Here is a 50799-nt window from a genome sequence, read left to right on the forward strand (position 1 = left end):
TGGCACGAGATGCTGCGGGGCGCATGGCGCGCACGCAAGGGCGGGCCCTCCGCCGCCGAAACGGCCACCGAGGACCATGGTTCTTCGAGCCCGGCCGCAGAGACCCCGTCCCATGCCCAAGGAGCATGATTAGTGGACACGATTGCCAGCCTCTTCAGCTTCATCACGACACCCGTTTCCTGGGTCATCGTCCAGTTCCACAAGGTGTACGGCGCCCTCTTCGGCGATGACACCGGGTGGGCCTGGGGCCTGTCCATCGTGTCCCTGGTGATTCTGATCCGTATCTGCCTGATCCCGCTCTTCGTGAAGCAGATCAAGGCGACCCGGGCCATGCAGACGCTGCAGCCCGAGATGAAGAAGATCCAGGAGCGCTACAAGAACGACAAGCAGCGCCAGTCCGAAGAGATGATGAAGCTGTACAAGGAGACGGGTACCAACCCGCTCTCCTCGTGCCTTCCCATCCTGGCGCAGTCGCCGTTCTTCTTCGCGCTGTACCACGTGCTCAACAGCATCGCGAACAACGACACCATCGGTGCCATCAACCAGGGCCTGCTGGACAGCGCGCAGAAGGCCCACATCTTCGGTGCCCCGCTGGCCGCGAAGTTCACCGACAGCTCGTCGGACGTCGCGGCGCTGGACGCCTCGCTGACCACCGTGCGCATCGTCACCGCGGTCATGATCGTCCTGATGTCGGCGTCGCAGTTCTACACGCAGCGCCAGCTGATGACGAAGAACGTCGACACCACGGTGAAGACGCCGTTCATGCAGCAGCAGAAGATGCTGCTGTACATCTTCCCGGTCATGTTCGCCGTCTTCGGCATCAACTTCCCGGTCGGTGTCCTCGTCTACTGGCTGACCACCAACGTGTGGACCATGGGCCAGCAGATGTACGTGATCCACAACAACCCGACCCCGGGTTCCAAGGCGCAGGCCGCCTACCTGGAGCGCCTGACCAAGCACGTCACGCACCACGGCAAGGCGCGCCGCCGCAGCCAGCGCGTCATCATCAAGGCGATCGTCGCCAAGGGCCGTGACCGCAACGAGTACGAGCGCAAGTTCATCAACGGCCTGAACAAGGCGGGTCTTGCCGCGCAGACCGACGGCAGTGTGGTGAAGAGCGAGTCGCCCGTCGCCGTCGAGACCGAGGACGGTACGCCCACGACGGCGCCCAAGCGCCAGCAGCCCAAGCGGCAGAGCAAGTCCCGGCGTCAGTCCGCCGTCGCGAAGGCACCGGGCGGTGAGCCCGAGGCCAAGACCTCGCTGACCAAGTCCGATGCGCCGGAGGACGCCAAGCCGTCCGCTGCCAATAAGGGCGGCCAGAAGCCCGGCTCCGGAGCCCGCAGCAAGGCCCAGTCCGGACAGCGCAAGGGTCCGCAGCGGCCCAAGTCCCCGTCCAAGAAGTAAGAAGGAGTCCATCCCGTGACGGAAGGCACCACCTCCGCCGCTGCCGAGGGTGCAGACACCCTGACCCGCCTGGAGCAGGAGGGCGAGATCGCGGCGGACTACCTCGAGGGTCTGCTCGACATCGCCGATCTCGACGGCGACATCGACATGGACGTCGAGGCCGACCGCGCCGCTGTCTCGATCATCAGCGACGCGGGCAGCCGCGATCTGCAGAAGCTGGTCGGCCGCGACGGTGAGGTGCTGGAGGCACTCCAGGAGCTCACGCGCCTGGCCGTGCACCGGGAGACCGGCGACCGCAGCCGGCTGATGCTGGACATCGGCGGCTACCGCGCCCAGAAGCGCGCCGAGCTCTCCGAGCTGGGCGCCAAGGCGGCGGCCGACGTCAAGAACACCGGCGAGCCGGTGAAGCTGAAGCCGATGTCGCCGTTCGAGCGCAAGGTCGTGCACGACGCCGTCAAGGCCGCGGGTCTGCGCAGCGAGTCCGAGGGCGAGGAGCCGCAGCGCTTCGTCGTCGTGCTGCCCGCCTGATCGGTCCGTACGTTCCTCCGGCCCCGTCTGCCCGGCAGGCGGGGCCGAACTTTGTCAGCCTGATAGTTCTGGTGGTTCTGGTGTCGGCGCCCGGGTGGCGCTGACACGGTACGGAAGGACGGTCCCTCGTGACGGAGGCAGCGGAGCTCCCCCCCGCGCCCGAACAGGCGCGTGAGGTGTTCGGTGATCGCTTCGCGGACGCGGTCCGATACGCGGAGCTGCTCGCGGAGGCGGGCGTGCAGCGCGGTCTGATCGGGCCCCGTGAGGTGCCCCGGCTCTGGGAGCGGCATCTGCTGAACTGTGCCGTGCTCTCGGAGGTCGTGCCCGAGGGGGTGACGGTGTGCGATGTCGGCTCCGGGGCGGGACTGCCCGGCATTCCGCTGGCCCTGGTCCGGGAGGACCTGAAGATCACGCTGCTGGAGCCGCTGCTGCGCCGGACGACCTTCCTCACCGAGGTCGTCGAGCTGCTGGGCCTCGATCATGTGACCGTCGTCCGGGGCCGTGCCGAGGAGGTCATGGGCAAGATCCAGCCCGTCCATGTGGTGACGGCACGGGCCGTGGCCCCGCTGGACCGGCTGGCGACCTGGGGCATCCCGCTGCTCCGCCCGTACGGGGAGATGCTCGCGCTCAAGGGCGACACCGCCGAGGAGGAGCTGAAGAGCGCCGCCACGGCGCTGAGCAAGCTCGGCGCGGTGAGCACCTCCGTCCTGCAGGTCGGCGAGGGCCTGGTGGACCCGCTCTCGACGGTGGTGCGGGTCGAGGTCGGGGAGAGCCCCGGCGGGGTGCGCTTCGCTGCGAAGCGGGCGAAGGCGGCTCGGACCGGACGGACCCGACGGCGCCGTTGAGCAAGGGTGCGGGTGGTCGTCTCTGATCCGTCCTGAGGACGAGACGTACTCCACACAAGCTGCCAAACCTATGCATGCCGGAGTGTCGGCGGCGAATCGGCCTCGGCTGCTGTGCATCGTGTTTCACGTGAAACGTCGCTCACTGCTGCACGGCATCATCGGCCGGGGCCGCGCCGCGGCCGAACCCCGCGACCGTAAGCCTCTCGGGTCACTCGGAGGGGCAAAGGAGTTGTCCACAGAGGTGGATTTCTCCACAGAAGACCAGGGCTCACTGGTTCACGACCCCGAAGACATGGGAGGCTCTGTTCATTGCGAGCCTGAAGTCGAGGAGAGTGAATCCTTGCGGTCCGACGCCAACATCGCGGGACCGATGACCGATCCGGTCCCCGGTCCCCGTACCGAGTCGATGGGGGACGATGTTTCACGTGAAACACCGCCCCCGATGGACGACACTCCCATCGGTCGTGCTGCCCAACTGGCGGTGGAGGCTCTTGGCCGTGCCGGTGAGGGTCTTCCACGGCCCGAGCAGACCCGGGTCATCGTGGTCGCCAACCAGAAGGGCGGCGTCGGCAAGACGACGACGACCGTCAATCTTGCCGCGTCGCTGGCTCTGCACGGTGGCCGCGTCCTGGTGATCGACCTCGACCCCCAGGGCAACGCCTCCACGGCCTTGGGCATCGACCATCACGCCGAAGTTCCGTCGGTCTATGACGTGCTGGTCGAGAGCAGGCCGCTCGCGGAAGTCGTCCAGCCCGTCCCCGATGTCGAGGGTCTCTTCTGCGCCCCCGCCACGATCGATCTCGCCGGTGCGGAGATCGAGCTGGTGTCACTGGTGGCACGCGAGAGCCGGCTCGAGCGGGCGATTCAGGCGTACGAGCAGCCGCTGGACTACATCCTCATCGACTGCCCGCCCTCCCTCGGCCTGCTGACGGTCAACGCCCTGGTGGCCGGGCAGGAGGTCCTGATCCCGATTCAGTGCGAGTACTACGCCCTGGAGGGCCTGGGTCAGCTGCTCCGCAATGTCGACCTGGTACGGGGGCACCTCAACCCCACCCTGCATGTGTCGACGATCCTGCTCACCATGTACGACGGCCGGACGCGCCTCGCGTCCCAGGTCGCGGACGAGGTACGCAGCCACTTCGGCGAGGAGGTGCTGAGGACGAGCATTCCGCGCTCGGTCCGGATCTCCGAGGCGCCGAGCTACGGCCAGACGGTGCTGACCTACGATCCGGGATCCAGCGGCGCGCTGTCCTATCTTGAGGCGGCACGAGAAATCGCGTTGAGGGGTGTCGGCGTCGGCTACGACCCGACCCACGCCCACGTCGGCGCACAGAGCGACCCGAGCATGGTGGAGGGGATCCAGTGAGTGACCGACGGAGGATTGGTCTGGGCCGTGGCCTGGGCGCACTGATCCCTGGCCCGGCAGACAGCACGGCGGCCCCGGCCGCGGCGGGAAGCGTCGCGTCCGCGTCGCCGACGGCCGTTCCCGTGCTGACCACCGATCGCGGTGTGGCCGCGGCGAAGGTGACCGCGCTGCCGCCTGTTTCACGTGAAACAGAGGAGCCGTCGGTGAACGGCACGGCGGAGATGCCCGCGCCTCCCATGGGCGCCCACTTCGCCGAACTCCCCCTCGACTCCATCTCGCCGAACCCGCGCCAGCCGCGTGAGGTCTTCGACGAGGACGCGCTCCAGGAACTCGTCACCTCCATCAAGGAGGTCGGACTCCTCCAGCCGGTCGTCGTACGCCAGCTGGCTCCGGGCCGCTACGAGCTCATCATGGGCGAGCGGCGCTGGCGGGCTTGCCGCGAGGCGGGCCTGGAGGCCATCCCGGCGATCGTGCGGGCCACGGACGACGAGAAGCTCCTCCTGGACGCGCTGCTGGAGAACCTGCACCGCGCCCAGCTGAACCCGCTGGAAGAGGCCGCCGCCTACGACCAGCTGCTCAAGGACTTCAACTGCACGCACGACCAGCTGGCGGACCGCATCGGCCGGTCCCGTCCTCAGGTCTCCAACACCCTGCGGCTGTTGAAGCTCTCGCCGAAGGTGCAGAACCGGGTGGCGGCCGGCGTCCTTTCCGCCGGGCACGCGCGGGCGCTGCTCTCGGTGGAGGACCCGGAGGAGCAGGAGCGGCTGGCTTACCGCGTGGTCGCCGAGGGCCTCTCGGTCCGGTCCGTCGAGGAGATCGTCACCTTGATGGGCTCCCGGGCCCAGAAGGCGCCGAGGGCCAAGGGGCCGCGCGCCGGTGGCCGGGTCTCCCCGGCGCTGACCGACCTGGCGACCCGGCTCTCGGACCGCTTCGAGACCCGGGTGAAGGTCGAGCTGGGTCAGAAGAAGGGCAAGATCACCGTCGAGTTCGCCTCGCCGGACGACCTTGAACGGATCCTGAACACCCTCGCCCCGGGCGAGCGGCTCGCTCTCCAGAAGAGCCTCCTGGAGGACGGCGCGGAGGACACCGAGGACTGACCTCCTGGGCCTTGTGCCAGAGCGGACCCGATGAAGGGCGGGCCGTGTCCGGTCGTACCGGAACACGGCCCGCCCTTTGCTTTCTCCCGGTATCGATGCCAACGCATCGTGGATACGATGCGATCGGGTATGGCGCATCCACCTGGCGGCACCTCTTAGGGGAGGCGGGGGCCATGCGAACGGTGAGCCGGACCGGACTGGTGAGTGCGGGTCTCGGCCTGGGGGCGGTCGGCGGGTTCGTCGGCAGTCTGCTCAGGGAACGGAGCGCCCTGACAGCCGCCCGCGACGCAGCGGGCGAGGGAAGCGAGGATCAGCCTTCATGGGGCGTCGGCTCGTACCGCTCACGCTGGACAACCTTCAGGACATTCCCCAGCGTTGCCGCTCGTGTGTCTTCTGGGAGCTGGATCCCGTCAGCGGCAAGGCCGCGGTAGCCGGCGGCACGTCGGAGCTGGAGAAGGAGTCCTGGATCTCCGCCGTGCTGCTGGACTGGGGGTCCTGCGGCCGGGTCGTCTACGTCGACGACGTCCCGGTGGGCTTTGTGCTGTACGCGCCTCCGGCCTACGTCCCTCGCTCGACCGCGTTCCCCACGAGCCCGGTGTCTCCGGACGCCGTCCAGCTGATGACGGCGTTCATCCTGCCGGGGTACCAGGGGCAGGGACTGGGGCGGGTGATGGTGCAGACGGTCGCCAAGGATCTGTTGCGGCGGGGCTTCAAGGCGATCGAGGCCTTCGGTGACGCGCGCTGGAAGGAACCCGGGTGTGTGCTCCCCGCCGATCACTTGCTGGCCGTGGGCTTCAAGACGGTACGGCCTCATCCGGCCTACCCGCGGCTGAGGCTGGAGCTGCGGACGACGCTCTCCTGGAAGGAAGACGTGGAGATGGCGCTGGACCGTCTGCTGGGGGCCGTGCAGAAGGAACCCGCGCTGCGGCCGCTGTGAGAACTGTAACGGGCACAGCAAAAGGGCCGGCCCAGGTGGGCCGGCCCTCTTCGTGTTTCACGTGAAACAACGGCTAGTCGGCGATGAAGTCCTCGAGGTCGCGGACGATCGCGGCCTTCGGCTTCGCACCGACGATGGTCTTGGCGACCTCGCCGTTCTGGTAGACGTTCAGCGTCGGGATGGACATGACGCCGTACTTGGCGGCCGTACCCGGGTTCTCGTCGATGTTCAGCTTGACGATCTCGATCTTGTCGCCGTACTCGGCGGCAATGGCCTCGAGGGACGGCGCGATCTGGCGGCACGGACCGCACCAGGCGGCCCAGAAGTCCACCAGGACGGGCTTGTCGCTCTTGATGACGTCCTGCTCGAAGGAGTCGTCGGTCACATTCTTCAGGGTGCCGGCCACGGCGGGCTCCTTAACTGGTTGGTGCGTGGGGCGGGTGGGGTGGAGGTCAGACGGCGGCGGTCTTCTCGGGCTCGGCCTGCTCCTCGTCCGCGAGGGCGGCGAGGAAGCGCTCGGCGTCGAGGGCGGCGGAACAACCGGTGCCGGCCGCGGTGATCGCCTGGCGGTAGGTGTGGTCGACCACGTCGCCGGCGCCGAAGACACCGGCAAGGTTGGTGCGGGTGGAGGGGGCGTCGACCTTGAGGTAGCCCTCCTCGTCCAGCTCCAGCTGGCCCTTGAAGAGTTCGGTGCGCGGGTCGTGGCCGATCGCGATGAAGAGGCCGGTGACCGGAAGGTCGGAGAGCTCGCCGGTCTTGAGGTTGCGCAGCTTCAGAGCCGCGAGCTTCTGGTCGCCCTGGACCTCGGCGACCTCGCTGTCCCACACGAACTTGATCTTCGGGTCGGCGAAGGCACGGTCCTGCATGGCCTTGGAGGCGCGCAGGGTGTCGCGACGGTGGACGATCGTCACCGACTTGGCGAAGCGCGACAGGAAGGTGGCCTCCTCCATCGCGGTGTCGCCGCCGCCGATCACGGCGATGTCCTGGTCCCTGAAGAAGAAGCCGTCACAGGTGGCGCACCAGGAGACGCCGCGGCCGGACAGGGCGTCCTCGTTCGGCAGGCCGAGCTTGCGGTGCTGGGAGCCGGTGGCGACGATGACGGCTTTGGCGCGGTGGACCGTGCCCGAGGTGTCGGTGACGGTCTTGATCTCGCCGGAGAGGTCGACGGAGACGATGTCGTCCGGGATGAGCTCGGCGCCGAAGCGCTCGGCCTGACCGCGCATGTTGTCCATGAGCTCAGGGCCCATGATGCCGTCCTGGAAGCCGGGGAAGTTCTCCACCTCGGTGGTGTTCATCAGGGCGCCACCCGCGGTGACAGCCCCCTCGAACACCAGCGGCTTCAGCGACGCGCGCGCGGTGTAGAGCGCCGCCGTGTAGCCGGCGGGCCCGGAGCCGATGATGATCACGTTACGGACGTCGCTCACGGCTGGATTCCTCGTCTCTGGACTGCGTCATAGGTCCGGTGGGAGCCCCTTTCAGGACTCTCACCCCACCCAACGGATCCTAAGGGGCGCGCATTCCCGCTGTGTCCGGGCACACGAAGGGGCGACACCATAGCGCCTACCACGCAGGGCGGAGCCGAAGCGTCCACGCCTGAGAACAGGTGCTCAGGAGGTGCGGGTGTAGGTGTGGGTCAGCAGAACGTCGCCCTTGCCCACGGAGGGGTCACTCACGCAGGCCGTGTCCACGATGTACGCGGTGACCTTGGTGGAGTCGGACGGGTCGGACAGGACCACCAGCAGGGCCTCGGTGCCCTGGTAGATGCCTTCCTCTGTCACGAGGGCGGTGTCGTTGCGCCCGATGCCGTCCTGGACGCAGCCGGGGACCGTCGGCTGCTTGAAGACGTGGGGCTCCTTGGAGCCGGGAACGGATTCCACCCCCATGCTGCTGAGCGGTGTCCGGCCGTCGCCGGTGGCCTTCTCGGCGAGGAGATCGTCGACCTGTTGTTCCAGGGTGCTCGCGGCGAAGGTGTCCGAGGCGGTGGCCTGCCTGCTCTCGCTCTCGGGTCCGCCGTCCGATCCCTCATGGAGTGAGGAGAGCAGTACGGAGCCGAGTCCGAGGGCCGCCACGGTGAAGACGGTGCCGAGGACGGCGATACGACGGCGTCCGCTCCGTCGTCGCTCCTTGCGGCCGGGACCTGTGGTCGAGGGGCGGGCGTGGCCCGCGGGACGGTCCGCCGTGGCCGATGTTTCACGTGAAACACGCGCCTCGTCGTCCGAGCCCTGGGGCGTGCCGAGCGGCACCGAGGGCGTCGCGTCGTCCGGAGCCGTGGCGTCGAGCAGCGCCTCCGCGGCAAGTGCGGCGTCGATCCGTCCGGCGACGTCGGCGGGCATCCGCGGGGGTCCGGGCAGGGTGCCCAGCAGTCCGCGGATCTCCTCCAGGGACGCGTAGACGTCCGCGCACAGGTCGCACCCCGTGAGGTGCTGCCGTACATCCGCGCTGCGGGACGCGGGAAGCAGGCCCTCGGTGAGGTCGGAGAGCTCGGTGACGTCCGGGTGCCCGGCCGTGTCTGTCGTCGACGTCACGCTCGCCCACCTCCGCCCTTCACTGCAGCTGAATCACTTGGCCCGGCGTCACCCGGACCTGCGGCATGCGGGGCCGCTGCCGGTGGGACGGATGACCCCTCCGCACGGTTCCGCCCCTCGCGCGCTTCCTTGCCGGTGTTTCCCGGCCGCAGATGGGTGAGCAGCGGCAGCAGTCTGGCTCTGCCCCGCGCGCAGCGGCTCTTCACGGTGCCGGTGGGAACATCGAGGATCCGTGCGGCCTCGGCGACGGGATACCCCTGCATGTCCACCAGGACGAGAGCGGCCCGCTGATCGGGCGGGAGCGTGCCGAGTGCTTCCAGCAACTGCCGATGCAGATCGTTCCGCTCGGCCGGCGCGGCGGCCGACTCATGCGGCTCCAGAAGCTGTTCGAGCCGCTCGGTGTCGTCCACGGGGGAGGTCTTGCGGGAGGCCGCTTTACGGGCCCGGTCGAGACAGGCGTTCACCGTGATCCGGTGCAGCCAGGTCGTGACGGCCGACTGGCCCCGGAAGGTGTGGGCGGCGCGGTAGGCGGAGACAAGAGCGTCCTGAACAGCGTCAGCGGCCTCCTCACGGTCGCCGAGCGTCCGCAGGGCCACGGCCCAGAGCCGGTCGCGATGGCGACGCACGAGTTCGGCGAAGGCGTCGGGGTCGCCCTTTACGTGGCGGGCCAGGAGGTCCTGATCGCTAGCGTCGGCGAATGCGGTGCTGTCCGCCATCGGACCCCCTCTCCAGCCTCAGCCGGTCACCTTGATGTCCATGACCCTGCCGCGCCACTTGCCGTCGTCCGCCTGTATCGGCAGCTCGGTCAGCCACACCAGCAGGTACCGGGAGTTCAGGCTCTTGCCCGGCTTGAGCGTCACCGTCGTGCCCGAACCCTCGGCGACCTTGACGTAGCTCTCCAAGGACGTCGGCATCACACCCGTGTCGCCGGAAGCGCCACGGAGCTCGACGGAGGTGCTGCCCTTGAAGGAGACGGTCACCTTACCGACCCGCTGGACCTTGCCGAGGTCCAGGATCACTCCGACGCCCGGCTTCAGGTTCCCGAAGTTGGCGTTCCCGTAGTAGCTGGTCTGCCAGAACGACGCCGGGTCGGCGTCGTAGACCTTGTACACGTCCGCCGGGTACTCGGTACCGTCGTCGCCGAGCGGGTCGAAGTCATGAGCTTCCTGGATGGCGATCGGCTTGCCTGCCGTCGGCTTCTTCGGGCTCTTGTCGTTCCCGTCGGTCGTCTGCGTCTGGTTGGTGTCCTCCGCCTTGTTGCCCTGGTCCATGAGGGCATCCGCCAGCTGCCAACTGCCCAGGCCCAGGGCGGCGATGAGCAGCGCCGAGACGGCCCACTTCAGGGCCCTGCCGGTGCGGCTCTGGAGCGGGGGCGGCGGGGCCGGGACGGGCTGGACGGCGCCGGGGTGCGGGGACTGGCGGCCGTAGGTGCCCTGCTGGTACGTCGTGTGCTGGTAGTCCGGCGGTGCGGTGAACGCCGGCTCCGGCGGGCGGATGCGGGGCATCTCGCTGATCGCCTTGACCAGTTCCTCCGGCGTGGTGCAGGGGGACTCGTGGCGGGAGGCGGTCGCGCCGTCGTTGACGAGCGCGCGCATGGCCAGCTCGGACAGCCCGCGGTGCACGCCGGCCCGCACCTGGTCGGGCGCGATCAGACCGACGTCCTTGGGCAGCCCGGTCAGGCCGTAGGCGTCGTTCTCGTACGGCCAGCGCTGGGTGAGCCCCGCGTACAGCAGGGCCCCGATGGCTTCGGTGTCGGCGCGCTGCGGAGTCTCCGAACTGATGCCGCGCAGGGCGGCGTTGACGGCCAGTCCGCGGATGCGCCACTGACCGGTCGAGGTACGCAGCACCGCGTTCGGGTTCAGCCGCAGGTGCGCGAGGCCCTCCCGGTGCGCGGCGGCCATGGCGGCGGCGACCTGGGAGACCATCTGGTAGCCGTCGTACGGCTCCAGCGGACCGGCGGAGAGCAGGGTGGTCAGCTCGGTGGCGTCGGGCAGCCACTCGTGGACGACGTAGACGACGTCGTTCTCCTCGACGGCGTCCAGCACCTGGACGAAACGCGGGTCGCCGAGCAGCGCGGAGGAGCGGGCGGCGGCCAGCACGGAGCGGGCCCGTGAGTGGTCGGCGGGCAGGATGTGGACGCCGACGGCGCGCCGCAGTTTCTCGTCCACCGCACGCCAGCTGCTGAACCCGTCCAAACGGGTGACGCACTCCTCGAGCCGGTAGCGTCTGGCGAGCTTGTGACCGCTGTGCAGTTCGGGTGGTGAGGCCTTCCCGGAACCCTCGGTCCCGCCACTCCCCTGTGCCTCGTCGGTGTCCGTGTCCCGCTCCCGATTCTGGGCCACCCCGTCGGCCGTGGACTGGTCCGCCTGAGCGGTCAGCGGCTCGTCGCCGCTGTTGTCTGCCACGTCGACGGCAGCCGTGCTCCGTTCTGCCACCGTCGCTCCTGCCTCCCCATCCGTTGGGCGCTCCAGACGCCGAAACCAATTGTGCCCACAGTCCGCCGCTATGCACGACACGCGGTGGCGGACGATGGTTGTGCGCGTACCCCCGCCTCAGCGGCCCAGACGCCCGCGGACCATGCCGACCAGCGAGTTCAGCTCCTCGATCCGCATCTTGCGGGCGAAGACGAAGAAGAACCCGAGCAGGACGGCTCCGCCGGCCAGCAGGGCGGCGAAGGAGCCGAGGGCGCCCTGGCCGAGGCTCTGGGCGATGCCGTAGCAGGCCGCACCGCTGAGCAGCGCGGCCGGGATCGAGGCGATGCAGAGCCTGGCGTACGTCCGCATCACCCGTGCGCCGTCCAGGTCGCCGCCCAGCTTCTTGCGCAGCCGGGCCCAGGCGACGCCGACGCCGATCGCGTAGGCCAGGCCGTACGAGGCGGCCATGCCGACGACGGCCCAGCGGGCCGGGAGGACGAAGAAGCAGACGGCCGAGGCGAGCGCGTTGACGGCCGCCACGATGACCGTGTTGTAGAAGGGCGTCCGGGTGTCCTCGTAGGCGTAGAAGGCGCGCAGCACCACGTACTGCACGGAGTACGGGATCAGGCCGAGGCCGAAGGCCATCAGCATGAAGCCCATGTTGGTGGCCTCGCTGGTGCCCGAGGTGCCGAACATCAGCGTGCACATCGGGATGCCGAGGGCCACGAAACCGAAGGCGATGGGAACGATCGCGACGGCCGTCGTCCGCAGGCCCTGGGAGATGTCGTCGCGGACGGCACCTTGGTCCCCCTCGGCCGCCGAGCGCGAGAGGCGCGGCAGCAGGGCGGCCATCAGCGAGACGGTGATGATGGCCTGCGGCAGGCCCCAGATGAGCTGGGCGTTGGCGTAGGCGGCGAAGCCGGTTCCGTCGACGTCGGCGTTGACACCGGCGGCGGTGGACAGCTGGGTGACGACGAGCGCGCCCGCCTGGTTGGCCAGGACGAACAGGATCGTCCACTTGGCGAGCATCGCTGCCTTGCCGAGACCGTGGCCCTTCCAGTCGAAGCGCAGCCGCGGCCGGAAGCCCGTCTCGCGCAGGTAGGGGATCATCGCCAGGGCCTGGACGACCAGGCCGAGCAGTACACCGAGGCCGAGGAGCCGCTGGCCCTCCGGCGGGATGCTGGTGACCGCCATGCCGGAGCGCTCCGCGGTGCCGTACACCCACAGGAACATGCCGAGGGTCACGATGATGACGACGTTGTTCAGGACCGGCGTCCACATCATCGCGCCGAACCTGCCGCGGGCGTTGAGGATCTGGCCCATCACCACGTGGACGCCCATGAAGAAGATCGAGGGCAGGAAGAAGCGGGTGAAGGTGACCGCCACGTCGTTGGCGGCGGGGTCGCTGGCGACCTTCGTCGACAGGGCGCTCACCAGGAGCGGCGCGGCGAGCATCGCGAGGGCGGTGAGCGCGGCGAGCGCCACCATCACCAGCGTCAGCAGGCGGTTCGCGTACGCCTCGCCGCCGTCCTCGTCGTTGTTCATGGCGCGCACCAGCTGCGGCACGAAGACGGAGTTGAGGCCGCCGCCGACGGTCAGGATGTAGATCATCGTGGGCAGCTGGTAGGCGACCTGGAAGGTGTCGCCGAGCAGACCCACACCGAGAGCGGACACGATCATCGCCGAGCGGATGAACCCGGTGAGCCGGGACACCATCGTGCCCGCCGCCATCACCGCGCTCGACTTCAGCAGGCCCCCGGCCTTCCCGCCCCTCTTGGCAGCGGGTACGGGAGGCGGCGAGGCCGGCGGCGGGACGGGCGCGGTGCCGAGGTTCATGGTCGCGTCGGCCGGCGCCGGGGCGGGCGCCTGCGGCTGCTGGTACTGCCCCGGCTCCGGCGCCTGGCCCGGCACCGACGGCTGCTCGTACGGCGGGGTGGAGGCCTGCTGCTGGTCCCTGAACAGGTGGGCGAAGGCGTCAGGCTCGTGGCGCTCGTCGGAGGAGTGCGTGACCAGGTCGTCCACGCCCACGTACTGCGTGGTGCGCGGGTCGTCACCGTACGGCAGGTACTGGGTGGCGCCGTCCGGCTCGGGCGCCGGGGTCTGGGCCCACACGTTCGGGTCGGGGGCGTAGGGGGACTGCTGGGGCTGGGCGTACAGCGGCTGCTGCGGCGCGTAGCTGCCCGGGGGCGGCGGGGGGTGCGCGGCGCGGTCGTAGAGCGCCTCGGCGACCGGGTCCTGGGCCGAGAGGTCCTGGGCCCGGTAGGGGTCCTGCTCGTAGGCGTCCTGGAGGTACATGTCCGCCGGGGGCTGCGGCGGTACCTGGCCCTGCTCGGGCGGCGGGCCCTCGGGGTAGCCCGAGCTGCCCGCGGCCTGGCCGCGGTCACCGTCGTACGGCGCGTTCATGGTTACCCCACCTCATCGTCCCCGGCCCACCGGCCACGACATCCTCAACGGTCCACTCTCTCACCCGTGCCGGACGGGTCGGCGCTTTCCACTGGGGTGTCCGCTGCCGGGTCACTCGGCTGCTCATACTCGCCTGCCCCGGCACCGGTTGCGGACTCCTCCACGGGACGGTCCTCGGCGCCCTCCGGGTTCTCCGGGCCGGCGGCGATCTCCTCGGGGCCGGTCTCCCGCGGCTCGCGGGCGGCACGCTTGCGCTGCGTGTACATCCGGAAGCCGGCGAGGACCAGGAGGAGGAAGCCGCCGCCGATGACCAGCATCACCGTCGCGGTGAACTCGGTGACCCGCACATCGAACTTCACGGGGTCGCCGTACTTCTGCCCGTCCTCGGTGTAGAGCTGGGCGATCACCTCGGCCCGGCCGTTGGCCTCGGCGGAGGTGGTGAACTTCACCGTCTGGCTGTGCCCGCCCGAGACCGTGACCGGCTGCTCCGAGTAGGCGTAGCCGCCGATCTTCAGGCGCCTGGGGCTGGTCGAGGTGAGCCTCAGGACCAGGTTGTCGACGCCCTGGACCAGGTTGTTCTGCACCGTCACGGGAATCGTGGCGCTGCGGCCGGACAGCTTGGTCTCGGACTTCTCGATCAGCGTGACCTGGCCGGCCAGGGACTCCAGGTACACCTCCACGTCGTTGCGGTACACCGCCGCATCCGTGCCGCGACCGCGCCACGACGTGGACATCTCGCGGTTCATGGCGCGACCGAAGGGGGTCACGACCCGGGACTCGTTGTTGAGGATGACCTTGAACTTGCCGAGCTTGTTCTGGGTGGCCGCGATCTGCTCGAAGGCCGACCGCTGGAGCTCCTGCTTGCGCAGCGCGGAGGGGTAGGCGGACGCCGCCGGGACCTTGGTGGTGGCGTCCGGGTCCGGCTTGGCCGCGGCGGCCTCGGTGAGGTCCTGGGACTCGGTCCAGCCGCCGTCCTGGAGGGCGGTCAGCGCCTCCGCCAGCGCCCGGGCCTGGGCGCCCGTCGGCATGCGCTGCGGGGCGACGACGATGCTGCGTTCCTCGTCCGTCTGGAGGTTCAGCGCCAGGCTCTGGGCCAGGAACCGCTGGACGGCGAGCGTCGACGCGGACGCCCTCGTCATGTCGTCCTGGAACAGGGTGGACAGCCGGGCGTCCGCGACCACCGCCGTCGTGCCGCCGCCGATGGGGCGGGCCGCGGAGGGCGTGTAGGTCAGGCCCGCGGTCTCGTCCAGGCTGTCGCTGCGCGCGATCACCTTGTCCGCCCCGGCCGAGGTGGCGACCTTCACGATGGACGGGTCCACGGCGCCGTCCACCGGCCAGGCGAAGTCGGTGGTCGGCTCCACGTGAAGGATCGAGCCGACGGTGTCGGCCGCGACGTCGGTCGCCTCCTTGAGGTGGCCGAGTGAGCCGGTGACGGCCGTGCCGTTGTGGGCGAGGGACGCCAGGTCGGGGTCGGCGAAGGGCAGCGCGACGACCTCGTTGTCGGCCACCGCGTCCTGGAGCCCGACGAGCCACCGCTTGGCGAGCTCCTGGTCGGCGCGGGTGCCGGCGGTGGTGGTGTCGCCCTCGCCCTGGATGCGGTAGCTGCGGGTCATGGCGTCGACGGAGGCCAGCAGGTCCGGGTCGACCACCCAGGTGACGTCGAGATCCTTGCCGAGGGAGACCATCTGCTCCAGGCGGCCGCCCGGCGCGAGCTCCTTGGCGAGGTCGTTGTCGCGGAAGACCGGCGTCTGCGACTCGTTCGACCCCGTCTGCGCCGTCATGTGGGCGGTGGAGATCAGCGGCCACAGCACGGTCGTCCTGGTCTGGGCGTCGGGCCCGTCGGGCAGCCACGGCAGGAAGGTCCGCTGGATGCCGAGCACCTGGGGCCACGGCTGCGCGGCGGTCTGGCCGGACAGCGAGACCGCGACCTGGTAGACGCCGTTGTCGCCCAGGTCCAGCTCGTCGACCGGCACGGAGATGGTGAAGGGCTGGGCGACGCCCGGAGTGAGCGTGGAGAACTCCTCGACGTACTTTCCGCCGACCGGTTCCCCGTCGCTGCCCGGCTGGTGGCCGGTGGCCTTGGCGGCGGTGTCGATGCCGGAGCGGGTGTTCAGCTCCTGGCCCACGCGCAGGTCCACCTGGGCGTCGGTGACCGCCTGCCTGCCGTTGTTCGTCACCGTGCCGGACACGGTCAGCCTGTCGCCGTCCGTGGGGACGCTCGGAGTGAGGGAGTCGACGGAGACAGCGACCGTCTCGTCGACGCCGGCGGCCTGGGCGGGGGACGCGGCGGGCAGCTGCAGCAGCCCCGCCAGCAGGGGGGCACCGGCGAGCAGTGCCCCGGTGCGCCGCAGCCAGCGGCGGGCAGGTGAGGCACTGGTCCCCTGGAAGTCTGCCGCCTCGGCCACGCGCTCGCCCGTCCCTCGTCGTCGTCAGTGGTCGTCGGAATGTGCGTCCACGCATGGTAACGATGCGCGCTGAGGGGAAGTGCCGCGGACCGCGCCACAAGATCGGCCCGTGCGCTCCGGCTGTCCCGTATGTGCCCGTATAAAGGGGAGCGGGTCTGTGCACGTTTAATGGAGGCGCTGACGGCGGGTGCGGCCACGTACCCTCTTTTGTTGTGCCGAACGCCAACGAAGACAACCTCAGTGTCCTGAGCCAGGTGCAGCACCGCGCGGTGAGTGAACTGCTGCGGGTCGCGCCGGTCGCCGACGAACTCGCCCGCCGCTTCCAGGAGGCCGGGTTCTCACTCGCCCTGGTCGGCGGGTCGGTACGGGACGCGTTGCTCGGCCGGCTCGGCAATGACCTCGACTTCACCACGGACGCCCGCCCCGAGGACGTCCTCACGATCGTGCGCCCGTGGGCGGACGCCGTGTGGGAGGTCGGGATCGCCTTCGGCACGGTGGGGGCGCAGAAGGACGGCTACCAGATCGAGGTCACCACCTACCGGTCGGAGGCTTACGACCGGACCTCGCGCAAGCCCGAGGTGTCGTACGGCGACTCCATCGAGCAGGATCTGGTCCGCCGTGACTTCACGGTGAACGCCATGGCCGTCGCGCTGCCGGAGAAGGAGTTCATCGACCCGCACGGCGGTCTCGGTGACCTGGCGGAGCGTGTACTGCGCACCCCGGGCACGCCCGAGGAGTCCTTCTCCGACGATCCGCTGCGGATGATGCGCGCCGCACGGTTCGCGGCGCAGCTCGACTTCGAGGTGGCTCCCGAGGTCGTCACGGCCCTGCGCGAGATGTCCGAGCGCATCGAGATCGTCTCGGCCGAGCGGGTGCGGGACGAGCTGAACAAGCTGATCCTCTCCGCGCATCCCCGGAAGGGGCTGACCCTGCTCGTCGACACCGGGATCGCCGAGCGGGTGCTGCCCGAGCTGCCGGCCCTGCGGCTGGAGAGCGACGAGCACCACCGGCACAAGGACGTGTACGAGCACACGCTGATCGTCCTGGAGCAGGCGATGGCCCTGGAGGAGGACGGTCCCGACCTGACCCTCCGGCTTGCCGCCCTGCTGCATGACATCGGCAAGCCGCGCACCCGGCGCTTCGAGAAGGACGGCCGGGTCTCGTTCCACCACCACGAGGTGGTCGGCGCGAAGATGACCAAGAAGCGGATGACGTCCCTGAAGTACTCCAACGACCTGGTGAAGGACGTCTCGCGGCTGGTCGAACTCCACCTGCGCTTCCACGGTTACGGCACCGGGGAGTGGACGGACTCCGCGGTCCGCCGCTATGTCCGGGACGCCGGCCCGCTGCTGGACCGGCTGCACAAGCTGACCCGCTCGGACTGCACCACCCGCAACAAGCGCAAGGCCGCCGCGCTCTCCCGGGCGTACGACGGTCTGGAGGACCGGATCGCCCAGCTCCAGGAGCAGGAGGAGCTGGACGCGATCCGCCCGGACCTCGACGGCAACGACATCATGCAGATCCTGGGCGTCGGCCCGGGCCCGGTCATCGGGCGCGCCTACCAGCACATGCTGGAGCTGCGACTGGAGAACGGCCCGATGGAGCGCGACGAGGCGGTGACCGCACTCAAGGAGTGGTGGGCCGAGGCGGAGCAGGGCTGAGGCTGGGAAACGGGGTCATGTTTCACGTGAAACATGACCCCGGGCGCGCGAGAGGGGCGGTGTTTCACGTGAAACACCGCCCCTTCGGCTTGAGCGACGGACTACTTGGCCGTGTAGTCCGACAGGCAGAGCGTGAAGTCGTCGCTGCCGCCGGTCTCGGTGTACTCCGAGTACTTGGTGCGGTCGCAGCCGGCCGTGGTGCCGTCCTTCTTGTCCTCGACCTTGTACGCGGCCTTGGAGTCACCGCAGTCCACGACCTCCAGGCCCGGGTCGGTCGTGCTGTCCGGGTCCGAGATGCTCATGCAGTCCCCGACCTTCGCCGTGGCCGCGTCGTCCCGGCTCGCTATGAAGCCGCCGACGATCACCGAGACGACGGCCACACCGATGACGATGTTCTTGATCGTCTTGAAGCTGAGCTTGCGACGCGGCTGCTCCGGCGGAACCGGCGCGTAGGGGGCCGCACCCTGCTGTGGGAAGCCCGGCTGCTGCGGGTACGGAGCCTGGCCCTGGGGCTGGGCGTACGGGTTCTGACCCTGAGCGAACGGGTTCTGGCCCTGGGGCGGCGGCGGAGTGGTCACTTGGGGGTCCCCCTAAGAACATGGCTGATGGCGCGACCGGAGCGCGCGTAAGACCCACGTAAGTTATCGGGCCCCACTGACACACCTGTAGCCAGGAGGGGCTCTGTGGCATTGATGTGACACTTACCGGCGCTCAAAGCGGGCCATAGACACCGCAACCGCTCCGTAGATAACGGCGACCGTTACCACCAGCGGCACCGAGCGGCCGTCCGGTGGCAGTATCAGGGCCGCGACTCCGGCGGCGCCGACGAAGGCGACGTTGAACAGGACGTCGTAGAGGGAGAAGACGCGGCCGCGGAAGCCGTCGTCCACCGAGGACTGGACGACGGTGTCCGTGGCGATCTTGGCGCCCTGGGTGATCAGCCCGAGGACGAACGCCGCCGCCAGCATGGGGGCCGCGGCGAACGGCAGCCCCAGCGCGGGTTCCAGAACCGCCGCCAGGCCGGCGCACACCACGATCCAGCGGCCGGGACCGAGCCGTCGGGCCGCCCAGGGCGTCAGGACGGCCGCCGTGAAGAAGCCGGCGCCGGAGACGCCCAACGCCAGTCCCAGCAGGGCGAGTCCGTCGTCGGTGGTCGTGGCGTAGGCGTACCGGCACAGCATCAGCAGCATGACCAGCAGGGCGCCGTAGCAGAAGCGCATCAGGGTCATCGCGCCGAGCGCCCACGCCGCCTCCCGGCGCGCGGGGGTGGCCAGATGCCGTACTCCCGCCACCAGATCGCGCGCGGTTCCGGTGAGCGCCGTCCGCAGGCCGGGCTGCACCAACTCCCGGTCGGGTCCCAGCAGATCGCGGGGCATCCGCAGGGACGCCAGCGCCGCGCACAGGTACAGGGCGGCGCCGAGCAGCACGACCGCCGCGTCGGAGTCCGACACCAGCAGCCGTACGACGAAGGCGAGACCGCCGCCCATGGTCGCGGCGAGGGTTCCGGCCGTCGGGGACAGGGAGTTGGCCATCACCAGGCGCTCGTCGTCGACGACGCGCGGAAGGGAGGCGGACAGCCCGGAGAGGACGAAGCGGTTGACGGCGGTGACGCACAGGGCGGAGACGTAGAAGAGCCAGTCCGGGACGGGGCTGAGCATCAGCACGGCCGTCGCCGCCGCCAGCAGGGCGCGCAGCAGGCTGCCGTAGAGGAAGACCTGGCGGCGCCGCCAGCGGTCCAGGAGGACGCCGGCGAAGGGGCCGACGAGGGAGTACGGCAGGAGCAGGACCGCCATCGCGGAGGCGATCGCGGCGGCCGAGGTCTGCTTCTCGGGGGAGAAGACGACGTAGGTGGCGAGCGCGACCTGGTAGACGCCGTCGGCGCCCTGGGAGAGCAGCCGGAGGACGAGCAGACGCCTGAAGTTGCCGAAACGCAGCAGGACGCGCAGGTCGCGGGCGACGGACATGGGGCTCAGCCTCACATACGGGAAGGTCCCCGGGCCGTACGACCCGGGGACCCTTCGCGGCCCTGGCAGGAGCAGCTCGCGAGCCTTCTTAGCGCTCGACCTCGCCCTTGATGAACTTCTCGACGTTGGCGTACGCCTCGTCGTCGAAGTACTGGACCGGCGGGGACTTCATGAAGTAGCTCGACGCGGAGAGGATCGGACCGCCGATGCCGCGGTCCTTGGCGATCTTCGCGGCGCGCAGGGCGTCGATGATGACACCCGCGGAGTTCGGGGAGTCCCAGACCTCGAGCTTGTACTCCAGGTTCAGCGGGACGTCACCGAAGGCGCGGCCCTCGAGGCGGACGTACGCCCACTTGCGGTCATCCAGCCAGGCCACGTAGTCCGACGGGCCGATGTGGACGTTCTTCTCGCCCATGTCGCGGTCGGGGATCTGCGAGGTGACGGCCTGCGTCTTCGAGATCTTCTTGGACTCGAGGCGGTCGCGCTCCAGCATGTTCTTGAAGTCCATGTTGCCGCCGACGTTGAGCTGCATGGTGCGCTCGAGACGGACACCGCGGTCCTCGAACAGCTTCGCCATCACGCGGTGCGTGATGGTGGCGCCGACCTGCGACTTGATGTCGTCACCGACGATCGGGACGCCGGCCTCGGTGAACTTGTCCGCCCACTCCTTGGTGCCGGCGATGAAGACCGGGAGGGCGTTGACGAAGGCGACCTTGGCGTCGATGGCGCACTGGGCGTAGAACTTCGCCGCGTCCTCGGAACCGACGGGCAGGTAGCAGACGAGGACGTCCACCTGGCGGTCCTTGAGGATCTGGACGACGTCGACCGGCTCCTCGGCGGACTCCTCGATGGTCTCGCGGTAGTACTTGCCGAGACCGTCCAGGGTGTGACCGCGCTGGACCGTGACGCCCTTGTTCGGGACGTCGCAGATCTTGATGGTGTTGTTCTCGCTGGCACCGATGGCGTCCGAGAGGTCGAGGCCGACCTTCTTCGCGTCGACGTCGAAGGCGGCGACGAACTCGACGTCACCGACGTGGTAGTCGCCGAACTGCACATGCATCAGGCCCGGGACCTTGGACGCCGGGTCGGCGTCCTTGTAGTACTCGACGCCCTGCACCAGCGATGCGGCGCAGTTGCCCACGCCGACGATGGCTACGCGAACCGAACCCATTCCGGTTGCTCCCTGTGTGTACGAGTGAGGCCCAAAGCGAGCTCTCACGTGGCGGTGTCGTCGGGCGTATCCGTCCCGGGGTCGTCCCCGGGACGGGGCAGGCCGCCCGTCGCTCCAGATGTGGTGTCCTGCTGAGCGGGTCCCCCGGTGGCGGACCCCTTGAGGTCCCTCCCGGCCCGCTCGCTCTCGATGAGCTCGTTCAGCCAGCGCACTTCGCGCTCCACGGACTCCATTCCGTGGCGCTGGAGCTCAAGCGTGTAGTCGTCGAGGCGCTCCCTGGTGCGCGCCAGGGAGGCGCGCATCTTCTCCAGACGCTCCTCCAGGCGGCTGCGGCGGCCCTCCAGCACGCGCATGCGGACGTCGCGCGAGGTCTGCCCGAAGAAGGCGAACCGGGCGGCGAAGTGCTCGTCCTCGTACGCGTCGGGGCCGGTCTGGGAGAGCAGGTCCTCGAAGTGCTCCTTACCTTCCGCCGTCAACCGGTAGACGATCTTGGCGCGGCGGCCGGCGAGGGACGCTGCGAGGGCGTCCTCGGGGGCGCTCCCCGGCTCCTCGATCAACCAGCCGTTGGCGACCAGCGTCTTGAGGCAGGGGTAGAGGGTTCCGTAGCTGAACGCACGGAACACGCCCAGTGACGTATTGAGTCGTTTGCGCAGCTCATAGCCGTGCATCGGGGATTCGCGGAGCAGGCCGAGGACGGCGAACTCAAGGATCCCGGAACGCCGGCTCATCCGCTCGCCTCCTCGTCTTATCTCGCGCTGATGTATCGACTCGATACATCATGACGATAGAACGGCCTCCCGCATGCGACAAGAGGGGAAAAGGTGAACGGGATCACATCACTGATTCATGGGATGCGAGTTGCCTGATTTGGGGTGAACTTCGGGGCTCGGCGGGTTTTGACGGTGCGTAGTCTGTGCGCCATGCACACCACCGGGAACCAAGTGACGTCTGGGGGCGTCGTCGTCCCCGGTGCAGTACGGGTGAATGCGGGAGCGCCCGCATCCGTACTTCGGGGGGACCGGAAACCTGCCGCCGTTTCCAGGCGCGTCACACGGGTGCGCCTGCCCGAGGAGTAGTCGTTCGATGAGCGAGCACCGTCGCAAACCGCCGCAGCCGCAGGGAGGCGGACGTGCCGCGGCCCGACGCGGCCAGTCCGGCTCGTCCTCCGGCCGCCGCGCGGCACCGCGAGGCGCCACCGGGTCACCCGCCGACTCCTATGGGACGAGTTCCCACGGGTCGGAGTCGTACGGTCCGGGCGGTGAGGAGCGTCCGTACAGCGGCCGCGCCGAGGCCCGCCGTGCGGCCCAGAGGAGTGGGGGTGGCCGCCGCAGAGCGGCCGAGCCCGGCCGAGGTGTTCCCGGCGGCCCGGGGAGGGGCCGCGGCCGGGCCACCGGACCCGTCAAGAAGCGGATCATCGACTACCCGCGCGCGGGCAAGTACGGCTGGCAGCGCTGGGTGCCGTCCTGGAAGCTCGTGTCCGGCCTGTGCGTGGGCTTCTTCGGCAGCCTGGTGGCCATCGCCGGCATCGGCTACGCCATGGTGGGCGTCCCCGACGTGGCCAAGACCGCCGAGGCGCAGAACAACGTCTTCTACTGGGCCGACGGCTCCCAGATGGTCGCCACGGGTGGCGAGACCAACCGTCAGATCGTCGCGCTGGAGCAGATCCCCGAGGAGATGCGCAACGCGGTCATCTCCCAGGAGAACAAGACCTTCTACACCGACAGCGGCATCGACCCCAAGGGCATCGCCCGCGCCGTGCTCAACATGGCCAGGGGCGGCGAGACGCAGGGTGGCTCGACCATCACCCAGCAGTTCGTCAAGAACGCGATGCTGGACGATCAGTCGCAGACGATCTCGCGCAAGTTCCAGGAGATCTTCGTCGCGGTCAAGGTGGACGCCAAGTTCAACAAGGACCAGATCCTGGCCGGCTACCTGAACTCCGCGTACTACGGCCGCGGCGCCTACGGCATCCAGGCGGCCTCGCGGGCCTACTTCAACAAGGACTCGGTCGACCTGAGCCCCGGCCAGTGCGCCTTCCTCGCCGCCATGCTCAAGGGCGCCACCTACTACGACCCGGCCGGCGCGACCTCCATCGACCCGGCCGCCACGCCTGAGGCGAACCGCAAGCGGGCCAAGATCCAGATGCAGGACACGCTGGACAAGATGGTCGAGTACGGCCACCTCGACGCCACCACGCGGTCCAAGTACACGGAGCTCCCGGCGGTCCAGAACCCTCGGTCGAACACCGCGCTGAGCGGCCAGGTCGGCTACCTCGTCGACCTCGCCAAGGCGTACGTGGTCAACAACACGAACATCACCACCGAGGACCTCCAGCAGGGCGGTTACTCGATCTACACGACCTTCGACAAGAAGAAGGTCAAGGCGCTCGAGGCCGCGGTCAAGAAGGTCCAGAAGGAGAACATCGACCCCAAGAAGCGCCCGAAGACGGACACCCACGTCCAGTTCGGCGGGGCTTCGGTGGACCCGGAGACGGGTGCCATCAGGGCGATCTACGGCGGTGAGGACGCGACCAAGCACTTCACCAACAACGCCGATGTCACCGGCGCCCAGGTCGGCTCGACGTTCAAGCCCTTCGTCCTCGCGGCCGCCATGAAGTGGGGCGTCCGCGATCCCGGGGGCCTCCCGGAGCAGGCACAGGACGAGCGGACCAAGGTGTCCCCGAAGAGCCTGTACAGCGGCCAGCACGCTCTCAAGATCAAGAACTACGACGGGACCGTCTGGCACGACGACAAGGGCAAGGAGTGGCTCCAGGCCAACGACGGCGACGAGTCGCTCGGCGAGCCGCCGAACTACCAGGTCGACCTGCGCACCGCGATGCAGTTCTCGGCGAACTCCGCCTTCGTGCAGCTCGGCATGGACGTCGGTCTGGACAAGGTGAAGGAGGCCGCCGTCGACGCGGGCATCAAGGAGGACACCCTGACGGGCACGACCTTCCCCTCGTTCTCCATCGGTATCTCCGAACCCAGCGCGATCCGCATGGCGGGTTCGTACGCCACGTTCGCGGCCAGCGGCAAGCAGCGTGAGCCGTTCTCTGTGACGGAGGTCAAGAGTGAGGAAGGCACGGTCTTCCGGTACAAGGGCAAGACGGAGCAGGCCTTCACCGCGCAGGTGGCCGACAACGTCACCGACGTCCTGAAGACCGTGGTCGAGAAGGGCACGGGTACCAGTGCCCAGCTGACCGGCCGTGAGGTGGCCGGCAAGACCGGTACCACCGACGGCAACAAGTCGGCGTGGTTCGTCGGGTACACCCCGCAGCTGTCGACCGCGATCAGCATGTTCCGGTACCCCGACGACGAGACGATCAAGAACCGCAAGTTCCTGAAGATGTACGGCACGGGTGGCCAGCAGTCGATCCACGGTGCGTCGTTCCCGGCCGAGATCTGGCAGGACTACATGGAGCAGGCGCTGAAGGGAGAGCCGGCCAAGGCCTTCCCCACGCCGGAGCCCATCGGTGTGGTCATCAACGACGTCCCGGACCCGACGCCGACTCCCACGGTCAGCGAGACGGAGGAGGCCAGCCCGACGCCGACTCCGACGCCCAGCCAGACGGAGCCCTCTCCGACGCCGTCCGTGAGTGAAAGCTGTACGTGGGGCTGGTGCGAGGACGACGGAGGCACGGACACCGGCGGCACGGGCGGAGAGGTGACCACGTCTCCGTCGCCGACGGACACCGGTGATTCCGTCTCCGGCGGAAACGGCAATGGCAACGGCAACGGCGGACTCTTCGGCGGCGGGGACTCGACCGGCTAGTCCGTCCGGCCGGGAAACCGGCGGGTGTCCGGTTGGGTGCCATATCGCCGACCGAGGGTGTTTCACGTGAAACATGGGCCGCCGCACCGACCAGGTGCGGCGGCCCTCGGCGTATTCCCAGGCGCGTACGGCAGGATGTGCCCCATGCCCAGTGCAGAGACGACGCAATCGAGCGTGCACGAGCCGGACCTGGTGCGGCCGACCAAGGACGACGAGGTGGCCCGCAGCGGCAGCGAGCTGATCGGCGGCCCCATCGGTCGGCGTGCCCTGCTGGGGACGTCGTGGTGGACCCCGGTGCGGGTCATCGCGCTCGTGGCGATCGGCGTGTTCACCCTCGGCCTGGTCCAGAAGGCGCCCTGCTACAACGGCGCCTGGTTCTTCGGCGCCAGCTCGCAGTACACCCACGCCTGCTACTCCGACATCCCGCACCTCTACCAGGGGCGTGGCTTCGCCGACGGCCTCGTGCCGTACTTCGACCGGCTCTCCGGCGACATGGAGTACCTCGAATACCCGGTGCTGACCGGTGTGTTCATGGAGGTGGCCTCCTGGCTCACGCCGGGCAGCGGCAGCATCCAGGACCAGGAGAAGTGGTACTGGATGGTCAACGCGGGGATGCTGATGGCCTGCGCGGCCGTCATCGCGGTCTGTGTGACCCGTACGCATGCCCGGCGTCCTTGGGACGGACTGCTCGTCGCGCTGGCGCCGGCCTTCGCGCTGACCGCGACCATCAACTGGGACCTGCTGGCCGTCGCTCTGACGGCCGCCGCGATGCTGATGTGGTCGCGGGGCCGCCCGCTCGCCTTCGGTGTCCTCCTGGGGCTCGCCACGGCCGCCAAGCTCTATCCCGTCCTGTTGCTCGGCGCGCTGTTCGTGCTGTGCTGGCGGGCGGGGAAATGGCGGGACTTCGGCAAGGCACTGGGCGGTACGGCCGTGGCCTGGGCGGTCGTGAACGGCCCGGTGATGCTGCTCGCCTTCGACGGTTGGTCGAAGTTCTACACGTTCAGCCAGGAGCGTGGCGTCGACTTCGGGTCCTTCTGGCTGATCCTGGCCCAGAACTCCAGTGACCCGCTCTCCACCGACACCGTCAACAACCTCGCCACCCTGCTGATGCTGCTGAGCTGCGCCGGGGTCGCCGCGCTCACGCTGACGGCACCGCGGCGGCCTCGGTTCGCGCAGCTCGCGTTTCTGATCGTGGCGGCGTTCATCCTCACCAACAAGGTCTACTCGCCGCAGTACGTGCTGTGGCTGATCCCGCTGGCCGCGCTGGCCCGGCCAAAGTGGCGGGACTTCCTGATCTGGCAGGCCTGCGAGGTGGCGTACTTCCTGGGCATCTGGATGTACCTCGCGTACACGACCAGCGGAGACGCCCACAAGGGGCTGCCGACCGACGGCTACCACTGGGCCATCGGGGTGCATCTGCTGGGCACGCTCTACCTGTGCGCCGTGATCGTCCGCGACATCCTCACGCCGGAGCGGGACGTGGTGCGCCGGGCGGGCGACGACGATCCCTCGGGCGGTGTGCTCGACGGGGCGGAGGACGTCTTCGTCCTCGGCGCCGCGGCCCATCCGCCCAAGCACGCGGCGCACTTCGACGGGCCACAGGTGGAGTGGGGCGGGCCAGGGGTGGGCGAGCGTTCGGCGGGTGTGCGTTCGCTCTGAGCGAACGGCCTCTGGGAGGCGTGGACCACGCGAACGGCTCTGAAGGCCGTAGACGAGCGAAAGGCCGTGCACGGGAAGCGTGCACGGCCTTTCCGTTGCCCTGGTGGGCGGGGCTCAGCGGTCGACGAGACGGTCGAACTGCGTGGTGGTGTGGCGCAGATGGGCCACCAGCTCGTCCCCGACCTTCGGCTCCGGCGCGTCCGAGGGCACGAACAGGATGGAGACCTGCATGTGCGGCGGCTCGGCGAACCAGCGCTGCTTGCCGCCCCAGACGAACGGAGAAAGGTTCCGGTTGACGGTGGCGAGGCCGGCCCGGGCGACGCCCTTGGCGCGCGGCATGACACCGTGCAGCGCCTTGGGGGCCTCCAGGCCCACCCCGTGCGACGTGCCGCCCGCCACGACCACCAGGAAGCCGTCGGAGGCCGCCTTCTGCTGCCGGTAGCCGAAACGGTCGCCCTTGGAGACGCGGGTGACGTCCAGGACGGCACCGCTGTACTCCGTGGCGTCGTGGTCCCCCAGCCAGAGCCGGGTGCCGATGCGGGCGCGGAAGCGGGTCTGCGGGAACTGCTGCTGGAGCCGGGCGAGTTCGTCGGCCTTGAGGTGGCTGACGAACATCGTGTGCAGCGGCAGCCGGGCCGCGCGCAGGCGGTCCATCCAGCCGATGACCTCCTCGACGGCGTCCGAGCCGTCGGTGCGGTCCAGCGGCAGGTGGATGGCGAAGCCCTCCAGCCGGACGTTCTCTATGGCGGAGTGCAGCTGCGGCAGGTCCTGCTCGCTCACCCCGTGCCGCTTCATCGAGGACATCACCTCGATGACCACCCGGGCGCCCACGAGGCCGTACACGCCGTCGATCGAGGACACCGAGCGGATGACCCGGTCCGGCAGCGGCACCGGCTCCTCACCGCGCCGGTACGGCGTCAGCACCAGCAGGTCACCGCCGAACCAGTCCTTGATGCGCGCGGCCTCGTAGGTCGTGCCGACCGCGAGGACGTCCGAGCCCAGCCGCGTGGCCTCCTCCGCCAGGCGTTCGTGCCCGAAGCCGTAGCCGTTGCCCTTGCAGACCGGGACGAGGCCCGGGAACTGCTCCTGCACGTGCTTGTGGTGCGCCCGCCAGCGCGCGGTGTCGACGTAGAGCGTGAGCGCCATGGCCGGACCTGGAACCTTTCTGGTGGCTGCGGTGTATCAGAGGTATGGAAGCTATCGAAGCAAATGCCTGGGCCTCAGCGGCGCGACATGTAGATGTCGAGCGCCTTGTGCAGCAGCTTGTTCAGCGGGAAGTCCCACTCGCCGAGGTACTCGGCGGCCTGCCCGCCGGTGCCCACCTTGAACTGGATCAGGCCGAAGAGGTGGTCCGACTCGTCCAGCGAGTCGGAGATGCCCCGCAGGTCGTAGACGGTCGCGCCAAGCGCGTAGGCGTCGCGCAGCATCCGCCACTGCATCGCGTTCGAGGGCCGGACCTCACGGCCGATGTTGTCGGAGGCGCCGTAGGAGTACCAGACATGCCCGCCGACCACCAGCATCGTCGCGGCGGCCAGGTTCACCCCGTTGTGCCGGGCGAAGTACAGCCGCATGCGGTTGGGGTCCTCGGTGTTGAGGGCCGTCCACATGCGCTGGAAGTACCCCAGCGGGCGGGGCCGGAAGTGGTCGCGCACGGCCGTGATCTCGTACAGCCGCTGCCATTCCTCGAGGTCGTGGTAGCCGCCCTGGACGACCTCGACGCCCGCCTTCTCGGCCTTCTTGATGTTGCGGCGCCACAGCTGGTTGAAGTTCTTGTGGACCTCTTCCAGGGAGCGGTTCGCCAGCGGCACCTGGTAGACGTAGCGCGGCTGGACGTCGCCGAAGCCGGCGCCGCCGTCCTCACCCTGCTGCCAGCCCATCCGGCGCAGCTTGTCGGCGACCTCGAAGGCGCGCGGTTCGATGAAGTCGGCCTCGATGTCACGCAGCCGCTTCACGTCCGGGTTCTGGATGCCCTGCTTGATCGAGCCCGCCTCCCAGCGCCGGATGATCACCGGCGGGCCCATCTTCACGGAGAAGGCGCCCTGCTGCTTCAGGTGCGCGAGCATCGGCTCCAGCCAGTCGGTCAGATTCGGCGCGAACCAGTTGATGACCGGGCCCTCGGGCAGATAGGCGAGGTAGCGCTTGATCTTGGGCAGCTGGCGGTAGAGGACCAGGCCCGCGCCGACCATCTCACCGGTCCGGTCGTCGAACCACCCGAGGTTCTCGGAGCGCCACTCCGCCTTGACATCGGCCCAGGCCGGAACCTGCATGTGGCTCGCCGACGGCAGGCTCTGGATGTATGCCAGATGCTGCTCGCGACTGATCGTCCTCAGGGTCAGGCTCATTCGGGGCGCTCCTCGGGCTGGTGTGTCCCCATGGGTTCAGGGGCTCCGGCTCTCGCGCCGAAGCCTACTGCGCCTCGTGAGCGGCCTGACTGGGCGTACGGCAGCTTCGCCCCGGCTTTTGGGCCACCGGGGCGATCGCCGGCAGTGTCGGAGAGGTGTGAGGTGTCCCTGGCGTCAGCCGACGATCCCGCCGAAGAGACCACCGTGCGCCATGCCCAGGAAGAAGCCGATGCTCGCGGCGCCCAGTCCCACGATCAGGCCGAAGCGCTCACGTGTCGTCTCCGACACCCACTGACCGTAGGCGCCGGTGGCGATCCCCAGCAGGCCGGTCCAGGAGCTGAGCAGATGCAGGTCATGGAACATCGCCGAGACGAAAGACGTGAGGCCCAGCACCAGGGTCACCGCGAGCAGGGCGTCCTGGAGAGGGTGGGGCTTTCCGTCCGTGGCGAAGAGGCCGCCGACGGGGTTGGGTCGCATTGCTTGTGCCATGAGGGCACCTCCTGCGGAAGGGCGGCGCATCGTAGCGCCGTACACACCCGATGTATCCAGATTGTCGGCCCTCCCGGCCGGATTTCAACCCGAAGGGGGTGTGCGGGTAGTCTGTAGCGTCTGCACCGGTGTCTGCCCATGTCACGGCCGGGACTCCTGAGAGGGACCCCGATTGTCAGTGGCGGCCGATACCGTTGCGTACGCATCACAACCCTCCTGCCACGGAACGACCGTGGCCGCTGAGTCCAAAGGAGGTGGGTTCCACATGCGTCACTACGAGGTGATGGTCATCCTCGACCCCGATCTGGAGGAGCGCGCTGTCGCCCCCCTGATCGAGAACTTCCTCTCCGTCGTCCGTGAGGGCAACGGAAAGGTCGAGAAGGTCGACACCTGGGGCCGTCGTCGTCTCGCGTACGAGATCAAGAAGAAGCCCGAGGGCATCTACTCGGTCATCGACCTGCAGGCCGAGCCTGCGGTCGTCAAGGAGCTCGACCGCCAGATGAACCTGAACGAGTCGGTCCTCCGGACCAAGGTCCTCCGTCCCGAGACCCACTGAGCTCCTCCGCTCAGTTGATCTCGGGTTCCGAGTAGCAGCACCAGCAGCCAGCAGCAAACCCGCCGAGAGGTTCCCCCATGGCAGGCGAGACCGTCATCACGGTCGTCGGCAATCTTGTCGACGACCCCGAGCTGCGCTTCACCCCTTCCGGTGCGGCGGTCGCGAAGTTCCGTGTCGCGTCCACTCCCCGCACCTTCGACCGTCAGACCAATGAGTGGAAGGACGGCGAGAGCCTGTTCCTGACCTGCTCGGTCTGGCGTCAGGCGGCGGAGAACGTTGCCGAGTCGCTCCAGCGAGGCATGCGCGTCATCGTGCAGGGCCGGTTGAAGCAGCGGTCCTACGAGGACCGTGAGGGCGTCAAGCGCACGGTCTACGAGCTGGACGTCGAGGAAGTCGGCGCCAGCCTGCGCAACGCCACGGCCAAGGTCACCAAGACCGCCGGCCGCGGTGGCCAGCAAGGCGGCGGCTTCGGCGGTGGTGGCGGTGGCGGCCAGGGTGGCGGCGGCTGGGGCGGTGGCCCCGGCGGCGGTCAGCAGGGCGGCGGCGCTCCCGCCGACGACCCGTGGGCGACCGGCGCTCCCGCCGGTGGCCAGCAGGGCGGCGGCGGCGGTGGCGGCTGGGGTGGAAACTCCGGCAGCGGCGGCGCTGGCGGCGGCTACTCGGACGAGCCCCCCTTCTAGGCCCTCGGGCCAAGGGTGGGTCGTACCCACACTTCTTGATCACACAGGAGATACACCATGGCGAAGCCGCCTGTGCGCAAGCCGAAGAAGAAGGTCTGCGCTTTCTGCAAGGACAAGGTCACGTACGTGGACTACAAGGACACGAACATGCTGCGGAAGTTCATTTCCGACCGCGGCAAGATCCGTGCCCGCCGCGTGACCGGCAACTGCACGCAGCACCAGCGTGACGTCGCCACGGCTGTGAAGAACAGCCGTGAGATGGCGCTGCTGCCCTACACCTCCACCGCGCGATAAGGGAAGGGTGACCGACTCATGAAGATCATCCTCACCCACGAGGTCTCCGGCCTCGGTGCCGCGGGCGACGTCGTCGACGTCAAGGACGGTTACGCTCGCAACTACCTGATCCCGCGGAACTTTGCGATCCGCTGGACCAAGGGTGGCGAGAAGGACGTCGAGCAGATCCGTCGTGCTCGCAAGATCCACGAGATCCAGACCATCGAGCAGGCCAACGCTGTGAAGGCCCAGCTCGAGGGCGTCAAGGTCCGCCTGGCCGTCCGCTCCGGCGACGCCGGTCGTCTCTTCGGTTCCGTCACCCCGGCCGACATCGCTTCCGCGATCAAGGCTTCCGGTGGCCCCGAGGTCGACAAGCGCCGCATCGAGCTCGGTTCGCCGATCAAGACGCTGGGCGCTCACGAGACGTCCGTGCGTCTGCACCCCGAGGTTGCCGCCAAGGTCAACATCGAGGTCGTCGCGGCCTGATCGCCGTGCTCGGCTCGAAGAGCTGAGAGAAGGGGCCGCGCCCATGGGGTGCGGCCCCTTCTTCGTGCCTGGCGTCTCGGCCATGTTTCACGTGAAACAGGAGCTCGGCCATGTTTCACGTGAAACGCCGGTTTCACGTGAAACAGTCAGCGCGTCGCGCCGGTGACGATCCAGCGACCCGAGCGGGCGCGGAGCCAGAGGGTCACCATCCGGACCGTCATCATCAGGGTCATCGCTCCCCAGACCGCGGTCAGTCCCCCGCCGAGAACAGGGACAAGCAGGGCGACCGGAGTGAAGACGGCGAGGGTGACCACCATGGCCCACGCCAGATACGGTCCGTCGCCCGCGCCCATCAGTACGCCGTCCAGGACGAAGACCACGCCGCAGATCGGCTGGGAGAGCGCCACCATGAGCAGAGCGGGCAGGGCGGTGTCCTGGACGACCGAGTCGCTGGTGAAGAGCGGCAGCAACAAGGGCCGCGCCACCACCACCAGCAGGGCCAGGACGACACCGGCCGCGATGCCCCACTCCACCATGCGGCGGCAGGCGGCGCGAGCGCCCTCGGCATCGCCCGCACCGAGGTAGCGGCCGATGATCGCCTGTCCGGCGATGGCGATTGCGTCCAGGGCGAAGGCGAGCAGGCTCCACAACGACAGGATGATCTGGTGGGCCGCGATGTCGGCGTCACCGAGGCGGGCGGCGACCGCGGTGGCGATCATCAGGATGGCGCGCAGCGAAAGCGTCCGCACCAGCAGCGGCACACCGGCCTGGGCGCAGGCCCTGATTCCGGCGGCGTCGGGACGCAGGGAGGCATGGTGCTTGCGGGCGCCGCGGACGACGACCACGAGGTAGGCGGCGGCCATGCCGCACTGGGCGATGACGGTGCCCCAGGCGGATCCGGCGATCCCGAGGCCGGCGCCGTAGACGAGGCCGACGTTGAGGACAGCGTTGGCGATGAAGCCGGCGAGGGCGACGTACAGCGGTGTCCGGGTGTCCTGGAGTCCGCGCAGGACGCCGGTGGCGGCAAGGACGACGAGCATCGCCGGTATGCCGAGGGCGGAGATCCGGAGATAGGTGATCGCGTACGGGGCTGCGGTGTCGGAGGCGCCGAAGAGGTCCACGAGGAACGGTGCTGTGGGCAGGACGACCGCGATGACGGCGGCACCGAGGATGAGGGCGAGCCAGATGCCGTCCATGCCCTGGCGGATGGCGGCCTGGAGGTCTCCGGCGCCGACGCGTCGGGCGACGGCCGCGGTGGTGGCGTAGGCAAGGAAGACGAAGACGCTCACGGCGGTCATCAGGAGTGCGGAGGCGACGCCGAGGCCGGCGAGTTGGGCGGTGCCGAGGTGGCCGACGATGGCGCTGTCGGCGATGACGAAGAGGGGCTCGGCGACGAGTGCGCCGAAGGCCGGGACGGCCAGCGCGATGATCTCTCGATCGTGCCGACGGCGAGTGGCCTTGGGGGTCGCGGGAGCCTGTGTCATGAGCACCAATCTAATCGTCCACAGGTAAGAGATGCAATGGAGAAGTGACCCTTACTGTTCGTCTCAGCGTGTGTGCTCTCGCGCACCGTTCGAAGTGATCTTGCGCCGACTGGAAAACTTTTTCTTCTGCACAGCCGGTGGATGGGATATGTCCAGGTCAGAGGCGGTGTTTCGGAAAGCTGCGCGGCTTGTTCACAGGGCTGTCCACCGGGTCGTGCACAGGTTTTGCGGAGTTCTCCACAGCATCCGGGCCGTCGTCCACATGGCCTGTGGATAACCAGATTGGCTGACGGTGCCGTGGGGCCTACCGTGGACCGGCGCCCGCTCCGTCCGTCGGTCGAGAAAACGACACAAAACCGACGGCCCCAGAACCGGAGTTGGGCGTCTTATTTGTCAGTGGCGTGCCGTAGAAATGAGAGGCACGCGAGGGTCCGCTCGGCGGACGGGAGGAGGTGGCTCGGTGAGTATTTCCGAGCCCTTGGACGACCCGTGGGCCGGCAGCGGGCCCAGTGATCGTCTGCCTGCTTCCCGGCGCCGCAGTGACGGGGGCCGGGGCCGGGACGAGCAGCACGACCGCGGCCGGGAGAGCGGCGAGTGGGACGGCGGCGGTTCGGCCTTCGAGCGGGTGCCGCCCCAGGACCTGGACGCCGAGCAGTCCGTCCTCGGTGGCATGCTCCTGTCCAAGGACGCCATCGCGGACGTCGTCGAGGTCCTCAAGGGCCATGACTTCTACAAGCCCGCGCACGAGACGATCTTCCAGGCGATCCTGGACATCTACGCCAAGGGCGAGCCGGCCGACCCCATCACCATCGCCGCCGAGCTCACCAAGCGCGGCGAGATCAACAAGGTCGGCGGCGCCTCCTATCTGCACACCCTCGTCCAGACGGTGCCGACGGCGGCGAACGCCGAGTACTACGCGGAGATCGTCCACGAGCGCGCCGTCCTGCGCCGCCTGGTGGAGGCCGGGACCCGCATCACCCAGATGGGATACGCGGCCGACGACGACGTCGACGAGATCGTCAACCGCGCCCAGGCGGAGATCTACGCCGTCACCGAGCAGCGCACCAGCGAGGACTATCTGCCGCTCGGCGACATCATGGAGGGCGCGCTCGACGAGATCGAGGCGATCGGCTCGCGTACCGGCGAGATGACCGGTGTGCCCACCGGGTTCACCGACCTCGACTCGCTCACCAACGGCCTGCACCCCGGCCAGATGATCGTCATCGCGGCCCGTCCCGCCATGGGCAAGTCCACGCTCGCCCTGGACTTCGCGCGGGCGGCGTCGATCAAGCACAACCTCGCGAGCGTCATCTTCTCCCTCGAAATGGGGCGCAACGAGATCGCGATGCGTCTGCTGTCGGCCGAGGCGCGGGTCGCCCTGCACCACATGCGCTCCGGCACCATGACGGACGAGGACTGGACCCGGCTGGCGCGCCGGATGCCGGAGGTCTCGGCCGCGCCGCTCTACATCGACGACTCCCCGAACCTGTCGATGATGGAGATCCGCGCCAAGTGCCGCCGGCTGAAGCAGCGCAACGACATCAAGCTCGTGATCATCGACTATCTCCAGCTGATGCAGTCCGGTGGCTCCAAGCGCTCCGAAAGCCGTCAGCAGGAGGTCTCGGACATGTCCCGTAACCTCAAGCTGCTGGCCAAGGAACTGGAGGTCCCGGTGATCGCGCTCTCCCAGCTGAACCGTGGACCCGAACAGCGCACCGACAAGAAGCCGATGGTGTCCGACCTGCGTGAGTCCGGCTCCATCGAGCAGGACGCCGACATGGTGATCCTGCTGCACCGTGAGGACGCCTACGAGAAGGAGTCCCCGCGCGCGGGCGAGGCGGACATCATCGTGGGCAAGCACCGTAACGGTCCGACGGCGACGATCACGGTGGCCTTCCAGGGCCACTACTCCCGCTTCGTCGACATGGCCCAGACCTGATCCCTGCGCTCCGCGGTGATGCGCTCGACTCCCGCGGCCCCCTCGGGGTGGACTGGGGGGATGACGACACCTCAGGAAGAGTTGCTGCCCGGGACCCGGCGGGCGCTGTCGCACCGGATCGCCGTGGCCCAGGCCGAGGGGCGGACGCCGTCGCTGGTCGCGGCGGTCGTACGGGACGGGCGCGCGGTGTGGCACGGATCCCGGACCTCGGTCGAGGAGCACGGTCCCGACGAGAACGTGCAGTACCGGATCGGCTCGATCACCAAGACCTTCACGGCCGTTCTGGTCATGAGGCTGCGCGACGAGGGGCTGCTCGACCTCGGTGACCCGTTGGAGAAGCATCTGCCGGGTACCGGCGCGGGGGAGGCCACGGTCGCCGAACTGCTCGCCCACACCGGTGGACTGGCCGCCGAGTCCCCGGCGCCCTGGTGGGAGCGGACGCCCGGCTCGATGAGGCCCGAACTCGCCGATGTACTCGGAGAACAGCCTCTGCTGCATCCCGTGGGCCGGCGCCACCACTACTCCAACCCTGGCTACACCTTGCTGGGCGCCCTGGTGGAGAAGCTGCGGGGGGCGCCCTGGGAGGACGTCCTGCGCAGTGAAGTGCTCGAACCCCTGGGGCTGAACCGCACCAGCGGGCGACCGAAGGCGCCGCACGCGGGCGGCTGGGCGGTGCACCCCTGGGCCGATGTGATGCTGCCGGAGCCCGCGGAGGACCTGGGGCGGATGGCTCCGGCCGGGCAACTGTGGTCCACCACGGCCGACTTGGCGCGGTTCGCGGCCTTCCTGGTCAAGGGGGACGACCGGGTGCTGAGTGCGGCGAGCGTACGGGAGATGCGGGAACCGGCCGCGCCGGGCGAGTCCGCGGATGTCGCCGACGGGGCCGCGTACGGACTGGGGCTGCAGATTCAGTACCGGCACGGCCGACTGCTCGCCGGGCACTCGGGGTCGCTGCCGGGCTTCCTGGCGAGCCTCTTCTTCAGCGAGAGCGACGATGTCGCGGCGGTCGTGCTCGCCAACTGCACCTCGGGCCCGCTGCTCTCCCTGGTCGCCGCCGACCTGGTGCGCATCGTCGCCGAGGCGGAGCCGCGGATCCCCGAACCCTGGCGGCCCATGACCGAGGTCGATCCTGCCGTCCTGGAACTGGCGGGCCAGTGGTACTGGGGGACGTATGCCTTCGCGCTGCGGTTGACGGCCGATGGGCTCGTCTCGCTGGAGCCGCTGTCCGGCAAGGGCCGGCGTTCACGGTTCCGGGCCAACGGTGACGGCACCTGGACCGGTCTTGAGGGGTACTACGCCGGAGAGCGCCTCCAGGCCGTACGGCGTCCGGACGGGACGGTGAGCCATCTCGATCTCGGGTCGTTCGTGTTCACGCGTCAGCCGTACGACGAGGGCGCTCCGGTGCCGGGTGGGGTGGACCCGGAGGGGTGGCGGGGGATTCCGTAGCGGCTGCCGAGGGGAGAGCGCCCTGGCGCAGCCCTGTTTCACGTGAAACAGGGCATCTCGGCCGGTCACAGGATGCGTTTGAAGCCCACGTGGGAGGCCTCGAAGCCGAGCCGCTCGTAGAAGCGGTGGGCGTCGGTGCGGGAGGCATCCGAGGTCAGCTGGACGAGTCGGCAGCCCTGGCGCCGGGACTCGTCGACCGCCCACTCGATGAACTGCGTTCCCAGGCCGCTGCCGCGCTCGTCGGCGTGGATGCGGACGGCCTCGATGACGGAGCGGGTGGCGCCCTTGCGGGAGAGTCCGGGGATGAGCGTGAGCTGGAGGGTTCCGACGACCCGTCCTCCCCGCTCGGCCACCATCAGCAGCTGGTTCGGATCGCGGCTCAGGCGGTCCAGGGCCGTCAGGTAGGGGGTCAGGTCGTCGGGCGACTCGCGCTGGGCCCCCAGGGGGTCGTCGGCGAGCATGGCGACGATCGCCGGAACGTCGTCCGCGGTGGCGGGGCGTATCTCCAGATCTCCCATGTGGCTCACCCTATGCGGAGGGCACCCGCCAGCGAGGAGCGGTTGCCTGCGCTTGCAGATATAACGCGCGTGCAAGTATTGTCGTGACGCGTAAAGCTCTACTGCAATCTTCTGGGAAGGTGGCTCCCCATGCCGCTCGCGCTCCTGGCCCTGGCGATCGGGGCCTTCGGAATCGGGACGACCGAGTTCGTGATCATGGGCCTGCTGCCCGAGGTCGCGGCCGACTTCGGGGTCTCGATCCCTACCGCGGGCCTGCTCGTGACCGGCTACGCGCTCGGCGTCGTGGCCGGAGCGCCGCTGATGACCGTGGTCGGCACCAGGATCTCCCGCAAGCGGATGCTGATGCTGCTGATGGGCCTGTTCATCGCCGGAAACCTGCTCTCCGCGCTCGCCCCGGCCTTCGCCGTCATGCTGACCGGCCGCATCGTCGCCTCACTCGCCCACGGCGCCTTCTTCGGCATCGGCTCGGTCGTCGCGGCCGAGCTGGTCGCCCCGGACAAGAAGGCCGGCGCCATCGCGATGATGTTCACCGGCCTCACCGTCGCCAACGTCGTCGGCGTCCCGCTCGGCACCTTCGTCGGACAGTCCATCGGCTGGCGCGTCACCTTCGGTATCGTCGCCGCCCTCGGGGTGATCGGCCTGACCGGCATCGCCCGCCTGGTCCCCGACCTGCCCCGGCCGGAAGGCGTACGGCTGCGCCATGAGCTGGCCGCCTTCAAGAACGCCCAGGTCCTGCTCGCGATGGCGATGACCGTGCTCGGCTTCGGCGGAGTCTTCGCGGCCATCACCTACATCGCGTCGATGATGACCCACGTCACCGGTTTCGCCGACGGCTCGGTCACCTGGCTCCTGGTGCTCTTCGGGCTCGGCATGGTCGGCGGCAACCTCGTCGGCGGTCGGTTCGCCGACCGCGCGCTGATGCCTCTGCTGTACGTCTCTCTGGGCGCCCTCGCCGTCGTGCTGGCGCTGTTCACGCTCACCGCCCACCACAAGGTCCTGGCGGCCGTCACCATCACGCTCATCGGCGCCCTGGGCTTCGCCACCGTCCCGCCGCTGCAGAAGCGCGTCCTCGACCAGGCCCACGGTGCTCCGACACTGGCCTCGGCCGTGAACATCGGGGCCTTCAACCTCGGCAACGCGCTCGCCGCCTGGCTCGGTGGCCTCGTCATCGCGGCCGGCCTCGGGTACACCGCCCCCAACTGGGTCGGCGCCGCCCTCGCCGCGTCCGCGCTGCTCCTGGCCTTCCTCTCGGCCGGCCTGGAACGCCGCGAACGGAGGACCGGGGCCGTCGTCGCCGGGTCCCCGCCCGTCGCGCCCGTCGAGAAGCAGGCCCTGGCCCACCGCTGACCGGGCGTCGGGGAGCAGGCCCTGGCCCACCGCTGACCGGGCGTCGGGAAGCAGGCCCTGCCCCACCGCTCACCGAGCGACGAGATGAAGGCGGCTCTGCCCCACCGCTGACCACACACCAACGCCGGTTCCCCACAGCCCGGGGAACCGGCGTCGTCGTGTCCGGGTGGCTCAGCCCGCCGCCACCGTGAGAGGGGCGAACCGCCGCTGCCAGTCTCCGGGCAGCTCGGGGATGCCGTAGGTCATCACCGAGTTGAAGGCGACGGACGCCAGGCCCCGCTCCTTGGCCCAGGCCAGCAGCTCTTCGTGCCGTACGTCGATGTCGGTGCGCAGGGGCCGGTCGGTGTGCGCGGCGAGGGAGGCGATCAGGGCCTGCGCGGTCCGGGTGTCACGGGCGATCAGCGGGCCGACGACATGGGTGTCCATGTTGGGCCAGGCGGCCGCGAATCCGGTGATCCGGCCGTCCTCCTCCGCCACCCGCAACCGATCGGCGAAGGCGGGCAGCCGGGTGAGCAGAGGTGTGCGGTCCGAACCGAAGACCTCTTCGTCGAGCCGGAGAATCGCGGCAAGGTCCTCGGCGGTGGCCGCGCGCGTGGGGACCCCCGGCTCCGGGCCACGGGGCGTGAAATGGCCGCGCAGCATCTCGGCTCGGCCGGTGACCTTGAAGCCGAGCTCCTCGTAGAGCGGCCGGCCGTTCGGCGTCGCGTGCAGCGTCAGCGGGGTGGTGCCCTGGACCGAGAGGACATGCCGCATCAAGTGGCGCCCGATGCCCCGGCGGGCGTGCTGCTCGGCGACCAGCACCATGCCGACGGCCGCCAGATCGGGGCGCCCGGGCCGGCCGTACTCGGTGACCACGCAGGCGCCGATGAGTCCGCCGTCGGGGTCGTCGATGCCGTAGCCCTGGCCCGCGGTGAGGAGGAAGCCCCACTTGTGTTCCTCCCGGGGCCAGCCCCGGTTCTCGGACAGGTCGGCGCAGGCGGCGAGGTCACGCGGCGTCAGGGGGCGGATGGGCAGAGCGGCGGGGGAAGGTGTCGACACGCAGGTCAGGCTGTCTGACGGGTGGCCTTGCCGTCCACCCGTTTCCGAGGAGTCGTACGAGCTTTTGCCCACAGCATGGGCTCGGGCGCCGGGGGAACGTGGTTTCACGTGAAACATGGACGAACACCTCGCGCCGGACCGGCCGGACACGGGCCTGTTCGCAGCCGTACCGACCTCCGGGGCGGTCGACCAGGACGGCAGCCCCCGTCCGGCGATGCGGTGCTCCACGGAGCAGGATCTACGGGAACCCTATGAATTGGTGCGGCCTGCCCGGTAATTGAAAGAAGTCACGGCTTCACCCCTGGTCGACACGTGACGGGGGATGGGGGGACTTGTGTGCGGAGCGCTGGCCGGTAGGGTCGACTCCGGTTCGCATCCGGGACGGGCTCCGGGATGACCGCACACGACCCGTGCGAGCCGGGAAAAGGGCAACGCAGCCTAACGGGACGGAGAGATCGAAGACCCGCGATTGCGCTTATGCGGCCGGGGTGTGCACACGCGGTGGGACGCTGCGGTGACAGGACTGCGGCCAATGTCACACTCTTCCGTTACTTGTCCGTACGAAGTGTGCACACAGGTTTGAATGTGGCTGTACGGGCCAGGGGCACCGAACGGGAAAGCAAGCCGTCTGCGGGGGAAGCAGGCACCTTCCGGCCGAGGAAGTGCGCAGACCGACCGAAAGATGTTCGAGGCGAGGCACACACCATGGACGCTCCGACCACCACGTCGGCCGACAACGGCACTTCCGGCGGCGGCAGCGGCTGGTTCACGCCGCGCACCCAGCCGACGACGAGTCAGGGCAGTGAGCCGGAGACGACCGAGGGCAACCGGCTGGCCGCGATGCGCCCGGTGGGCAGACCGGGGGCCGACGCCGGGGCGGCCCCGGGTGCGCGGCAGGAAACTGCACCGCCCGCAGCGCCGGAGGCCCCAGCGCCCGCAGCACCGGAGGCCACCCCGCCCGCAGCACCGGAGGCCCCAGTGCCCGAGACACCCCTCCAGCCCACCACCCCCGCCCCGCCCGAGCCCCGTCTCTCCGGTCAGCGCCCCGCCGCAGCGCAGCAGGCTTCCCCGGACGCCGTACTGGTCCGCCGGACGATGGCCGAAGTCGGTCCCGTCGCCGACAAGGTGACCTCCTACTTCTACGCGCTGCTCTTCGTCCGCCACCCCGACCTGCGCTCCCTGTTCCCGGCCGCCATGGACACCCAGCGGGACCGGCTGCTCAAGGCGCTGCTCACGGCGGCCGAGCACATCGACAACACCGAGGTCCTGGTCGCGTATCTGCAGAACCTGGGCCGCGGCCATCGCAAGTACGGCACCCGGCCCGAGCACTACCCGGCCGTGGGCGAGTGCCTCATCGGCGCGCTGAGCAAGTACGCCTCCGCCGTCTGGGACGCGGAGACGGAGGCGGCCTGGGTGCGGACGTACACGACCATCTCGCAGGTGATGATCGACGCGGCGGCGGCGGACGAGCTGCGCGCCCCGGCCTGGTGGTACGCGGAGGTCGTCGCGCACGAGCTGCGGACCCCGGACGTCGCGGTCGTCACCGTCCGCCCCGACCAGCCCTACCCCTTCCTCGCCGGCCAGTACACCAGCCTGGAGACACCTTGGTGGCCGCGGATCTGGCGGCACTACTCCTTCGCCTCGGCGCCCCGCTCCGACGGGCTGCTGTCGTTCCATGTGAAGGCCGTCCCCGCCGGGTGGGTCTCCAACGCGCTGGTGCACCGGGCCCGGCCCGGGGACATTTTGCGGCTCGGCCCGCCGGCCGGCTCGATGACCGTGGACCACACCACCGACAGCGGACTGCTCTGCGTCGGCGGCGGCACCGGGATAGCCCCCATCAAGGCCCTGGTCGAGGATGTCGCCGAGCACGGCGAGCGGCGGCCGGTCGAGGTGTTCTACGGCGCCCGCAGCGACCACGACCTGTACGACATCGACACGATGCTCAGGCTCCAGCAGGCGCATCCGTGGCTGGAGGTGCGCCCCGTGGTGGACCGGCACGGGCTGGTCCAGCTGCCGGACGCCATACGAGAGTTCGGACCCTGGTACGAGTACGACGCGTACATCTCGGGCCCGCCGGGGATGATCCGCACCGGTGTGGACGCCCTCCGGAACACCGGTGTCCCCGCGGAACGCATCCGCCATGACGCGCTGGAGGAACTGGTCGCCGCGGGGAGCTGAGTTCAGCCGAGGTCCGGGGCGTGCATGGCGCGTACGCCCTCGATGTTGCCGTCCAGATAGTGCCGCAGCGACAGCGGGACGAGGTGGACGGAGGCGATGCCGACGCGGGTGAACGGCACCCGCACGATCTCGTACTCGCCGATCGGCTCGTCGACCTCCGGACCGTGCCGCAGGGACGTGTCCATCGACACCAGACGGCAGACGAAGAAGTGCTGCACCTTCACCCCGGTCGCGCCGCCGTCGTCGCCGATGTGCTCGACGGTGTCGACGAAGCAGGGCACCACATCGACGATCTTGGCGCCGAGTTCCTCGTACACCTCGCGGTGCAGGGCGTCCACCACGGTCGTGTCCGTGGGCTCGACCCCGCCGCCGGGGGTCAGCCAGTAGGGATCCATGCCCGGCTTGGTGCGCTTGATCAGGATCAGGTCGTCACCGTCCAGCAGAACGGCGCGGGCGGTGCGCTTGACCACGGGTCGGACGGTCATGGGAGAAATGTGGCCCGGCTGGTTCCACGTGAAACATCGCGACGGCGGCTCAGCACCAGTCGGCGGCCGCCTGCAGCAGCCACTCATGGGCGCGCGCGATGTGCGGCATCGCCAGCGTCCCGGTGCGCACCACCAGGAAATACGTCCGCAGCGGCGGTACGGCGGGTTCGTGCAGGGCGACGACGTCGCCGCGCTCCAGGGCGGGCACACAGAGGTAGCGGGGCAGCACCGCGAGGCCGGCGCCCGCGACCGCACAGGCCAGGACCGCCCGTAGATCGGGGACGATGACGGTGCCGGGCACGGCCGGGCGGGAGTCGAAGACGGAGGCCCAGTAGCGGGAGACGAAGGGCAGCGACTCGTGCACCTCGATCACCGGCACGTCCTCCAGTGCGGTCGCTCCGCCGCGGCACGGTGGTGCGGCGCCGATCCTCCCGGCCCAGCGCGGCGCGGCGAGCAGGACGTGCTCTTCGTCGCAGAGGGCAGTCGCGGTGAGCAGAGCGCCGCGCGGGCGGGCGGTGCAGATGGCCAGATCATGATGTCCGGCGGCCAGCCCTTCCAGTGTCTCCTCGGCGTTTCCGAAGGAGGCCCGCAGCGCGAAGCCCTGGCCGTCGTCGCCGGTGAGCTCGGTCAGCGCGGGCAGGGCCCGTTCGGCGGTGAACTCGGGCGGTCCGGCGAGATGGAGGGTGCGCAGGGAGGACTCGTCGTCGAGGCCGGACTCGGTGATCTCGACCAGAGCGTCCAGGTGGGGGGCGGCCTTGTGCGCGAGTTCGTCGCCGATGGTCGTCGGGGTCACGCCGCGCGCCTGCCGGAGGAACAGGGGGCGGCCCAGCTGCCGTTCGAGGGTGCGTATCTGGGAGGTCACGGCGGGCTGGGACAGCCCGAGCAGGGCGGCGGCGCGGGTGAAGGAACCGGCCCGGTGCACGGTCACGAAGGTGCGCAACAAGGCCAAGTCCATGCCTCACCCTCCCCTGTTCAGCCCTCCTCAAGCCCCCCGGCCGGGCCCAACTATAAATATGTCGATAGGCCTGTGTCGCTACTGTGATTGGACACTGACACACAGTCAACTAGCCTTGTGTGCGCGGTTCTTCGCGCGCAGAACCGAGGACGGTCCGAGCCACGAGGGGGGAGGCTCGGACCGTCCGTTGTACGTAGCGCAGGCCCCCCGAGGCGCTCAGCGCGCCGACTCCTCCAACGCGCGCAGCACATCCGCCACCAGGTCCTCGGCGTCCTCGGCACCCACCGACAGCCGGATGAAGCCCTCCGGCACCGCGTCCCCGCCCCAGCGCCCGCGCCGCTCGGCCGTGGACCGCAGCCCGCCGAAGCTGGTCGCGTCGTCCACGAGCCGTAGCGCGTCGAGAAAGCGGTCGGCACGCGCGCGCGTGGGGAGCGTGAAGGAGACCACGCACCCGTAGCCCCGCATCTGCCGGGCGGCGGTCGGGTGGGAGGGGTCGGCCGGCAGCCCCGGGTAGCGCACCCCGAGCTTTTCGGGCCAGTCGCGCAGGGCCTCGGCGACCGCCAGGGCGGTGGCGTTCTGCCGGAGCACGCGCAACTGGAGCGTGGCGAGGGAGCGGTGCGCGAGCCATGCCTCCATGGGGCCCGGAATCGCGCCGACGATCTTGCGCCAGCGGCGGACGGCGGTCATCGCCTCGTCGGCGCGTCCGCAGACGTAGCCGAGCAGGATGTCGCCGTGCCCGGTGAGCTGCTTGGTGCCGCTCGCCACCGAGAAGTCGGCGCCGAGCTCCAGCGGGCGCTGCCCGAGGGGCGTGGCAAGGGTGTTGTCGACGGCGACGAGGGCGCCACGCGCGTGTGCCGCCTCGACGAGGCGCCGGATGTCGCAGACGTCCAGGCCGGGATTGGAGGGCGTCTCCAGCCACAGCAGCCGGGCGCCGTCGAGGACGTCGAGCTGGGCGTCGCCGCCGGTCGGCGCGGTGCGCACCTCGATGCCGTACGCCCCCAGCTGGTCGCGTACCAGGGGCAGCGCCTGGTAGCCGTCGCTGGGCAGCACGACCGCGTCCCCGGCGCGCAGCCGGGAGAACAGCACCGCGGAGACGGCGGCCATGCCCGAGGCGAACACCAGCGTCTCGACGCCGTCCTCGTCCGGCGCCTCCAGCTCCCCGATGGCCCGCTCCAGATGGGTCCAGGTGGGGTTCTCGTCGCGGCCGTAGGTGTACGGGCCGGTGGGCTCGCCCGGCAGATGGAAGTGCGCGGCGAACACCGGACCGGGCAGGGTGGGCTCGTGCTTGACCGGCTCGGGCAGTCCGGCACGCACCGCGCGCGTGCCGTCTCCCGGGCCCCCGGCGCCGCTCACGCCGCCCGCTCCCCGGTCTCCTGGCGCACCGCGTCCAGCAGACCGCCGCTCGCCGCCTCGACCATCGCCAGGCACTCCTCGAAGCCCTCTGCGCCCCCGTAGTACGGGTCGGGTACGTCGAGATCGTCCCCGGCAGCGGGGTCGTAGGAGCGCAGCAGCCGCACTTTCGCCGCGTCCTGCTCGGTGGGGGCCAGCCGGCGCAGCGCCTTGAGGTGGCCCTCGTCGAGCGCCACGACCAGATCCAGTCGGGCGAACCAGGACGCCTGGAACTGCCGGGCGGTGTGGCCGCTGTCGTAGCCGTGCAGCTCCAGGACCGCGACCGTGCGCGGGTCGGCCGGGTCGCCCTCGTGCCAGCCGCCCGTGCCGGCGCTGTCGACCTCGACGAGGCCGTCGAGCCCGGCCTCGGCCACCCGCGCGCGGAAGACGGACTCGGCCATCGGGGAGCGGCAGATGTTGCCGGTGCACACGAAGCAGACGCGGTAGGTCATCGGCGCTCAGTCCCCGTCGGGCAGCAGGACGTTGAGCGCCCAGGAGACGATCGAGATGATCAGGCCGCCGAGGACGGCGGTCCAGAAGCCCTCGACATGGAAGCTCAGGTCGACGGTGTCGGCGAGCCAGGAGGTCAGCAGCAGCATCAGCGCGTTGACGACCAGGGTGAACAGGCCGAGCGTGAGGATGAGCAGCGGCAGGCTCAGCAGGCTGACGACCGGCTTCACCAGGACGTTGACCACGCCGAAGATCAGCGCGACCAGGAGCAGGGTGCCGACCTTCTTGCCGGTGCTGTCGCCGGTGAGAGTGATCTTGTCCAGCAGCCATACGGCGACCGCCAGGGCACCCGCGTTGGCGATCGTCTTGACTACGAAATTCTTCATGTGTCTGATCGTGGCAGACGAGATCGGCTGCGAGCAGTGTGACGAGGGCGGGCAAGAGCGATGAAGGCATTCCGGTTGGATGAACTGGAGGCGGAACGCGCCGCCAATGACGGCGCCTACCTGCAGTTTCTGCGTGAACGGAACATGTCGGTCGGTCTGTACGCGCTCGACGCGGGCGATCACGATCCCCAGCAGCCGCACCAGCAGGACGAGGTCTACTTCGTCGTGAGCGGCCGGGCCGCGATCACGGTCGGCCTGGAGACCACGCAGGTGGCGCGCGGCAGCGTGGTGTACGTGCCGGCCGGCGTGGCCCACAAGTTCCACCACATCAGCGAGGACCTGCGGGTGCTCGTGGTGTTCTCTCCGCCTGAGAGCTGAAGGCCGCCTGAGAGCTGAAGGCCGCCTGAGAGCTGAAGGCCGCCCGAGAGCTGAGGGTTGCCCCGGCAGCTGAGGGTCCGACCCCCGGATTCCCTAGGGGATCGATCAGGGGAGGACAGGGGGCGCGAGGCCCCCGCCGACGCCCTCCGCGCCCCTAGCATCGAAGGCAGGCACGAAGAGACGGCCCGCCCGCACAGCGCGGGCCGTCCTACCGGACCCGGCACAGCGGCGGGCGGAGAGGTAAGGACGAGGACGATGGGTGAGATCTTCGCGGGACTGCCGTGGTGGGTGAAGTGGATCGCGGTGCCGGTCATCGCCCTGGTGGTGTTCGGCGGGCTGATAGCGAACATCGTCGGCTTCGTCATCGGGCTGCTGTTCAAGGTGCTGGTCTTCGTGGCCCTGGTCGGCGGACTCATTTACGTCGTACGGAAGTTCACGTCGAGCTCTTCCTCGCGGAGCGACTTCTGACGGGCCCGCGGGCAACGGGCGAACGGTAACCAGAAGCATCGGTTCCCTCGGCCGAGGGAAGTTTCCCTGGCAGGCCGTCTGCGAGCGGTGGCGGACGAATAGAGTCCGGAAATCGACGCGGGGACGACCCCGCGAGCGGCGTACACCCCCACCCGTGTTCCCCGCACGGGCTGCCCCCTCGCGCTTCGGGAGTGACCCTTGGCCACGGTTGACACCGCACCCTCCGAGAACCCGACAGTCCGCAACCCCACAGCCCACAACCCCGCAGGCCGCGCACCCGACCGGGCCCCCCACCCCGGCGCCGGGACCCGCGCCCGGCCCCCGGTGCAGCCGACGCCCGAGCGCTCCGGGAACCCGCCCGATCCGGCGAGCGCCGCCCACTCCGCGACCCTCATCGGATCCGTCCAGCGCGCCATGCGCCTGCTGGAATCCGTCGCCGAGCACGAGCACGGCGCCCCCGCCAAGCAGCTGGCCCGGGAGAACGGACTGGCGCTGCCCACCGCGTACCACCTGCTGCGCACCCTCGTCCACGAGGGCTATCTCCGCCGGGACAAGGGCCTGTTCTTCCTCGGGGAGGCAGCCGAGCGGCTGGGCACCAGCGGAGCCCAGCAGAAACGTCGCAGCTCGGTCGCCGACGCGCTCGCGCACTGGCGGGACGCCATCGGGGTGCCCGTGTACTACGCGGTGTACCGGGACGGCGAGATCGAGGTCATGTGCGTCTCCGACACCCCGGGCAACCCCGCGGTCGAGGAGTGGGCCGACTTCCGGGAGACCGGGCACGCGCACGCCATCGGGCAGTGTCTGCTGGCCCAGGTGGACGAGGCCACCCGCCGCGACCACCTGGAGCGCTATCCCGTGCAGCCCGTCACCCCGTACACCGTGCGCGACGACCACACGCTGCTGCGCCGGCTGGACCGGATGGACCGGATGGAGATGGTGACCGAGCGTCAGGAGTACGCGCTGGGCACGGTGTGCGCCGCGATTCCGATCACCGTCGGTACCACGGCGGCGACGATGGCCATCTCCCTCCCGGCCCACCAGGCCGACCGGCTGCTGGTCGCGGCCCGGCAACTGCAGAGCGAGATCGGACGGCATCTGGGGTCGCTGGCGATCTCTATCAGTATCTGAAAACTCACTCCTTGTGATCTCCCGTGTACGTTCAGCAAGATTTCTCTGTGCCGGGGAACCATTCCTGGCCACATCCACGGCAGATGACGGGGTAGGCGATGCACGAGTCCGTACAGGCAGAGGTCATGATGAGCTTCCTCGTCTCCGAGGAGCTCTCTTTCCGCATTCCGGTGGAACTGCGGTACGAGACCTGCGATCCCTACGCCGTGCGGCTGACCTTCCATTTGCCCGGAGACGCGCCGGTGACCTGGGCCTTCGGGCGGGAGCTGCTGATCGACGGGGTGGGTCGGCCATGCGGTGAGGGTGATGTGCGGGTCTCCCCGGCCGACCCCGACGCGCTCGGCGATGTGCTGATCCGGCTTCAGGTGGGCGGCGATCACGCGCTGTTCCGTTCCTCCGCGGCACCGCTCGTGGCGTTCCTCGACCGCACCGACAAGCTCGTGCCGCTGGGCCAGGAGGGTGCGCTGTCCGACTTCGACGCCAGCCTCGACGAGGCACTGGACCGCATCCTGGCGGAGGAACAGAGCGCGGGCTGAAGCGGTGCGGCAGGGCGGCGGGAGCTAGCCGTAACGCTTCAGCAGGCGGCCTGGAGTTGTGCAGGAACGCTTCTTCTCCGCGCCGGGCCGTTGAGGCCGGAATCCGACTGTCGGAGGTGGCGGCGGCCCCCGGCCTCACCGCTTCCTCCGCCCCCAGCCCCCGGCCTCACCGCTTCCTTCGCCGCCCCCGTCCCCCCCGAGCCGGAGCCGGGCGGCCCCCGGCCGCGGCGGGCTCCCGCTCGGGGCGGTCGGAGGCGACCATCAGCGCGGCCAGCGCCGTGGTGACCGGGACCGAGGCGACCAGGCCGATCGAACCGACCAGGGTGCGCACGATCTCCTCCGCGACCAGCTCACTGTTGGCGACCGTGCCCACACTGCTCTGCGCGATCGAGAAGAGCAGCAGCAGCGGCAGCGCGGCGCCCGCATAGGCGAGGACGAGGGTGTTGACGACGGACGCGATGTGGTCGCGGCCGATCCGGATGCCGGCCCGGTACAGACCCCGCCAGCCCATCGTCGGGTTGGCCTCGTGCAGCTCCCAGACGGCCGAGGTCTGGGTGACCGTCACGTCGTCGAGGACACCGAGGGAACCGATGATGATGCCCGCGAGCAGCAGACCGCTCATGTCGATCTCCGGGTACAGCCCGTGGATCAGACCGGTGTTGTCGTCCGTGTTGCCGGTGAGGGCGGCCCAGTCGATGAAGACCGAGCCGAGGATGCCGATCAGCAGCAGCGAGATCAGCGTCCCGAGAACCGCCACGGACGTCCGGGCCGACAGGCCATGACACATGTAGAGGGCGATCAACATGATGGCGCTCGACCCGACCACCGCCACGACCAGCGGGTTCGATCCCTGGAGGATGGCGGGCAGGATGAAGAGGGTCAGCACCAGGAAGCTGACGGCGAGCGCGATCAGCGCCATGACACCGCGCAGCCGGCCCACCGCCACGACGGCCAGCGCGAAGAGACCGGCGAGCACCGCCATCGGGATCCGGCGGTTGACGTCGGTGACCGAGTACTGGAGGTCCTTGGGCGCCGAGGGCTCGTAGGCGACCACGACCTCCTCGTCCTCGTGCAGCTGGCGCGACTGGTCGGGCTGGACGATCTCGGTGAAGGTGCGGCCCTTGTCCTTGCCGGAGTCGACGCGGATCGTCGCCTTCTTGCAGGTGCCGTCCTCCTGCTGCTGCGCCGAGGAGCCCTCCGCGGTGGAGGTGTCGCCGGTCGGGGGAACTCCGGAGGCGTTCACCGAGGAGCAGCTGACCTCCTCGACCTTGGTGACGGTGGCCTGCTGGGTCTGACGGTCGAAGCCGACTCCCGTGCGCTCGTGCGAGGGCGCGCCACCCGGCCACAGCACCGCGAGCCCCACGACGACCGCCGCGGCGAACGGGATGAGGATCGCCGCGATGACCTTGCGCAGATGCTTGGAGACCGGGGCCGCCGGTCCATGGGCATGGCTGTGGGAATGGCCGTTTCCGTGCCCGTGCCCGTCACCACCACCGGTGGATCCGGAACCGGGGCCGCGGGGCGGCTCGGGCGGGAACGGGGGTTCATGCGTCGTGGTCACCGACCGATCATCGCAAGAACGACCGGGGCCCCCTGTTCACCGCGCCCGAATTGACGCTAGCGTGGGGGCACCTTTGTACACGCGGGAGCTCGGAGCACCGGGCTGAGAGGGCGCTGACCTCCGTCCCAGCGATGTTTCACGTGGAACGTCACGACACGCGAGTGACGTTGCACACGAAACGTCGGCAGACGGAAGCCGCTGCGTCGACCGCCGAACCTGTTACCGGGTAATGCCGGCGTAGGGAGTAGGTCTCATGACCATCAAGGACGCACGCACGCCTGCCTCCACGCAGAACGCGACGAACGGTGCGAACGGTTCGTCGAGCGATGAGGCCGGGAAGTCCATCGGCTGGCACAAGGCGTATGTCGAGGGCTCGCGCCCCGATCTGCAGGTGCCGGTCCGTCAGGTGCACCTCACCAACGGGCAGTCCGTCACGCTGTACGACACCTCCGGCCCGTACACCGATCCGGGCGTCGACACCGACGTCCGCCGGGGACTGTCCCCGCTGCGGGAGAACTGGATCATCGGCCGCGGCGACACCGAGGAGTACGCGGGCCGTCCCGTCCGCCCCGAGGACGACGGGATCAAGCACACCTCACCGCGCGGCGGGCTGCGCAACCTCGACGCGGTCTTCCCCGGCCGCCCCCGGCTGCCGCGCCGCGGCCGGGACGGGCAGGCGGTCACGCAGCTCGCGTACGCCCGCCGGGGCGAGATCACGCCCGAGATGGAGTACGTGGCCATCCGGGAGAACGTGGCGCCCGAGGTGGTCCGTGAGGAGATCGCGGCGGGACGCGCGGTGCTGCCCGCCAACGTCAACCACCCGGAGATCGAGCCGATGATCATCGGCAAGCGGTTCCTGGTGAAGGTCAACGCCAATATCGGCAACTCCGCGGTGACGTCCTCCATCGAGGAGGAGGTCGAGAAGATGACCTGGGCGACCCGGTGGGGCGCCGACACGGTCATGGATCTGTCCACCGGCCGCAACATCCACACCACCCGCGAGTGGGTGCTGCGCAACTCCCCCGTCCCCATCGGCACCGTGCCGCTCTACCAGGCCCTGGAGAAGGTCGACGGCAAGGCCGAGGAACTGACCTGGGAGATCTACAAGGACACCGTCATCGAGCAGGCCGAGCAGGGCGTGGACTACATGACGGTCCACGCGGGCGTCCGCCTGCCGTATGTGCCGCTGACCGCCGACCGCAAGACCGGCATCGTCTCCCGCGGCGGCTCGATCATGGCCGCGTGGTGCCTCGCGCACCACAAGGAGAGCTTCCTGTACGAGAACTTCGAGGAGCTCTGCGAGATCCTCGCCGCCTACGACGTCACGTACTCGCTCGGCGACGGCCTGCGGCCCGGTTCGATCGCGGACGCCAACGACGAGGCACAGTTCGCGGAGCTGCGGACGCTCGGCGAACTCAACCGGATCGCCAAGAGCTTCAACGTCCAGACCATGATCGAGGGCCCGGGACATGTCCCGATGCACAAGATCAAGGAGAACATCGACCTTCAGCAGGAGATCTGCGAGGAGGCGCCGTTCTACACGCTCGGCCCGCTGACGACGGATGTCGCCCCGGCGTACGACCACATCACCTCCGGCATCGGTGCCGCGATGATCGCCTGGTGGGGCACGGCCATGCTCTGCTACGTCACGCCCAAGGAGCACCTGGGGCTGCCCAACCGGGACGACGTCAAGACCGGCGTCATCACCTACAAGATCGCCGCCCACGCGGCCGACCTCGCCAAGGGACACCCGGGCGCCCAGGACTGGGACGACGCGCTGTCCGACGCCCGCTTCGAGTTCCGGTGGGAGGACCAGTTCAACCTGGCCCTCGACCCGGACACCGCCCGGGAGTTCCATGACGAGACCCTCCCGGCGGAGCCGGCCAAGACCGCCCACTTCTGCTCCATGTGCGGTCCGAAGTTCTGCTCGATGAAGATCTCCCAGGACATCCGCCGGCAGCACGGCAGCACGGCGGGGGAGATCGAGGACGGGATGGCCCAGAAGTCCAAGGAGTTCGCGGCCGCGGGCAACCGCGTGTATCTGCCGATCGCGGACTGAGCACCGAGAACGGGTCCATGTCGGCCGCGGGGCGGGGGGGGTGCCCGGGGGACAAGGGGCCCAAAGGACAAAGGAACC

46 protein-coding genes (1 of these 46 cut by a window edge) are annotated in these 50799 nt (G+C 69.5%); 23 read left to right on the forward strand and 23 right to left on the reverse strand.

Annotation, left to right across the window (positions count from 1 at the left end):
- The 7 genes from yidD to ACWD1Z_RS15305 form a co-directional block, all read left to right on the forward strand.
- Positions 1–129, forward strand: partial view of a membrane protein insertion efficiency factor YidD gene (gene yidD / locus ACWD1Z_RS15275; RefSeq protein WP_389416611.1) — the end only. It extends 225 nt beyond the left edge of the window; 129 of the gene's 354 nt are visible here — the last part of the coding sequence; its start codon lies off the left edge, out of view; it ends in the stop codon at positions 127–129.
- 3 nt (positions 130–132) lie between these two features.
- A complete protein-coding gene (gene yidC / locus ACWD1Z_RS15280; protein WP_451118856.1) occupies positions 133–1404 on the forward strand; it encodes a membrane protein insertase YidC in 1272 nt (423 codons plus the stop codon).
- A gap of 15 nt (positions 1405–1419) precedes the next feature.
- Positions 1420–1932 carry a Jag family protein gene (locus tag ACWD1Z_RS15285; RefSeq protein WP_383310714.1) on the forward strand — a complete coding sequence of 171 codons (513 nt, stop codon included), beginning with the start codon at positions 1420–1422 and terminating at the stop codon, positions 1930–1932.
- 128 nt (positions 1933–2060) lie between these two features.
- Positions 2061–2777, forward strand: coding sequence for a 16S rRNA (guanine(527)-N(7))-methyltransferase RsmG (gene rsmG, locus ACWD1Z_RS15290; protein WP_451118858.1), 717 nt, complete (start codon positions 2061–2063; stop codon positions 2775–2777).
- A gap of 292 nt (positions 2778–3069) precedes the next feature.
- Complete coding sequence (locus ACWD1Z_RS15295; protein ID WP_451118936.1) at positions 3070–4143, forward strand: ParA family protein; 1074 nt, start codon at positions 3070–3072, stop codon at positions 4141–4143.
- Positions 4140–5240, forward strand: coding sequence for a ParB/RepB/Spo0J family partition protein (locus tag ACWD1Z_RS15300; protein ID WP_451118860.1), 1101 nt, complete (start codon positions 4140–4142; stop codon positions 5238–5240). The genes ACWD1Z_RS15295 and ACWD1Z_RS15300 overlap by 4 nt, the downstream gene beginning before the upstream one ends.
- Before the next feature lie 319 nt (positions 5241–5559).
- Positions 5560–6177, forward strand: coding sequence for a GNAT family N-acetyltransferase (locus tag ACWD1Z_RS15305; protein WP_451118862.1), 618 nt, complete (start codon positions 5560–5562; stop codon positions 6175–6177).
- Between the two features lie 73 nt (positions 6178–6250).
- Here ACWD1Z_RS15305 and trxA read toward each other — a convergent pair whose 3' ends face one another.
- The 7 genes from trxA to ACWD1Z_RS15340 form a co-directional block, all read right to left on the reverse strand.
- Positions 6251–6583: a thioredoxin gene (gene trxA, locus ACWD1Z_RS15310; RefSeq protein WP_451118864.1), complete on the reverse strand. Its 333-nt coding sequence runs from the start codon at positions 6581–6583 to the stop codon at positions 6251–6253.
- 46 nt (positions 6584–6629) lie between these two features.
- Positions 6630–7601 carry a thioredoxin-disulfide reductase gene (gene trxB / locus ACWD1Z_RS15315; protein WP_451118866.1) on the reverse strand — a complete coding sequence of 324 codons (972 nt, stop codon included), beginning with the start codon at positions 7599–7601 and terminating at the stop codon, positions 6630–6632.
- A gap of 183 nt (positions 7602–7784) precedes the next feature.
- A complete protein-coding gene (locus ACWD1Z_RS15320) occupies positions 7785–8702 on the reverse strand; it encodes an anti-sigma factor family protein (protein ID WP_451118868.1) in 918 nt (305 codons plus the stop codon).
- The gene (sigM, locus tag ACWD1Z_RS15325) at positions 8699–9418 is read right to left on the reverse strand and encodes an RNA polymerase sigma factor SigM (RefSeq protein WP_451118870.1); all 720 of its coding nucleotides are present in this window, start codon (positions 9416–9418) and stop codon (positions 8699–8701) included. The genes ACWD1Z_RS15320 and sigM overlap by 4 nt, the downstream gene beginning before the upstream one ends.
- Positions 9419–9436: 18 nt before the next feature.
- Positions 9437–11137 (reverse strand): protein kinase family protein, encoded by a 1701-nt coding sequence (locus tag ACWD1Z_RS15330; RefSeq protein ID WP_451118872.1) that lies wholly within the window; start codon positions 11135–11137, stop codon positions 9437–9439.
- Positions 11138–11254: 117 nt separating this feature from the next.
- A complete protein-coding gene (gene murJ, locus ACWD1Z_RS15335; protein ID WP_451118873.1) occupies positions 11255–13519 on the reverse strand; it encodes a murein biosynthesis integral membrane protein MurJ in 2265 nt (754 codons plus the stop codon).
- A gap of 44 nt (positions 13520–13563) precedes the next feature.
- Complete coding sequence (locus ACWD1Z_RS15340) at positions 13564–15924, reverse strand: DUF6049 family protein (RefSeq protein WP_451118875.1); 2361 nt, start codon at positions 15922–15924, stop codon at positions 13564–13566.
- A 212-nt stretch (positions 15925–16136) separates the two neighbouring features.
- Between ACWD1Z_RS15340 and ACWD1Z_RS15345 the strand changes: the two genes are divergently transcribed.
- On the forward strand, positions 16137–17585 hold the full coding sequence (locus tag ACWD1Z_RS15345) for a CCA tRNA nucleotidyltransferase (RefSeq protein ID WP_451118877.1): 1449 nt from the start codon (positions 16137–16139) through the stop codon (positions 17583–17585).
- 101 nt (positions 17586–17686) lie between these two features.
- Here the strand turns inward: ACWD1Z_RS15345 and ACWD1Z_RS15350 are convergent, their stop codons facing one another.
- The 4 genes from ACWD1Z_RS15350 to ACWD1Z_RS15365 form a co-directional block, all read right to left on the reverse strand.
- Positions 17687–18163: an LppU/SCO3897 family protein gene (locus ACWD1Z_RS15350; protein ID WP_451118879.1), complete on the reverse strand. Its 477-nt coding sequence runs from the start codon at positions 18161–18163 to the stop codon at positions 17687–17689.
- 123 nt (positions 18164–18286) lie between these two features.
- Positions 18287–19549 carry an MFS transporter gene (locus ACWD1Z_RS15355; RefSeq protein WP_451118881.1) on the reverse strand — a complete coding sequence of 421 codons (1263 nt, stop codon included), beginning with the start codon at positions 19547–19549 and terminating at the stop codon, positions 18287–18289.
- A gap of 88 nt (positions 19550–19637) precedes the next feature.
- Positions 19638–20720 carry an inositol-3-phosphate synthase gene (locus ACWD1Z_RS15360; protein ID WP_389416596.1) on the reverse strand — a complete coding sequence of 361 codons (1083 nt, stop codon included), beginning with the start codon at positions 20718–20720 and terminating at the stop codon, positions 19638–19640.
- Positions 20721–20764: 44 nt separating this feature from the next.
- The gene (locus ACWD1Z_RS15365; RefSeq protein WP_250073660.1) at positions 20765–21448 is read right to left on the reverse strand and encodes a PadR family transcriptional regulator; all 684 of its coding nucleotides are present in this window, start codon (positions 21446–21448) and stop codon (positions 20765–20767) included.
- Positions 21449–21803: 355 nt separating this feature from the next.
- Here ACWD1Z_RS15365 and ACWD1Z_RS15370 point away from each other — a divergent pair, with 355 nt between their 5' ends.
- Together ACWD1Z_RS15370 and ACWD1Z_RS15375 are read left to right on the forward strand one after the other, a co-directional pair.
- Positions 21804–24491, forward strand: coding sequence for a transglycosylase domain-containing protein (locus ACWD1Z_RS15370; RefSeq protein ID WP_451118883.1), 2688 nt, complete (start codon positions 21804–21806; stop codon positions 24489–24491).
- A gap of 144 nt (positions 24492–24635) precedes the next feature.
- On the forward strand, positions 24636–26150 hold the full coding sequence (locus ACWD1Z_RS15375) for a glycosyltransferase family 87 protein (protein ID WP_451118885.1): 1515 nt from the start codon (positions 24636–24638) through the stop codon (positions 26148–26150).
- A 114-nt stretch (positions 26151–26264) separates the two neighbouring features.
- Here ACWD1Z_RS15375 and ACWD1Z_RS15380 read toward each other — a convergent pair whose 3' ends face one another.
- The 3 genes from ACWD1Z_RS15380 to ACWD1Z_RS15390 form a co-directional block, all read right to left on the reverse strand.
- Positions 26265–27296 carry an alanine racemase gene (locus ACWD1Z_RS15380; protein WP_389416593.1) on the reverse strand — a complete coding sequence of 344 codons (1032 nt, stop codon included), beginning with the start codon at positions 27294–27296 and terminating at the stop codon, positions 26265–26267.
- A 74-nt stretch (positions 27297–27370) separates the two neighbouring features.
- Positions 27371–28492 (reverse strand): peptidoglycan bridge formation glycyltransferase FemX, encoded by a 1122-nt coding sequence (gene femX, locus ACWD1Z_RS15385; RefSeq protein ID WP_389416592.1) that lies wholly within the window; start codon positions 28490–28492, stop codon positions 27371–27373.
- Between the two features lie 174 nt (positions 28493–28666).
- Positions 28667–28981, reverse strand: coding sequence for a hypothetical protein (locus ACWD1Z_RS15390; protein WP_451118888.1), 315 nt, complete (start codon positions 28979–28981; stop codon positions 28667–28669).
- A gap of 265 nt (positions 28982–29246) precedes the next feature.
- Here ACWD1Z_RS15390 and rpsF point away from each other — a divergent pair, with 265 nt between their 5' ends.
- The 4 genes from rpsF (at position 29247) to rplI (ending at position 30976) form a co-directional block, all read left to right on the forward strand.
- Complete coding sequence (rpsF, locus tag ACWD1Z_RS15395; RefSeq protein ID WP_003956532.1) at positions 29247–29537, forward strand: 30S ribosomal protein S6; 291 nt, start codon at positions 29247–29249, stop codon at positions 29535–29537.
- Positions 29538–29614: 77 nt separating this feature from the next.
- Positions 29615–30217 carry a single-stranded DNA-binding protein gene (locus ACWD1Z_RS15400; protein ID WP_451118890.1) on the forward strand — a complete coding sequence of 201 codons (603 nt, stop codon included), beginning with the start codon at positions 29615–29617 and terminating at the stop codon, positions 30215–30217.
- 57 nt (positions 30218–30274) lie between these two features.
- Positions 30275–30511, forward strand: a complete 237-nt coding sequence (gene rpsR, locus ACWD1Z_RS15405) for a 30S ribosomal protein S18 (protein WP_003949403.1) — start codon at positions 30275–30277, stop codon at positions 30509–30511.
- An 18-nt stretch (positions 30512–30529) separates the two neighbouring features.
- Positions 30530–30976: a 50S ribosomal protein L9 gene (rplI, locus tag ACWD1Z_RS15410; RefSeq protein ID WP_250073675.1), complete on the forward strand. Its 447-nt coding sequence runs from the start codon at positions 30530–30532 to the stop codon at positions 30974–30976.
- 146 nt (positions 30977–31122) lie between these two features.
- Here the strand turns inward: rplI and ACWD1Z_RS15415 are convergent, their stop codons facing one another.
- On the reverse strand, positions 31123–32460 hold the full coding sequence (locus ACWD1Z_RS15415; RefSeq protein ID WP_451118892.1) for an MATE family efflux transporter: 1338 nt from the start codon (positions 32458–32460) through the stop codon (positions 31123–31125).
- A gap of 460 nt (positions 32461–32920) precedes the next feature.
- On the opposite strand from ACWD1Z_RS15415, the gene dnaB reads away from it, so the two are divergent.
- Positions 32921–34399 carry a replicative DNA helicase gene (gene dnaB, locus ACWD1Z_RS15420; RefSeq protein ID WP_451118894.1) on the forward strand — a complete coding sequence of 493 codons (1479 nt, stop codon included), beginning with the start codon at positions 32921–32923 and terminating at the stop codon, positions 34397–34399.
- A 60-nt stretch (positions 34400–34459) separates the two neighbouring features.
- Positions 34460–35845, forward strand: a complete 1386-nt coding sequence (locus ACWD1Z_RS15425; protein ID WP_451118896.1) for a serine hydrolase domain-containing protein — start codon at positions 34460–34462, stop codon at positions 35843–35845.
- 65 nt (positions 35846–35910) lie between these two features.
- Here ACWD1Z_RS15425 and ACWD1Z_RS15430 read toward each other — a convergent pair whose 3' ends face one another.
- On the reverse strand, positions 35911–36363 hold the full coding sequence (locus ACWD1Z_RS15430) for an N-acetyltransferase family protein (protein ID WP_451118897.1): 453 nt from the start codon (positions 36361–36363) through the stop codon (positions 35911–35913).
- Positions 36364–36492: 129 nt separating this feature from the next.
- Between ACWD1Z_RS15430 and ACWD1Z_RS15435 the strand changes: the two genes are divergently transcribed.
- Complete coding sequence (locus ACWD1Z_RS15435) at positions 36493–37710, forward strand: MFS transporter (protein ID WP_451118899.1); 1218 nt, start codon at positions 36493–36495, stop codon at positions 37708–37710.
- Positions 37711–37881: 171 nt separating this feature from the next.
- Here the strand turns inward: ACWD1Z_RS15435 and ACWD1Z_RS15440 are convergent, their stop codons facing one another.
- Entirely contained in the window at positions 37882–38748 is an 867-nt protein-coding gene (locus ACWD1Z_RS15440; protein ID WP_451118901.1) for a GNAT family N-acetyltransferase, read from the reverse strand.
- A gap of 705 nt (positions 38749–39453) precedes the next feature.
- Here ACWD1Z_RS15440 and ACWD1Z_RS15445 point away from each other — a divergent pair.
- Entirely contained in the window at positions 39454–40926 is a 1473-nt protein-coding gene (locus ACWD1Z_RS15445) for a globin domain-containing protein (protein ID WP_451118902.1), read from the forward strand.
- Between the two features lie 2 nt (positions 40927–40928).
- On the opposite strand, the gene ACWD1Z_RS15450 is transcribed toward ACWD1Z_RS15445, so the two are convergent.
- The 5 genes from ACWD1Z_RS15450 to ACWD1Z_RS15470 all read right to left on the reverse strand — a co-directional run bounded on the left by ACWD1Z_RS15450 (position 40929) and on the right by ACWD1Z_RS15470 (position 44591).
- Positions 40929–41411 carry an NUDIX hydrolase gene (locus ACWD1Z_RS15450; RefSeq protein WP_389416583.1) on the reverse strand — a complete coding sequence of 161 codons (483 nt, stop codon included), beginning with the start codon at positions 41409–41411 and terminating at the stop codon, positions 40929–40931.
- Positions 41412–41460: 49 nt separating this feature from the next.
- Positions 41461–42366, reverse strand: a complete 906-nt coding sequence (locus tag ACWD1Z_RS15455; RefSeq protein WP_451118905.1) for a LysR family transcriptional regulator — start codon at positions 42364–42366, stop codon at positions 41461–41463.
- A gap of 216 nt (positions 42367–42582) precedes the next feature.
- Entirely contained in the window at positions 42583–43719 is a 1137-nt protein-coding gene (locus ACWD1Z_RS15460; protein ID WP_451118907.1) for a cystathionine gamma-lyase, read from the reverse strand.
- Positions 43716–44207: a low molecular weight protein-tyrosine-phosphatase gene (locus tag ACWD1Z_RS15465; protein ID WP_451118908.1), complete on the reverse strand. Its 492-nt coding sequence runs from the start codon at positions 44205–44207 to the stop codon at positions 43716–43718. The genes ACWD1Z_RS15460 and ACWD1Z_RS15465 overlap by 4 nt, the downstream gene beginning before the upstream one ends.
- Before the next feature lie 6 nt (positions 44208–44213).
- Complete coding sequence (locus ACWD1Z_RS15470; protein ID WP_451118910.1) at positions 44214–44591, reverse strand: phage holin family protein; 378 nt, start codon at positions 44589–44591, stop codon at positions 44214–44216.
- A gap of 60 nt (positions 44592–44651) precedes the next feature.
- On the opposite strand from ACWD1Z_RS15470, the gene ACWD1Z_RS15475 reads away from it, so the two are divergent.
- The 4 genes from ACWD1Z_RS15475 to ACWD1Z_RS15490 all read left to right on the forward strand — a co-directional run bounded on the left by ACWD1Z_RS15475 (position 44652) and on the right by ACWD1Z_RS15490 (position 47101).
- The gene (locus ACWD1Z_RS15475; RefSeq protein WP_250073700.1) at positions 44652–44969 is read left to right on the forward strand and encodes a cupin domain-containing protein; all 318 of its coding nucleotides are present in this window, start codon (positions 44652–44654) and stop codon (positions 44967–44969) included.
- Positions 44970–45224: 255 nt separating this feature from the next.
- The gene (locus ACWD1Z_RS15480) at positions 45225–45437 is read left to right on the forward strand and encodes a DUF5326 family protein (RefSeq protein WP_451118912.1); all 213 of its coding nucleotides are present in this window, start codon (positions 45225–45227) and stop codon (positions 45435–45437) included.
- 324 nt (positions 45438–45761) lie between these two features.
- Positions 45762–46565, forward strand: a complete 804-nt coding sequence (locus tag ACWD1Z_RS15485; protein ID WP_451118938.1) for an IclR family transcriptional regulator — start codon at positions 45762–45764, stop codon at positions 46563–46565.
- A gap of 98 nt (positions 46566–46663) precedes the next feature.
- Positions 46664–47101: an SsgA family sporulation/cell division regulator gene (locus ACWD1Z_RS15490; protein ID WP_451118914.1), complete on the forward strand. Its 438-nt coding sequence runs from the start codon at positions 46664–46666 to the stop codon at positions 47099–47101.
- A gap of 166 nt (positions 47102–47267) precedes the next feature.
- Here ACWD1Z_RS15490 and ACWD1Z_RS15495 read toward each other — a convergent pair whose 3' ends face one another.
- A complete protein-coding gene (locus ACWD1Z_RS15495; RefSeq protein ID WP_389416575.1) occupies positions 47268–48662 on the reverse strand; it encodes a YibE/F family protein in 1395 nt (464 codons plus the stop codon).
- 253 nt (positions 48663–48915) lie between these two features.
- On the opposite strand from ACWD1Z_RS15495, the gene thiC reads away from it, so the two are divergent.
- Positions 48916–50721, forward strand: coding sequence for a phosphomethylpyrimidine synthase ThiC (gene thiC, locus ACWD1Z_RS15500; protein ID WP_451118916.1), 1806 nt, complete (start codon positions 48916–48918; stop codon positions 50719–50721).
- Positions 50722–50799: the final 78 nt, after the last annotated feature.

The sequence above is a fragment of the Streptomyces sp. NPDC002784 genome (assembly GCF_053592135.1).

Bases quoted from the DNA above. Each gene is read 5' to 3' on its own strand.
- ACWD1Z_RS15445 (WP_451118902.1), top strand. From the start codon at position 39,454: ATGGACGCTCCGACCACCACGTCGGCCGACAACGGCACTTCCGGCGGC.
- ACWD1Z_RS15375 (WP_451118885.1), top strand. From the start codon at position 24,636: ATGCCCAGTGCAGAGACGACGCAATCGAGCGTGCACGAGCCGGACCTG.
- ACWD1Z_RS15390 (WP_451118888.1), bottom strand. From the start codon at position 28,981: ATGGCACAAGCAATGCGACCCAACCCCGTCGGCGGCCTCTTCGCCACG.
- ACWD1Z_RS15425 (WP_451118896.1), top strand. From the start codon at position 34,460: ATGACGACACCTCAGGAAGAGTTGCTGCCCGGGACCCGGCGGGCGCTG.
- ACWD1Z_RS15490 (WP_451118914.1), top strand. From the start codon at position 46,664: ATGCACGAGTCCGTACAGGCAGAGGTCATGATGAGCTTCCTCGTCTCC.
- ACWD1Z_RS15355 (WP_451118881.1), bottom strand. From the start codon at position 19,549: ATGTCCGTCGCCCGCGACCTGCGCGTCCTGCTGCGTTTCGGCAACTTC.
- murJ (WP_451118873.1), bottom strand. From the start codon at position 13,519: ATGAACGCGCCGTACGACGGTGACCGCGGCCAGGCCGCGGGCAGCTCG.
- ACWD1Z_RS15370 (WP_451118883.1), top strand. From the start codon at position 21,804: ATGAGCGAGCACCGTCGCAAACCGCCGCAGCCGCAGGGAGGCGGACGT.
- thiC (WP_451118916.1), top strand. From the start codon at position 48,916: ATGACCATCAAGGACGCACGCACGCCTGCCTCCACGCAGAACGCGACG.
- ACWD1Z_RS15475 (WP_250073700.1), top strand. From the start codon at position 44,652: ATGAAGGCATTCCGGTTGGATGAACTGGAGGCGGAACGCGCCGCCAAT.
- ACWD1Z_RS15360 (WP_389416596.1), bottom strand. From the start codon at position 20,720: ATGGGTTCGGTTCGCGTAGCCATCGTCGGCGTGGGCAACTGCGCCGCA.
- ACWD1Z_RS15415 (WP_451118892.1), bottom strand. From the start codon at position 32,460: ATGACACAGGCTCCCGCGACCCCCAAGGCCACTCGCCGTCGGCACGAT.
- ACWD1Z_RS15480 (WP_451118912.1), top strand. From the start codon at position 45,225: ATGGGTGAGATCTTCGCGGGACTGCCGTGGTGGGTGAAGTGGATCGCG.
- ACWD1Z_RS15435 (WP_451118899.1), top strand. From the start codon at position 36,493: ATGCCGCTCGCGCTCCTGGCCCTGGCGATCGGGGCCTTCGGAATCGGG.
- ACWD1Z_RS15430 (WP_451118897.1), bottom strand. From the start codon at position 36,363: ATGGGAGATCTGGAGATACGCCCCGCCACCGCGGACGACGTTCCGGCG.
- femX (WP_389416592.1), bottom strand. From the start codon at position 28,492: ATGAGCCTGACCCTGAGGACGATCAGTCGCGAGCAGCATCTGGCATAC.
- sigM (WP_451118870.1), bottom strand. From the start codon at position 9,418: ATGGCGGACAGCACCGCATTCGCCGACGCTAGCGATCAGGACCTCCTG.
- ACWD1Z_RS15400 (WP_451118890.1), top strand. From the start codon at position 29,615: ATGGCAGGCGAGACCGTCATCACGGTCGTCGGCAATCTTGTCGACGAC.
- rpsF (WP_003956532.1), top strand. From the start codon at position 29,247: ATGCGTCACTACGAGGTGATGGTCATCCTCGACCCCGATCTGGAGGAG.
- ACWD1Z_RS15455 (WP_451118905.1), bottom strand. From the start codon at position 42,366: ATGGACTTGGCCTTGTTGCGCACCTTCGTGACCGTGCACCGGGCCGGT.
- ACWD1Z_RS15380 (WP_389416593.1), bottom strand. From the start codon at position 27,296: ATGGCGCTCACGCTCTACGTCGACACCGCGCGCTGGCGGGCGCACCAC.
- ACWD1Z_RS15465 (WP_451118908.1), bottom strand. From the start codon at position 44,207: ATGACCTACCGCGTCTGCTTCGTGTGCACCGGCAACATCTGCCGCTCC.
- rplI (WP_250073675.1), top strand. From the start codon at position 30,530: ATGAAGATCATCCTCACCCACGAGGTCTCCGGCCTCGGTGCCGCGGGC.
- ACWD1Z_RS15470 (WP_451118910.1), bottom strand. From the start codon at position 44,591: ATGAAGAATTTCGTAGTCAAGACGATCGCCAACGCGGGTGCCCTGGCG.
- ACWD1Z_RS15450 (WP_389416583.1), bottom strand. From the start codon at position 41,411: ATGACCGTCCGACCCGTGGTCAAGCGCACCGCCCGCGCCGTTCTGCTG.
- ACWD1Z_RS15305 (WP_451118862.1), top strand. From the start codon at position 5,560: ATGGGGCGTCGGCTCGTACCGCTCACGCTGGACAACCTTCAGGACATT.
- ACWD1Z_RS15295 (WP_451118936.1), top strand. From the start codon at position 3,070: ATGGGAGGCTCTGTTCATTGCGAGCCTGAAGTCGAGGAGAGTGAATCC.
- ACWD1Z_RS15365 (WP_250073660.1), bottom strand. From the start codon at position 21,448: ATGAGCCGGCGTTCCGGGATCCTTGAGTTCGCCGTCCTCGGCCTGCTC.
- rpsR (WP_003949403.1), top strand. From the start codon at position 30,275: ATGGCGAAGCCGCCTGTGCGCAAGCCGAAGAAGAAGGTCTGCGCTTTC.